A 54,019-nucleotide genomic window follows, 5' to 3' on the forward strand; every position below is an offset into this window, starting at 1 on the left:
CCCACGCGCCGGCTCCGGCCCGCGCCACGCCGCCCCCGCGGCGCTCCCCGCCCAGCCGACCGGACCCCTGGCGTTCCCCACCCGCCCACGCGAGGACGTTCACCGCAACGGCAACGGCAACGGCAACGGCAACGGCCACCGTCCCGGCGGCGTTCCGCACGGCGAGCCCTACGGCCGTCCGAACGCCGAGCCGCGCGCCGGGGCGTTCGCCCCGCCCGAGGCCGGCCCCCGGGCCCGCCTTCAGCCCGGCCCCCCGGCGCCGTACGCCGCCCCGAACGGCGGCCCGGCAGGGGGCGTTCCCCGCCCCCCGGCCCCGCGCGCCGCCCCGGGAACGCCCGGCGCGCCCGGCGGTGCCCCCGGCCGCTCCGGACGCCTGCCGCGCCGCGTGCGGATGACGCACCTCGCGCCCCAGCTCCGCGACGCCGCCCCGGCCGCCGAGGAGCCCGAGGAGTCGGCCGACCGGGCGGCGGCGCAGGCCCGCTCGGTCCTCACCGCGCTCCAGCGCGGCACCCGCAGGGCGCTGGCCGAGCCGCCGGAGCCCGCCCCGGGGCGCGCCCCCGGGAACGCCCCCCTGCCCCAGAGAAGGAACGCGGGCGCGGACCCCGCGTACCCCACGCACGAGGAGAACCGATGACGGCCACCCACACCGGCGACAGCGGACTGACCTGGCTGCTTGACGGGCTGGTGGACCAGACCCCCGAGACCCGGCACGCCCTGGTCCTCTCCGAGGACGGCCTGCTGCTGGGCTGCTCCTCCTCGCTGCCCCGGGAGGACGCCGAGCAGCTCTCCGCCATCGCCTCCGGCCTGCAGTCCCTCGCGCAGGGCACCAGCCGCCACTTCTCCGGCGGCCCCGTGCGCCAGACCATGATCGAGATGGCCGACCTGTTCCTCTTCGTCACCGCCGCCGGCAGCGGCGCGCGGCTGGCCGTGCTCGCCTCCTCCGCCGTGGACGTCGGGTCCATCGCCTACGAGATGAACATGCTGGTGCGGCAGGTCGGGTCGTTCCTCACCGCGGCCCCCCGCTTCCCCCGGGTGCAGGGCGCTACCGCCGCCCCGGTCGGTGAACCTGGATGATCACGCACTGGTCCGAGGGCTCCTGGTCCGGGGAGCAGAGCGGGCCGATGATCCGGCCGTACGCGATCACCCGCGGTCGCACCCGCCCCGGACGCAACGACATCGACCTCATCTCCCTCGTCACCACCGTCCGCCTGCCCGAGCAGGGCGCCCGGCTCCAGCCCGAACAGCTACGGGCGCTGCGGCTGTGCCGCACGCCCACGGCCGTGGTCGAGGTCGCCGCGCACCTCGCCCTGCCCGTCAGCGTCGTCCGCATCCTCCTCGCCGACCTCCTCGACCAGGGGCTGATCGGCCTGTCCTCGCCCGACGCGTCCACCACCAGGGACGTCCACTTCCTCCAGGCAGTGATCGATGGCATCAGAAATCTCTAGCCGCGCCGCCGGCCGGCCGGCCCCCAGCCCGCACGCGAGGACCGGCAAGATCGTGATAGCCGGCGGCTTCGGCGTCGGCAAGACCACCATGGTCGGCTCCATCAGCGAGATAGCCCCCCTCAGTACCGAGGAGTTGATCACCGCCCCCGGCGCGGACGCGGACGGCCTGGCCGGCATCGAGGGCAAGACCACCACGACCGTGGCCATGGACTTCGGGCGGATCACCTTCGACTCCGACGTGGTCATCTACCTCTTCGGGACGCCCGGCCAGAACCGCTTCTGGTTCATGTGGGACGACCTCTCGCGCGGCGCGCTGGGCGCGGTCGTCCTGGTCGACACGCGCCGCCTGGACGTCAGCTTCGCGGCGGTGGACTACTTCGAGCACCGCGGCATCCCGTTCATCGTCGCGGTCAACTGCTTCGAGGGCGTCCAGCACGAGGCGGTGGAGGAGATCTCCGCCGCCCTCGACCTGCCGCCCGGCACGCCCGTCCTGCTGTGCGACGCGCGGCAGCGCGGCTCGACGCGGCGGGTGCTGCTGGCGTTGCTGGAGCACGTCATGGACGTCGTCGCCTGAGGGCCTCGCTTGGGGCCGCCGCGGGCTACGGGTCGAAGCGGACCGGGGCGTCGAAGGCCGCGCGGCGGGTGGCCCGGCGCAGGGCGCGCAGGACGCTGCCGCCGAACGCCAGCACCAGCGCCGTCGTCAGCACCGCGCGCGGGAGGTCCCAGCCCAGGGAGGTCGCCAGCACGTAGGCGAGGTAGCGGCCCAGGTTCTCGGCCAGGGGGTCGCCCGGCACGAAGGAGATCCCGGTGCCAAGACCCGCGATGTAGGGCCAGCCCTGGAGGTTCATCACCAGGCCGTACAGCACCGAGGACACCGCCCCGTACGCCGCCAGCATGGCCAGCTCGCCCCGGCCGCGCAGGGCGTCCGCGCCCGGGAGCAGCCCGGCGCCCATCGTCAGCCAGCCCATCGTCAGCATCTGGAACGGCATCCACGGCCCGACGCCGCCGGTCAGCAGCGCGGAGGCGAACATCGTCACCGAGCCGAGCGCGAACCCGAAGCCGGGCCCCAGCACCCGCCCCGCCAGCACCATCAGGAAGAACATCGGCTGGAGCCCCGCCGTCCCCGCGCCGAGCGGACGCAGCGCGGCGCCCGCCGCCGCCAGCACGCCCAGCATGGCCACCGCCTTGGCGTCCATCCCGCCGTCCGCGAGGGTCGCGGCGACCACGGCGAGCAGCATCGGCAGCAGCAGCGCGAACAGCCAGGGCGCGTCCGCGGAGTGGGCCAGACCGGAGTCCGTGCCGGCCAGCAGCGGCCAGCCGAACGCCACCACGCCGGTCGCCGAGACCAGCGCCAGCGCGGCGGCGGCCCGGGGCCCGAGCCGCACGGGGCGCGCCTGCCGGGTGTCGTCGGCGTCCCCGGCCCTCACGCCGCGCCCCCGGCGCTCAGCGCGGCTCGCACCTGCGGCACCGTCAGCCAGACCGCGGGCGCCAGGACCTTCGCCACCTGCGGCGCGAAGGACGGCGAGGCAGTGACCACCTCGGCGGTCGGGCCGTCCGCGACCACCTCGCCGTCCGCCAGAACGACCGTCCTGAGGGCGAGTTCGGCGGCCAGCTCCACGTCGTGCGTGGCCAGCAGCACGCAGTGCCCCTCGCCCGCCAGCTCACGCAGCAGGCCGATCAGGCGGGCCTTGGCCGCGTAGTCCAGGCCCCGGGTCGGCTCGTCCAGCAGCAGCGCCGGCGGCGCGGCGGTCAGGATCACGGCCAGCGCGAGCGCGAGGCGCTGCCCCTCGGACAGGTCGCGCGGGTGCGCGCCGGGGCGCACGCCGGGCAGCAGCCGCCCGGCCAGCTCCGCGCACCGGCCGGGCGCCGCGCCCGCGTCCTCGTCGGCGGCGGCGCACTCGGCCGCCACGGTCTCCGCGAACAGCAGGTCGCGCGGGTCCTGCGGCACCAGGCCCGCGTGCCGCAGCAGCTCCCGGGGCGCGGTCCGGTGGGGCGCGAGGCCGCCCACGGCCGCGCTGCCCGCGGCGGGGGCGTGCAGGCCGACGAGGGTGCGCAGCAGCGTGGACTTGCCCGCGCCGTTGCGGCCCATCAGGGCCACGGTCTCCCCGGCCCCGACAGCGAGGGTGACCCCGCGCAGCACCTCGCTGCGGCCCCGGCGCACGGCCAGCCCGCGGACCTCCACGAGCGGGGCGCCGGCGCCTGCCGCGCTCCGCCTGCCGCCCCCCTCCGGGGCCGGCCGCCGGGCCCCGAGCGCCCACCGGCGCCGCTGCCGGGGAAGGCCGCGGGCCGCGGCCCCGCCCTCGGTTCCGTCCTCGCCCGCGCTCGAACGGCCGCCCGCAGGAAGGACGTTGACCCTCACCGCGGCGGGAGCCCCCGGCCCGGGGGCCTCGGGCAGGCGTTCCCGCAGGCTCTCCGCCCGGCGCCGCGCGTCCCGGACGGAGAGGGGGAGCGGGTCCCAGCCCGCCAGGCGGCCGAGCGCGACCACCGGGGGGCGGACGGGGGAGCGGGCCATCATCGCGGCGGGGGTGCCGAGTTCGGGCGCGGCGCCCGGGGCCGGGAGCAGCAGGACCCGGTCCGCGTACTGAACGACCCGCTCCAGCCGGTGCTCGGCCATCAGCACCGTCGTTCCCAGGTCGTGGACCAGCCGCATCAGCACCGCGAGCACCTCCTCGGCGCCGCCCGGGTCGAGGGCGGAGGTCGGCTCGTCCAGCACCAGCACGCGCGGGTGCGGGGTGAGCACCGAGCCGATGGCCACCCGCTGCTGCTGGCCGCCGGAGAGGGAGGCGATGGACCGCTCGCGCAGCTCGGCCAGCCCCATCAGGTCCAGCGTCTCCTCCACCCGGCGGCGCATCACGGCCGGCGGCAGGCCCAGGGACTCCAGGCCGTAGGCCAGCTCCTCCTCCACCGTGTCGGTGACGAAGTGCGCCAGCGGGTCCTGCCCGACCGTACCGACCACGTCCGCGAGGTCGCGCGGCGGGTGCGTGCGGGTGTCGCGGCCCGCCACCTCCACCCGCCCGCGCAGGGTGCCGCCGGTGAAGTGGGGCACCAGCCCGGAGACCGTGCCCAGCAGAGTCGACTTGCCGACTCCCGAGGGGCCGACCACCAGGCACAGCTCACCCTCGGGCACGGTCAGGTCGACCGGCCCCAGGGCCGGGCCCGGCGCTTCGGGGTAGGTGACCGACATCCGCGAGAAACGAATCACCGCCTGCTCCGCTCCGGCCGTCGCGGCCTCGTCGATTCCGTGGGCGGGCCCGGGGCGTTCTCCGGCTCCCGCGCGTCCTCCCGGGCCTCCGCCTCCTCCGGGCGCGGCGCGACCAGCGCGGGCAGCAGGCCCAGCAGGATCGCCGCAGCCACCGGGAGCGGGAACGCGGGCGCCGTCAGCGGCACCACCGGCGGGTTGAGGGCGTCCGGGTCCGCGCCCGCCGCCCAGCCCGTCAGCACCGCCACCCCCGCGCCCGAGCCCGCCACCAGCCAGGCCCGCACGCCCCAACGGTCGGGCCGGTATCGCGTACGCGGGCTGCGCCGCCCGCCCAGCCACAGCCCGCCCAGCGCCGCGCCGAGCCCGGCCAGCAGCAGCGGCAGCGCGAACGCCGCCCCCTCCGCCGCCAGCAGCCCGTAGGAGCCGGCGCACACCCCGAGCAGACCGCCCAGCGTCAGGCCCGTGGTCAGCCGCCGCACCGGCGGGGCAACGTCCGCGGTCCTGCCGTAGCCGCGCGCGTCCATCGCCGCGGCGAGCGAGACCGCGCGTTCCAGCGCCCCTTCGAGCACCGGCCTGGCCACCGCCAGCAGCGCCCGCAGGCCCCGGTCCTCCCGGCCGCGCAGCCGCCGCATGTCGCGGGTGCGCACCAGGTCGGCCACCAGGCGCGGCGCGAAGGTCATCGCCACGACGACCGCCACGCCCATCTCGTACAGCGCGCCCGGCAGCGACTTCAGCAGCCGGGCCGGGTTGGCCAGGGAGTTGGCGGCGCCGAGGCAGATCAGCAGTGTGGCCAGCTTCGCGCCGTCGAAGAAGGCGAACGCCAGCGCCTCGGCCGTCACCTGCCCGCCCAGACGCACGCCCTGCGACCACTCGGGCAGCGGCACCTCGGGGAGCGTGAACAGCACCCGGGTGCCGCCGATGGGCGAGCCGAGCGCCACGGCGAAGACGACGCGGATCGCGATCACCACGGCGCCCAGCACGAGGAAGAAGCGGAAGGCGTGCGCCCAGGGCGCGTCCGTGCGGCGGGCGGCGACCACGTACCCCGCGACCGCGACGATCAGGCCGAGCAGCAGCGGGTTGGCGGTGCGCGAGGCGGCGGCGGCCAGGCCCAGGGCCCACAGCCACCAGGCGCCCGCGTGCAGGGCGTTGGCGCGGCTGGCCGTCGGCGCGCGCAGGCGCCCGCGCCGGGGCGCGCGCGTTCCGTCGGCCGCCGTCGTCACCGTGTTCCCCGCCCGCTCAGCCGCGCCGCCGGCGGGCCCGCAGCGCGGCGGCGACGGCCAGGGCCACGACCGTGCCCACGCCCGCGAGCACGGCCACGCCCGAGCCGCCGCCGTCGCCGCTGTCGTTCCCCGCCCCGGTTCCTGCCTCGTCCGCCTCGGGGTCGCCGCCGTCCGCGAGCTGGTCGGCGCAGCCGCGCTCCGGGTACCCGGCTATGGCGCACAGCAGCGCGTCGGAGCTGTAGCGCAGCGGGCCCGCCGTCTCGGCCAGGGCCATCGCGGCGGTCGAGCCGTCCTCCAGGCGGGCGCACTCGGTCCGGGGCCCGGGCGGGGTGGCGCCGCCGGGCGCGTCCGCCTCGGTGCCGAAGTCGATCACCAGCGCCACGCGCGTGCGGTCGCTCCGCTCCCCGTCCGCGCCGCAGATGGCGGCGAAGGTGTGCTCCCCGCGCGGCACATCCGTGTCCGTCGACTCCGTGCTGACGGCGAAGCGGAACCCCAGCAGGTCCCCGTCCGAGGCCCGCAGCGTCCCGGGGCCCTGGGTGGCGTAGGTCCAGCGGCCCTCGCCCTCGTCCCAGGTCCAGAACGACCAGTACCGGTACCCCTGATCCTCGGCCCGTGCGACCCCGCCCAGGCCGCCGAGCACCAGCCACCCGGCGACGAGCGCGGCGCCCCAACGCCGGGCGTCCCGCGCCGGGTGGGCGCGTGCCGGGTGGGCGCGTGCCGCCGGGCCACCGGGTGCGGGGGCGCGGCCGGGCACGGCAGCGGCGATGCGGGGCTGCGCGGTGCGCGGGGCCCCGGCCGCCGCCGCCTCGGCCGGCATCCCCGAACCGGACGACGCGCGGGCGCGCGGCCCGGTGCGGTCCCGTGCCCCCGGGCCGGCGGGCTGCTCCCCGGGGCGGAGGTCCGACCGGACCGGCGTCAGCGCCCGGGCGAAGGCGGGGAGACTCACGCGCCCGTGGGCTTCCGGGACCGGCGCAGCACCAGGGCCACGCCCAGGGCGATGCCGATCGCCAGGCCCAGCGCGATCACCCAGACCACGGGGCTGAGGCCGCCGTCGTCCTCGCCGTCCGCCGCGCCCGCGCCGCCGGAGGCGTCGTCCGGGGATTCGTCGGGGGCGGGGCCGAGCCGGTTGAGGGCGGCGGTCAGGTCCTCGCCGCCGAAGTCCCCGGGGTCCAGGCCGCCCGCGTGCGCGGCCAGCACGAGCAGGCTGAGCGCGGTCGGGTCCTCCTGGTACCCGGTCCACTCGCCGTGGTGGTCGCGCAGCCAGCCCAGCGGGCCCTGCCACGCCTCGCGGTGCCCGCCGGCGGCCAGGGCGAGCACGGCCCGCGCGGTCGCGGAGAAGTCCGGCTGCTCCTCGCCCCCGGGCGGGGCGGAGACCAGGTGCTGCTCGCCGTCGGCCAGCAGCCCGGCCAGGTAGGCCGCGCCCGCGGAGGCGGACGCGGCCCGCGGGGAACCGGGGGTCTCCGTGGCCCCGGGCTCGCCGGACTCCGTGGGCGTCTCCTCCGCCCCGCCGTCGGCTTCGCTGTCCGTGTCGCCGTCCGCGTCGCCGGTGTCGCCGCAGTCCAGCGGCGCGACGGGCGCGGCCGGGGCGTCCGGGGCGACGAGGAAGCCGCTGCCGTAGGAGGCGAGCACCGCGTCCGCCGAGGCCAGCGGGTTCGCGGCCAGCGCCCCGTCCGCCGCCTCGTCGGGCTGCCAGGCGAACGCCCCGCGCTCCGTCTCCTGCGGCGCGTCGCAGCCGAGCTGGAAGGAGTCCAGCGCGTCGTAGGGGGAACGCTGCCCGCGCCGCACCTCGGCCGGGTCCTGCCCGGCGGCCAGGAAGGCGCCCACCACGACGGAGGTGGAGTTCGCGTCCGAGGCGTTGCCCGGGCTGTAGCCCCAGCCGCCGTCCTCGTTCTGCACGCCCGTCAGCCAGCGCAGCGCGCCGGAGACCGCCTCCTCGTGGCCGCCGGTCGCGGAGAGCGCCTGCACGGCGAGCGCGGTGGCGTTGGAGTCGGCCGCCGTCACGTCCTCGCAGGGCTGGGCCGGGTCGGCGCGGTGGGGCAGGAAGGAGCCGTCCTCGCACTGCTGCGCCAGCAGCCACTCCACGGCCGCCGAGGCGGGGGTGTACCCGGCGGCGCTCTGCGCCAGCAGCGCGAAGGACTGGCGGAAGACGCCGTCGTAGGTCGGATCCCCCTCCCCGAACAGGGCGTCCTGCGCCTCTTCCGTCTGCGCCGTGGACGGCGCGGTGGCCGGCAAGGCCGCCGCCGCGCTGGGGAGCGCGGCCGTTGCCAGCAGGGCCGCGGCGGCGGCCAGTGCGGCGAGGGAGCGCCCCCCGCCGGGTCTGCGGCCCGGGGCCGGGCGCGTGCGTGGGCGGGCGGGGGAATGGGTCACGGGGCTGCCTTTCGCTGTGCTGGCCGCCGGGCACGGCGGACGGCCGCGACGCGGCAACGCGCGCGGGCGACACCGGGCTCAGCGCCGTATTCCTCGACGGTGCCGGCCGGGCCCGCCCGGGAGGGGGGCGCGCGGCCGGGGGCCAGTGCGCCCCGCGGGCGGGCATTCCGGCTCGCGGGCGCCGCGCGCTCCCACGGGGCGCGGCGGGGGCCGCTCACGGCTGCGGGTCAGCGCCGGATTCGCACCGGCTTTCCCCGCCTGCGGGTGAACTGTTCCGGGTCACTCTATCGGCCGTGCCCCCGCCAGGAGCCCGCAGGCCGTCTCGATGTCCGTGTGGGCCTGGGCCAGCGAGATCCCGCCCGAGAGCCAGTACAGGAGCGTGGAGTGCCAGGTGTGCTGGATGACGCGGATGGCGCTGAGGTGGCGCGCCGCCTCCTCCTCCGGCAGCCCGGTGGCGTCCATCAGCAGGGTGGCCGTCAGCCGCGAGACGCCCGCCACCTCCTCGCCCACCGAGGCGTCCGCGAACAGCAGGGCCCGCATCATCGCCTCGGCCAGCCGGGGCTCGCGCTGGTGCGCGCGGAAGGCGCGTTTCAGCGTGCGCACCACCCGGTCGGCCGGCTGATGCTCGGTCAACGGCCGCTCCCGCAGCGTCGCGTGGAGCTGCTCCAACTGGTCGTGCAGAACGGCCACCAGCAGGTGGATCTTGGAGGGGAAGTAGCGGTAGAGCGTGCCCAGGGCCACCCCGGCGGACTCGGCCACCTCGCGCATCTGCACCGCGTCGAAGCCGCCCTCCGCCGCCAGCCGGGTGCTCGCGTCCAGGATGCGCCGGCGCCGGGCCCGCTGCCGCGCCGTCCGGGCGGGCTGCGCGACGGCGGGCGTGGCCCGGTCGGCCGATCGGGTGGTCATGGTCGGACTCCGGTGCCTGAGGCTGAAATGCGTCGCAGTTTACTTGCAGATTTACTCATCGTGCCCGCGTGGTGATAATCACCTGGTCCGGCTCATTCCCGCTGGCCGTAGGGGCGTTATGGTCGGTACCCGTGAGTAGCCACTGACAGTAGGGAGCGGGCGTGGCGGCTGAGGCTGGTGTGGATCGCCCCCTGAGGATCGCGCTGCTCAGCTACAAGGGAGACCCCTTCTGCGGCGGCCAGGGCGTCTACGTACGCCACCTCTCCCGCGAGCTGGCCCGCCTCGGCCACAGCGTCGAGGTCATCGGCGCCCAGCCCTACCCGGTCGTCGACGAGGGCGTCACGCTCACCGAGCTGCCCAGCCTCGACCTCTACCGCCAGCCCGACCCGTTCCGCACCCCGCGCCGCGAGGAGTACCGGGACTGGATCGACGTGCTGGAGGTCGCCACCATGTGGACCGGCGGCTTCCCCGAGCCGCTGACGTTCTCCCTGCGCGCCCGCCGCGCCCTGGCCGAGCGCCGCGCGGCCTTCGACGTCGTCCACGACAACCAGACCCTCGGCTGGGGCCTGCTGGGCGTCGAGCGGCTCGGCCTGCCGCTGGTGACCACGATCCACCACCCCATCACCGTGGACCGCCGCCTCGCCCTGGAGGCCGCCGAGAGCGCCAAGCGCCGCTACTCGGTGCGCCGCTGGTACGGCTTCACCCGCATGCAGAAACGTGTCGCCCGGCGGCTGCCCCGCGTCCTGACCGTCTCCACCGCCTCCCGCGCCGAGATCGTCCGGGACTTCGCCGTCCCCGCCGACCGCGTCCACGTCGTGCCCATCGGCGCCGACACCCGCGTCTTCCACCCCGATCCGGCCACCCCACGCGTCCCCGGCCGCATCGTCACCACCTCCAGCTCCGACGCCCCCCTCAAGGGCCTGGTCCACCTCGTCGAGGCGCTGGCCAAGGTCCGCACCGAGCACCCCGGCGCCCACCTCGTCGTCGTCGGCAACCGCCCCGTCCAGGGCCCGGTCGCCGAGGCGCTGGAGCGCTTCGGGCTCGGCGCGGCCGTCGAGTTCGTCAAGGGCATCAGCGACGCCGAGCTGGCCGCCCTCGTCCGCGGCGCCCAGATCGCCTGCGTCCCCTCCCTCTACGAGGGCTTCTGCCTCCCCGCCGCCGAGGCCATGGCCGCCGGCACCCCCCTGGTCGCCACCACCGGCGGCGCCATCCCCGAGGTCACCGGCCCCGACGGCGAGACCTGCCTGGCCGTTCCCCCCGGCGACGCCGGCGCCCTGGCCGCCGCCCTCACCCGCCTCCTCGCCGACGAGGACCTGCGCACCCGCATCGCCGCCGCGGGCCGCGACCGCGTCCTGCGCCATTTCACCTGGGAGCAGGCCGCCCGCTCCACCGCCGAGCACTACCGTTACGCCGTGGCCGCCCGCCGCACCCGCGGCGCCGCGCCCGGCCGGACCGGCGGCCCCGCGTGACCGGCGCCGCCCCGCCCGACCGCACGACCCGCAACACCTGCAAGGAACGAAGGAGCTGACCGCGTGCTGACCGTGGACTTCACCCGCTTCCCGCTCGCGCCCGGGGACCGCGTCCTGGACCTCGGCTGCGGCGCGGGACGGCACGCGTTCGAGTGCTACCGGCGCGGCGCCCACGTCGTCGCGCTGGACCGCGACGGCGAGGAGGTCCGCCAGGTCGCCGGCTGGCTGGCCGCCATGAAGGAGGCCGGCGAGGCACCCGCCGGGGCCGGCGCGATCGCCGTCGAGGGCGACGCCCTCGCCCTGCCGTTCCCCGACGACTCCTTCGACGCGCTCATCGTCTCCGAGATCATGGAGCACGTCCCTGACGACAAGGGCCTGCTCGCCGAGGCCGTCCGCGTCCTGCGCCCCGGCGGCCGGATCGCCGTCACCGTCCCGCGCTACGGCCCCGAACGCGTCTGCTGGGCCCTCTCCGACGCCTACCACGAGGTGGAGGGCGGCCACATCCGCATCTACCGCGGCGACCAGCTCCTGGACCGCATCCGGGAGGCGGGCCTGCGTCCCTACGGCACCCACCACGCCCACGCCCTGCACTCGCCCTACTGGTGGCTCAAGTGCGCCTTCGGCGTGGACAACGACAAGGCCCTGCCCGTGCGCGCCTACCACAAGCTGCTGGTCTGGGACATCACCAAGCGCCCGCTGGCCACCCGCGCCGCCGAACGCCTCCTCGATCCCGTCATCGGCAAGAGCTTCGTCGCCTACGCGACCAAGCCCCGCGCCGCCGGCCCGGCCCTGGAGCGTGCGTGACCAGCCCCGAGCGCACCGAGCGGCTCGGCCTGCCCGGGGTCCTGACCGCCGCCGAGGCCGCCGCCACCGCCGCGGCCATCGCCTCCGTCCAGCGCACCGACGGCGCCATCCCGTGGTTCCGCGGCCACCACCTCGACCCCTGGGACCACGTCGAGGCCGCCATGGCCCTGGACATCGCCGGCGAGCACGAGCGGGCCGCCGCCGCCTACGACTGGCTCGCCCGCAACCAGAACCCCGACGGCTCCTGGTACGCCGCCTACGCCGACGGCGACCCCGGCCGCCCCACCGACCTGGGCAAGGAGAGCAACTTCTGCGCCTACCCGGCCGTCGGCGTCCTCCACCACTACCTGGCCACCGGCGACGAGCTGTTCCGCCGCCGCATGTGGCCCGTCGTCGCCTCCGCCACCGAGTTCGTCCTCGGCCTCCAGCAGGACGGCGGCCAGCTCGGCTGGCGCCGCGACCCCGACGGCACCCCCGTCCCCGACGCCCTCCTCACCGGCTCCGCCTCCTGCTACCAGGCCCTGCGCTGCGCCCTGGCCCTGGCCGAGCTGGAACGCGCCCCCCAGCCCGACTGGGAGCTGGCCGCCGGGCGCCTGGGCCACGCCGTGCGCCGCCACCCCGAGCGTTTCCTGGACAAGTCCGAGTACTCGATGGACTGGTACTACCCGGTCCTGGCCGGCGCCGTCCGCGGCCCCGCCGCCACCGCCCGCCTCGCCCAGCGCTGGGACGAGTTCGTGGTCCCGGATCTTGGCGTGCGCTGCGTGCTCAGCCGCCCCTGGGTCACCGGCGGCGAGAGCGCCGAGCTGGCCCTGGCCCTGTGGACGGCCGGGGACCCCGACCGCGCCGTGGACATCCTGCGCTGGATCGGCCACCTGCGCGCCGAGGGCGGCATGTACTGGACCGGCTACGTCTACCCCGACGACGCGCTGTGGCCCGGCGAGCTGACCACCTGGACCGCCGGCGCCGTCCTGCTGGCCGTCGCCGCCCTCACCGGCCACGAGCCCACCCAGGCCGTCTTCGCCGGGGACCGCCTGCCGCGCGGCCTGGACCCGGACTGCTGCCGGGTCGCCCGCGGCTGAGCCCGCTCCCTGCCCGGACCCTGCCCGGAAACGGCGAACGGCGGTGGTGACCCCTCCCGGGGCCGGCCACCGCCGTTCGCCGTTCTTCGCGTGCTGCCCGGCGCGGATCAGCCGCGCTGGATGCCCGAGGTGTCCTGGAGCACGCCGCGCCGCCCGTCCTGGGTCTGCGCCACCAGGGCCTGGCCGCGCTGCTCCACCGCCAGGTACCAGGTGCCCGGCGCCAGCTCGGCCACCGGGGTCGGCGAGCCGTCCTCGCCGTACAGCGGGCGGGCCGCCGGGACGGCGAACCAGAACGGCTGGAAGTTCGGGTCCGTGCCGGTGGAACCCGCGGCCGGCGCGGCCGGGGCCATCTGCGTCGGCTGGTAGGCGGCGGGGGCGCCCGGCTGCTGGCCGCTGGGGTAGCCGTACCCGCCCGGCTGCTGGCCGTAGGGCGGGTTCACGCCCTTGTTCGCGCCGCCGCTCGTGGTGGTCAGCGGGACCTGGAGCGGCGGGAGGATCGGGGTCAGCGCCGCGGCGGCGGCCAGCAGCAGCGTGGCGAGGAGGCCCAGGATCAGGCCGACGCCCGTGTCGGCGCCGCTGGGGCCGCCGATCATCGTCCACAGCACGGCCCACAGCGCGGTGACGCTCAGCGCGATACCCCACTGGTTCAGCCGCAGGCCCAGGAACTCCCGGTCGGGCTGGGGCAGGAAGCGGCTCGCGATGATCAGCCCGGCGCCGATGATCCCGGAGAGGAAGACCGAGGGCAGAATCGGGAAGAGCTCGGACTCCCAGGCGTTCACGCCGTCCGAGCCGCCGCCGAACTCGCCGTAATCGACGGTGTACACGTCGAGGAAAGAGAAGATGAAGAGCAGGACCGCTGCTCCGATCACTACTGCGTCACCTCGGGAGAGCGAGCGGTTGTTCACGTCAGATCCTTCGTCGTTCTCGTCGTCATGGTCTGGTCAGACACGGGCGCGCCCCATCGTACGGATGAAGCCTTGGGGCGGGGGCGCGGGTCGGCGTTACTGTTTCGCACGCGACACGCTTGTGATGCGGCCGTGACCTTGTGCGGAAGGCGCGGGGCCGTTCGCTCAGCAGCCCGGCCCGGTCCGTCGGAGCACCCGCAGCGAACGGCACTCGGACTCCGGCGCGAACGCCCCGCTCTCCACGGCCCGCCGCCACACCCGGAACGGCGCCTGGCCGCCCTCGGCCGGGTCGGGGAAGACGTCGTGGATCACCAGCAGCCCGCCCTCGGCGAGCCGCGGCACCCAGCTCTCGTAGTCGCCCGTGGCGTGCTCGTCCGTGTGCCCGCCGTCGATGAACACCAGCCCGAACCGCCCGCCGCCGCCCCCGCCCAGCGCCGCCGCGGCCACGGGGGAACGCCCGACGACCGCGATCACGTGGTCCTCCAGGCCGGCCCGGGCGAGCGTCCCGCGGAAGAAGGGCAGCGTGTCCAGCCGCCCGGCCGGGTCCTCCGGGTCGGCCAGCTCCGGGTCGTGGTACTCCCACCCGGCCTGCTGCTCCTCGCTGCCGCGGTGGTGGTCCACGGTCACCACGACCGTTCCCGCCCGGCGCGCCGCGTCGGCGAGCAGGATCGTGGAACGGCCGCAGTAGCTGCCGATCTCCAGCAGCGGCAGCCCCAGCCCGGCCGCCGCCCCGGTGGCCGCGTCGTACAGGGCGCGGCCCTCGTCGGGCGGCATGAAGCCCCTCGCCGCCTCGAAGGCGGCGAAAACCTCGGCCACGTCGTTGCTCAAGCGTCCCCCTGGGGTACCCGGTGCGTCGCCCCATGCTGCACCACGGGGCCCGCCCCCGGGCACCCGGGGTCAGCCGACGCGCGCCACGGGCGCCTGCTGCAACGGCACGGGCTTCGGCGTGACCGGGGGCGGCGGCGCGTGCTCCCGGGGGGCGTCGGGAGTGTGCGCCTCCGGCGGTCGGGCCTCCTCCTCCGACGCCGGTGGCCGGGGCTCCGGGCCGCCGCCGAGCCCGGCCGTCAGCCGCGACACCAGTTCCGCGCCGGCGGCCGGCCCCGCGACCACGCCCGGACTCCCCACCATCCCGGGACTCGCCGCACTCCCGGGCGCGGGCGCGGCGCGCCCGGGGCGCCGGCCCGCGGCCGGCTCTTGGCCGGGGTCCGCGCCCCGTGCCGCGCCCGCTTCGGGCACGCGGGCCGAGGTGGCGTCCGTGCCGGGGCCGCCCGCGGGCGGGGCGGCGGGCCAGGTGGCAGCGTCGCCCGTTCCGTCCGGGGCGGGCGGGCCCGCCGTCGGCCCACTGCCGTGGCCCCCGACCGTCAGCAGCCGGGACGGCCGGCGGGGGTGCGTCCCGGCTCGCTGACGTGTCAGGGGTCGGGTCAACGGCCCCGTGCGCGCTGGGACTCATCGGTGCCGGGCCCGGCCGTCGGAGCGGTCGCCCCCTCGGGCTGCGCCGCGGGCGTCGTCCTCCGTCCCCCGGCGGCGGGACCAGCCGGGAACGGCTCGGTCCCCGGCGCGGGGCCGGAGTCCCGCCCGGGCCGCTGCGCGCCCGCGGCGGCGTGCGCGCCGGGCGCCGCCCTTTCGTCTCCCGCGACCGGACCGGTTCCCGCCGGCGCGGACGCCCCTCCCGGCGGGGCCGCGCCCGCGGGCGCGGCCGTTCCGGCTCCCGCGGTCTGCGGGGCGTCGGACGCGCCGGGCGTGGTCGGCCCCTGCGCAGGGGCGGCGTGTGCGTGTGCCCCGGGCGCGGGCGGGGCGTCGCCCGCCGGGGTCGGTGAAAAGTCCGGGCCCGTGCCCGGGTCCGGGTGCGCCGCCGGGCCGGAGGCCGTGGCCGAAGGCGGCGGGGCCGTGCTCGCGGCCGGTGCGTGCGGGGCGTCGGGAACGGGGAGGCGGGCCAGGCCGCAGGGCGTGGCCGGGGTCTCGTAGGGGAGGAGCAGCCAGCCGTCCGCGGTCAGCAGGCCCGTGCCGGGGAGCCAGCCCGGGGGCGCGGGCAGGTGGCGCAGCTCGCGCGTGCCGGGCTGCCACACCGCCGGCCAGTCCGCGCCCTCCGCCGTCGTCACCCGCAGCGCGACCGCGCACGCCTCCGGCAGCAGCACCTGCCCCGGCCGCATCGCGAACGGCGCGACCCGCACGCCGTTCCCCGGGTGCAGCGCCTCGGGAAAGCGCACCGGCCGGTGGCTGCCCAGCACGCCCCACCCCACGCGTTCCTCGCCCGGCGCGTCCGAGCGCACCAGCAGCAGGCCGCTGTCCGGATCGGCGGCCAGCAGGCGGTCGTTGCTGTCCTCGGCGATCCGCAGCAGCTCGGTCGGCTCGCCGCCGTGCTCCACGTCCACGGTCACCGCGCGGGTGCGGCCCGCCTCGTCGGCCCGGTCCAACGCCAGCAGCCGCCCCGCCGCGTCCAGCCACACGCCGCCCGAGCAGCCGCCCGCCAGCACCGTCACCAGCTCGGGCCCGAACGCGCCCCCGCACACCAGCCACAGCGCCGTGGCGGAGCCGTCCGGGCGCGGGGCCAGCGCGTACACCCGCGCGCCGTCGGGCGCGGGCGGCAGCACGGTGAGGAGCTCGCACTCCACGGCGCCCAGCGGGAGTTCGCCCGTCTCGGGACCCGAGGGGTAGAGCAGGGCCAGCAGGTAACGCCCGTCCGCGTGCCGGGCGATGAACACCCGGCCGTCCGCCAGCGGGCGCACCTGCGTGTCCGCCTCCTCCGGCTGCCCCGCCGGAAGCCGGACCGCGTACGGCTCCGGGCCGTCCAGCGTCCAGCGCTCGGGGCACCAGTTCTCCTCGCCGCCGACCCGGACCAGGCGCGCCGCGTAGCCGCCCCGCGCCGCGATCGTCAGGGGCGCCTGCGCCAGGGGCGCGGGGCTTAAGCCCGCCCCACCGGGGCGCGCGCCCTCGGGCGTTGTCATCTCGCTCACTCAGAAACCTCCAGCGAGGACGGTAGATTCGCACGGCCAGCCGAACAACTCGGCGTTGAGCGCCTTCATGCGTAAGGATGACGTTTGCCGGATTCGCGCTCGCGGCGCTCGCCACCTGTGCTTTTCCCTCCCTGCGCGGGGCCGCGCCCCGCCCGCCCCGCCCGCCGCACCCGCCCCGGCCGTTGTCCCCACTCCCGGCTCCCGCGCGCCGCCGGACGGGTAGCCTAAGGCCCGTGCCCGCACTCTCCGACGTGACCGCCGCCCTCGACGCCCTCTGGCCCCGCGAGCGGGCCGAGGACTGGGACGCCGTGGGCCCCGTCTGCGGCGACCCGGACGCCGAGGTGACGCGCGTGCTCTTCGCCGTCGACCCGGTGCGGGAGGTCGCGGAGGAGGCCGTGGCGCTCGGCGCCCAACTCCTCGTCACGCACCACCCCCTGTTCCTGCGCGGAACGACCACGGTGGAGGCCGGGACGTTCAAGGGCCGCGTCGTGCACACCCTGATCCGCGACGGCGTCGCCCTGCACGTCGCCCACACCAACGCCGACCGCGCCGACCCCGGCGTCTCCGACGCCCTGGCCGGGGCCTTGGGCCTGCGCGTGACCGGCCCCCTCGTCCCCGACCCCTCCGACCCCGCCGGGCGGCGCGGCCTGGGGCGGCTGGGCGAGCTGGAAACGCCGCTCAGCCTGGCCGAGTTCACCGCGCTGGCCGCCGCCCGGCTGCCCGCCACCGCCCAGGGCGTGCGCGCCGCGGGCGACCCGGACCGGCCGGTGCGCACGGTCGCGGTCTGCGGGGGCGCGGGCGACAGTCTGTTCGCGCGGGTGCGCGCCTCCGGCGCGGACGCCTACCTGACCGCCGACCTGCGCCACCACCCCGCCTCCGAGGCCCGCGAGGAGTCCCCGCTCGCGCTGGTCGACGCCGCCCACTGGGCCACCGAGTGGCCCTGGTGCGAGCTGGCCGCCGCCCAGCTCGACGCCGTCTCCGAGCGCCACGGCTGGGGCCTGCGCACGCACGTCTCACGCCGCGTCACCGACCCCTGGGGCCTCCACCAGCCCTCCCCGCACGCCACGGACGCCTCGGGTGCCTCTGGCGCCTCTGACGCCCGCCACCTCGAAGGAGCCCCCAACTGAACGCCGCGCCCGCCGATCAGATCCGCCTCCTCGACGTCCAGGGCCTGGACGTCCGGCTGACCCAGCTCGCGCACCGCCGCGAGACCCTGCCGGAGCACGCGGAGATCCGCGCCCTGGAGGGCGAGATCGCGCAGCAGCGCGCCCTGCTGGTGGCCGCGCGGACCGAGGAGAGCGACACCGCCCGCGAGCAGACCAAGGCCGAGCAGGACGTCGACCAGGTCCGCCGCCGCGCCGAGCGCGATAAGCAGCGGCTGGACTCGGGCATGGTCACCAGCCCCAAGGACCTGGAGAGCCTCCAGAGCGAGATCGCCTCCCTCGCCCGCCGCCAGGACGACCTGGAGACCATCGTCCTGGAGATCATGGAACGCCAGGAGACCGCGCAGGCCCGCGCCAAGGAGCTGGCCTCCCGGCTGGAGGAGCTGGAGGCCAGCGCCGCCGAGGCCGTGAGCCGCCGGGACGCCGCCCTGGCCGGGATCGACGCCGAGCGGGAGACGGTGGCCGCCGAGCGCGCCGAGGCCGCCCGGGGCGTTCCCGCCGACCTGCTGAAGCTCTACGAGAAGCTGCGCGAGCAGCAGGGGGGCGTGGGCGCGGCCCGGCTGTTCCAGCGCCGCTGCGAGGGCTGCCGCCTGGAGCTGAACATCACCGAGCTGAACGAGGTCCGCGCCGCCGCCCCCGACGCGGTCGTCCGCTGCGAGAACTGCCGCCGCATCCTGGTCCGCACCCCCGACTCCGGGCTGTGACGCGGCCGATGGGCGAGCTGATCGTGGAGGCGGACGGCGGGTCGCGGGGCAACCCCGGGCCCGCCGGGTACGGCGCGGTGGTGCGGGACGCGGCCAGCGGGGCCGTTCTCGCGGAGACCGCCGCGTTCCTGGGCACGGCCACCAACAACGTCGCCGAGTACCGGGGCCTGATCGCCGGGCTGCGGGCCGCCCACGAGCTGGACCCGGGCGCCGCGGTGCTGGTGCGGATGGACTCCAAGCTGGTCGTCGAGCAGATGTCGGGCCGCTGGCGGATCAAGCACCCGGACATGGTGCCGCTGGCCGGCGAGGCCCGCCGCATCTTCCCGGCCGGGGCCGTGCGGTACCAGTGGATCCCCCGGGAGCGGAACGGTCACGCGGACCGGCTGGCCAACGAGGCGATGGACGCGGGGCGGCGCGGGGAGGCGTGGACGCCGCGCGCGCCGGAGGCCGCTCAGGACGTCGCCGGGCCCGCCGTCGTTCCCGAGCCCGAGCCCGAGCCCGGTCCGCCGCCGCCCGCCGTGGGCTGGGGTCCGCGCACGGGGGCGCCCACCACCTTCCTCCTCCTGCGCCACGGCGAGACCGCCCTCACCCCCCAGAAGCGCTTCTCCGGCAGCGGCGGCGCCGACCCCGCCCTCTCCGAGACGGGGCAACGCCAGGCCGAGGCCGCCGCCCGCGCCCTGGCCGGGCTGGGCGTGCAGGCCGTGGTCAGCTCCCCGCTGGCCCGCTGCCGCCAGACCGCCGCGCCCGTCGCCGCCGCGCTCGGCCTGGACGTCCGGGTCGAGGAGGGCTTCCGGGAGACCGACTTCGGCGACTGGGAGGGGCTGACGTTCGCCGAGGTCCGCGAGCGTCACCCCAAGGACCTCGACGCCTGGCTCGCGGACCCCGACGCCGCGCCCACCGGCGGCGGGGAGAGCTTCAGGGCCGTGGCCCGCCGCGTCGCGGTGGCCCGCGACAAGACCCTGGCCCGCCACCCCGGCCGCACCGTCCTCGTCGTGACGCACGTCACGCCCGTCAAGTCGCTGCTGCGGCTGGCCCTGGAGGCCCCGCCGCTGGCCATGTTCCGGATGGAGCTGGCCCCCGCGGCGCTCTCCGAGGTCGCCTACTACCCCGACGGCAACCCCTCGGTCCGCCGCTTCAACGACACCTCACACCTGCGCCTGGGCCCGCCGCCAGCGCCGGTGCGCTGACCCCGAGGCGCTGACCCCCGACGCGCCGTCAGACCTCGGTGACGATCACGTCCAGCCCGCCGGGGCCGTTCCCCCGGCCCTTGCCGGGGCCGTTCGCCGCGCCCGGCCGTTCCTCCGCGCGCCAGCCCAGGTCACGCAACGCCCCCGCGACCCGCCCCGCGCCGCGCGGCAGCGGGCCCGCCTCCAGCAGGTCGCGCAGCAGGCGGCCCTTGGTGGCCTTGTTGAAGTGGCTGACCACCGACCGCTTCTCCACCCCGCCGACGATCCGCGACTGGAGCACCCGCACGTCCACCGTCCGGCGGGCCGTCTCCCCGGCCGGGCGCCACATCGCGGCGTAGGCCGAGGACCGCAGGTCGAGCACCGGGCCCGCCCCGGCCGTTTCCGTCAGCTCCTCCGCCAACGGCCCGCGCCAGAACGCCCCCAGCGCGCCGACGCCCGGAAGCCGCACGCCGACCGGGCAGCGGTAGGCCGGGACGCGGTCGGTGATGCGCACCGCGCCCCACAGCCCGGAGAACACCAGGAGCGAGGCGCGGGCCCGCCGCCGCGCGGCCGGGCTCAGCGTGGCCAGGCCCAGCGCGTCGAACAGCACGCCGGTGTACACCTCGCCGGCGGGGCGGGCCGGGGCCTCGCGCAGCGCGGCGTTCCGCGCGACCTCGCCGCGCTGGCCCTCGCTGAGCCCCAGCACCTCGCGGGCCTTGCCCTCGTCGCCGGCGCACAGCGCGATCAGCTCCCCGAGCACGCGTTCCCTGGCGGCGGTCAGACCGGGCAACGACAGCCTGCCGAGGTCCACCGGAGCCCCGGACGTTCCCTCGGCCTTCCCCTCGGAGGGCGGCAGCAGTACGAGCACGGCCAGCAGCTTAGGGCCTGTCCGGTGGATCTTTCCGGGCCCGCGCCGCCTGGCACCGCACCTCGCTGCGTTGTCGAATCGCCCAAGTACGCCCAGTACGAGGGCGAATCTCCGCCTTGCGATGCACGGCGCCAGACGACGCGGGCTGATCCGAAAAGATCCACCGGACAGGCCCTGGGCCCTGGCCGGGGCGCCTCCGGCCCGCCGGTCCGGCTACCATGGCCAGCACGGCGGACGAGCCGGCCGGGCGGTCGCGTCGGGGTCCTCGCGGACCCCGCCGAGGAAAGTCCGGGCTCCGCAGGGCAGGGTGGTAGGTAACGCCTACCTGGGGCGACCCACGGGAAAGTGCCACAGAAAGCAAACCGCCGGGGCCGTGGCCACACGGCACCCGGTAAGGGTGAAACGGTGGTGTAAGAGACCACCAGCGCCCAGGGTGACCTGGGCGGCTCGGTAAACCCCACCCGGAGCAAGGTCAAGAGGGGCCGCGGCCAATGCGGCCCTGCGCGGATGTCCGAGGGCGGCCCGCCCGAGTCCGCGGGTAGACCGCACGAGGCCGGTGGCGACACCGGCCCTAGATGGATGACCGCCTCCCCCGGCCCCGCGAGGAACCGGGGAGACAGAACCCGGCTTAGAGGCCGACTCGTCCGCCGCTTTGCGCTCTGACCTGCGGGGGAGTGCCCCCGCGGGGCTGTGACCTGCACCTATGGTTCTTCCGCCGCCTCGCGGGGACTTCCGGAGCCTTCCCTCATTTACCGTTCCGGAGCCCCCTCAGAACTCCCTCAGCCCCCTCACGGCTCCCTCAGCACCCCCTCAGCGGGGCACCCGGAGAGCCGGGAAATGAGGACCGCCCCGGCCGGTGAAGACCGGGGCGGCCATGGCCCACCCGGGGCGCGCCTCCCAACGCGGATCCCGGGGGGCCGTCCCTGCCCCCCTCGGTGCGCCAGGCGGTGACGCGTGTAGCGACCACCCAAACGCGGTGAGACTACATGTCAGTACAGTTACCGGCCAGACGTCCGGCATGCTCTCGCGCGCCTTGCCGCCCGAACGCGCCGCCTCCGGCCCGGAAAGCCATCCGGCCGCCCGGCCCCCTCACAGGGCACCCCCGGGTGCCTCGGACACCTGGCAGTCCGCCGCGCACGCCACGAGGTCGAGGCGGCCGAGGACGTGGTGGTGGACAACGCCCGCGGGCCGCCGCTCCTCCGGCGGCAGACCCAGGAGGCGCCTGCCGCAGACGGAGCAGTCGACACCCTGGATCTGCGCGAGGGCGAGCGTCGCGACAAGGTAGGCCACATCCGGTCCGTCCGGCACCTGTTCGGCGGTATCGCCCGTAGGCTGGTCCATGCCGCGCTCCCTCGAAGCGTTGGCCATGCCCCCGGGCCGGTCGCACGGCCGCGGGGGTCCACGTGGGTGTATAGCTCCCTGTAGCAGTATGGAGCACAGGGGAGCTTCCCGCCGCTGCACGCAGCTATACACCGCTTTACGTTGCCCGCATGGATGACGAGCTGGGCGGCCCCCTTGACCTGACGGGCCCCGAGTACGTCTACGTGCAGATCGCTGAGCGCATCGCGGCGCAGATCGCGGCGGGCCGGTTCCCGCCGGGCGCGCGCCTGCCGTCGGAGCGGGAGCTGGCGGAGCGGTTCGGGGTGTCCTACGGCACGGTGCGGCGTGCGACGGACGAGCTGCGCGAGCGGGGCCTCATCCGCACCGTCCACGGCCGCGGCACCTACATCACCCAGCCGCCCGCAGACGACGAGGGATAGGCGTGGCCTTCGGCGCTGACCGAACGCTTCCGCTCGGGCCGGGTGGGGCGTACCGTCTGGGGTTCCTGGGGGGCCGTGGCGAGCCCCGGTCTTGACCGGCCGGGGTTTCGTCGCGCTCGGGTGCCTACGCCGTCTCGGTGTAGCCGCTGAGGGTGCGGTCGCAGGCGACGCAGTAGCGGGATCGCTCCCAGGCGGCGAGGGCCTCGCGGGCTTCTTCCACGCGGTAGCGCACCCGGATCGCGAGGCCGATGCCGACCATGATGGCGACGAGGCCGAGGAGGATCGACGCGCCGCCTTGGAGGCAGAGCACGACGCCGGTCGCGCCGATGAGTGCCGGAATCCAGTACTGGGCCTCGGGGACCTCGGGCGGGGCGACTATGCCGCGGGTGGCGGCTTCTTTCGGCAGTGATTCGAGCAGCCGGCGTTTCGTCCACACGTTGCACGTTCCGTCCCCGCAAGGCCTGTCGGCCATCTCCCGCTCCCTCGTTGTCGGTTCGTCGACAAGGGGACGCTACGGGGCCGGGCGGGTAGCGGGCCAGTCATGTCCCGGACACGCCACGGCCCGCCACCCCGGAAGGGTGGCGGGATTCAGGCGTCACGCTCCTCCCGCCAGCGGGAGGTCTTGGTAGACGAACTCGATGCGGTCGGCTGGCGCGGTGACGCGCAGTAGTTCGAGTACGCGGCGCTCCGGGTCGCGGGTGATCCGCTCAACGGTCAGCAGGGGCACACCGGACCCTGTGCGCATGAGGGTCGCCTCTTCGCGGGTCGGCATCCGCCCGCGCAGAACTTCGGTGGCAGTGGCGGGGGTCAGCCCTGACTCTGCCAGGGCGCCGTAGACCCCTCCCGTGATCTTCGTCTTGCGGTCGAGGTCGGCCTGGCTCGCGACCTCCGGCGGGTACCACGCCTGTTGCACTTGCTGGACTTCGTCCGCGATGCAGGCGTGGCGCAGTCGGTAGACCACCTCGGTGCCGGGGGCGACCCCCAGGAGATCCGCGGTTTCGCCGCCTACCGGGCGCTGGTCGACGAGTACGGTCTTCATCTCGCCTTCAAGGCCCTGAGCTGCCAGTGCGGACTCCCAGGGCCCCTTGCTGCCGCCTGCCGCCAGCACGCCGCTGTACCGGCTGAAGGGGATGCGGATGCGGGTGAAGTCGCGGACGGTTGTGGGGCGCTTGCCGCGGCCGGGGTTCACGAGCCCCTCGGTGACGAGCACCTTGATGGCTTCTCGCACTGGCCTACGTGACAGCCCGTACCGCTGCACCAGCGCGTCCACGGTGGGCAGCGGGGCCCCGGGCGCGTAGGTGCCGTTCCTGATCAGCCGGCGGAGTTCGTCTGCCAGTTCGTTGTAGTCCTTCAGCCGTTCGGTCACAGCCTCTCCTCCTCTCGGCATTCGCGGCGCGTCTGAGCGTCACGAGTTAAGCATGAGAGGGCCCCCTTGACAATAAAGGGTCCCCTTCTGGATAGTGGTCCCACTTCCGCTGGATTGGGTCGCGGTCCAACGAGAGACGGCCCTCGGTGTGTCACCACCGAGGGCCGCGATTGGGTCGCGAACAACCCGGCGAACCGACTCCACTGCCCTAACAGGGAGGCCGATTCACATGCAGGATCCCACATCCCACTCTGACGGGCGCGTGAGCCCCGCCACTAACGCCCCACCTCTGCCCCGCGACGCGTGGGGCTTCCTCACCACCCCGCTCCACGACCTCCTCGACGCCGCGAACGCCACCACCCGTACCGTCGAGCCCCGCCCCCGCTTCCTCGGCGGCATCTTCCCCGCCCCCAACGGTCACCGCCTCGACCTCCCCGGCGACCTCGCCCCGCTGGAGCGCGACATCGTCGCCCGCGGCCTCCTCGCCGCCTGGTACGGAATCGACACCACCAACTGGCCTACCCCCCTGGCCATCACGCCGGAGGTGGCCCGGTGACCGCCTTCCGTGACCCGCACGTGTCGGTGCTGTCCGACGCGGACGCCGCGTCCACATCCCGCCGCGCCGCCAGCGCCCGCGCCAACACCACCATCGGCGACGCGATCGACACCTGGCGCGCCAACCTCGTCACCACCTACTACGCCACCCGCGACCACGGCGTGCGGCAGCAGCTCCTCGTCGACGCCGCCGAGTACGGCCTCAACCTCCCCGGCGAGCCCTCCCTGGTCGCCGAGCTGGCGCCCGCCCGCCGCAACGGCTGGGAGGTCGCCGCGTGAACACCCAGACCGGCACCACCCCCTGGTGGTACGACCGCCTCAACGGCCTCGCCAACAGCATCGACCTGTGGACCGGGCGCAGCGGACGGCCCCTGACCGGCCCCGAGGTCGCCGGGCACCTCGACGCGGCCCGCGACCTGCTCGACAGCCGCGGCTGGGGCTCCACCCGGCAGGCCCGGGTCTACCGGGCGCTCACCGCCACCTCGACCGGCGTGCACGACACCGACAGCCGGTCCGCCGCCGCGGCGCTCCTGGACCTGGTGCAGCAGGCCCGCACCGGGGCGGGCAGCCCCGTCGACTACGAGGCGTGGGAGGCCCGCGCGGGCCGCACCTGGCGCGAGGTCGAGGAGCTGCTGGCCGAGGCCGCCCAGTACGCCCGCGAGCACGGGCCGGCGGGGGGTGCGTGATGGGCCGTAAGCAGCAGCCCGCGCCCGCGTTCTCCGCGGCCGAGGAGACCCGCGCGGACGGCCTCGCCCGTCGGGTCGCCGAGATCCGCTCCACCCCCGGCCACCCCTCCGCCCCCTCCCTGCCGTACTACCAGTCGGCGCTGCGGGACGCGAAGAACAACGCCGCCGCCGGCCACCCGACCGCGATTCTCACCGAGTGGGAGGCGTGATGGCCGACACCACGCCCGCCACGGCGCAGCAGGCCGCGCAGGCAGCGGCCCGGGCCGAGGCGATCCGGCGCAAGACCGCCGCCGAGTTGCAGCGGCACGGGCAGGCCATGGCCGCCCTCACCCGCCCCCGCACCCGCTGACCGCCCCCCTGCCCGTCCCGGACGCCCATCCGGGACGGGCACCCAACCCCGGCCAAGCCACACCGCCTGACGGCTGACCGATCCGCCCGACCCAGCACCCCGGGCGGTGAGGAGAACCGCCAGCCCCGCACCCGACTTGGAGACCCCGTGTTCGCTCGACTTGACCGCCGCTGGCGGGACGCCCGCACCCTCGAAGACCTCGCCGGCCTGACTGCGCTGTGGCTGGAGGGCGGCCTGCGCCGCCACCCCAACGGCTACAACCAGCCCGACGAGGAGACGCGCGACCTCATCCCCGCGCTGGCCGCAGCCAACCGCGCGGGCTATCTCACCGACAACAGCCAGCCCGGATGCGACGAACCCGGATACGACGGGGCCCGCTGGCAGCAGCGCGCCGCCATCGAGGGCTGGGTCGCGGACCGGGCGCTCCTGCACCGCCTGGAGCGGGCCGCCCGGAACGCGGGCCTCCTCGTCTCCACGGACGGCGGCCCCATCGCCGTGACCCGCCGAGACGGCCGCCCCTACACCGCGTTCGGCGCCCGCATGTCCCGCCGCCAGATCAGTCACGCATGGCGCGGCCTCCACCCCGCCGCCGTCGGCGCCTTGGCCGACGCGACCCACCTCACCATCGTCGACCCCGAGTGGGGCCCCCACACCCGCCTGTGGGACGCCCTCAACGCCGCCACCCGCTGACCCGAGAAAGGACCCCCGATGTCGCCCCCGCTGGACCTGGTCGCGGTCGCCGGAGCCGTCGCCCGCCGCCTCGACGGCGTGCACCCCGCGATGCTGCCGCTCCTCACCCTCATCGCGACCGCCGCCACGATCACCGCCGTGCCCCTCGTCGCCCTCACCCTCACCCTCGCCTGCCTGCGCCGCGCCGCCATCGCCACCGCCAACTGGCAGCCCCGCCGCCGCGTCCCCGCGCCGGCCCGCGCCCAGACGGGAGGGATCGCGCTGTGAGCACCCCCACCCTCAACGGCACCCGCCGCGACGAACACGAGCACGCCCCCGACATCGACCTCGTCGCCGCCGCCGAGGCCGAGGCAATCCGCACCAAGGCCGAAGCCGAAGCCGAACGCCGCCGGATCGAAGCCCTCGCCGCCGCCGAGGCCGAGAAGATCCGGGCGCAGGGCGAGGCCGCCGCCGCGCGCCTCAAGGCCGAGCAGGAAGCCGAACGGCAGCGCATCCTCAACGAGCAGAAGGCCATGCAGCTCGAAGAGCGCAAGGCCGCGCACGAGGCGAAGATGGCCGACCTCGCCCGGAAGAAGGAAGAGGCCGACCTCACCGCAGCCCGCCTCCGTGAAGAGGCCGACACCGAGGCCCAGACCGAAGCCGAGCGGGCCGCCGAACAGCAGCGCGCCGAGAAGCTGTGGAAGTGGGGCGCCCGCGGCATCTACCTCGTCAGCCTGATCATCGCCGCCCCCGTGCAGTTCCTCGCGTTCTGGGACGAGGAGCGGCCCTTCCTCATCGCCGCCCCCGCGCTCCTCGAAGGCGTCGCCCTCGTCCTCGCCGCCGGCGCCGCCTGGGCCGTCGCCAACCGCCGCGACGTCCTGCCCTACCGGGTCGGCATCATGCTCGGCGCGCTCATCGCCGCCGCCATCAACCTGTGGCACGGCCTCACCGACGAAGCCATCGGCCTCAACGCCGGGCTCATCGGCGCCCTCGCCTCCCTCGGCGGACCCGTCGTCCTCATGGCCTACGAGCACGGCATCGCGCAGAAGGCCGACGGCATCCCCTCCTGGCGTGAGCGTCGCGCCGCCGCCCGCGCCAAGGCCGCAAGGGAAGCCGAGCGGGCGGCGAAGGACGCCGAGAAGGAGACCCAGGCCGCCGCTGCCGAAGCCGAGCGGGCGGCGAAGGAGAAGGCTGCCGAGGAGGAGCAGAAGCGCCGGGACGCCGACCGCCAGCAGCAGCACCCCGAGGTGTGGAAGGTCGCCGACGCGATGCGCTCCGCCCAGGGCGCGCCCGTCGTCAGCGAGCGGATCTGGGCCGACGCCTGGTACCACGTCACCGGCTCGAAGGTGGTCGGCATCACGCCCGAGATTGAGGCCCGCAGCCGCGCCGCGCAGGCCCGGATGAAGGCCGCTACGCAGGGCATCTACGCGGGCGCGTTCCCGCAGGTCGATTCCCAAAAGGAACCCAGCCCGAAGAGGGACCCCGGCGCCCCCGACGGGCGGCGCTTCAACGGCGGCACTCCGCCCCGCCGAACCCCCGGCGACACCCCGCCCTACAACCCCGCCGCGAAGCGGCAGGCCGCCATCGAGCAGACCCGGAAGGAGACCGCGCAGTGAGCGCCGAGCAGATCCCCGCGGGCGGGACCGTGCACTACCTCGACCGCCACCGGCCCACCATCGTCCTCGGCCGCGAACAGCCCGCAGCCGCGGTCGAGCGCCTGCCGGACGCGGCGCCGCGTGAACCCGCGTGGCTCCGCGCCGGACGCGCCGCCGCCACCATCAGCCGCACCACCGGCCTCGGCGCCGGCACCGCACTCCGCCGCGCCTGGCACTACCAGGCCGCAGGCGACCTCACCGGGCAGATCCGGAAGGCCGAGATCCTCCGCGATCTGGCCGCCACCGTGGAGGAGCGGAAGGCCCTCGACGCCGAGCTGGTGCGGCTGCGCGCCGAGCGGCAGATCGTGCGCGCCGCCCGACGGCGGGAACACCGCGCCACCGCGGCGGGCACCGCTGCCGGGGTCGTCGCCGTCGCCGTCCTGGCCGCGCTCGCCGGCCTGATCGTCCTGCCCGCTGCCGCCGCCAGCCTCGGCGGCGCCGCGTGGATTGCCGGGCGCCGGGAGCTGGCCCACCGCCGCGAGGCTGCCGCGCTCACCGCGGGCCCCGGCGACGACGAGCCGGACGGGCCCCTCGCCCTCGAACCGGCCCCCGGCCGCCCCGGCGTCTACACCCCCGACATGCTGCCCAACGGGAAGCCGTTCCCCATCGGCCATGCCCACACCGACGTGGAGGCCGCCGAGTGCATCCTCCGCGCGCTCATCAAGGAAGGCATCCCCGTCGGCGACATCTCCGGCGTGGAGCGCACCGTGTGGGGCTGGCAGTGCGAGGTCCGCGTCACCGAAGGCACCCCCGCCGCGATCATCACCCGGTCTGATGACCTGGAGACCCTGTTCGACACCGCGCAGGGCTCCGTCCGCGTCCAGCCGTCGGTCGAGCGGCGGGCCCGCGCGAAGCTCCGCATCATCCTGTCCGATCCGTTCGCCTCCGCGCCGCCGCCCGAATACCGGGCACCCGGCTCCATGTCCATCACCGACCGGGGCCGCATCGGATCATCCATCGACGGCGACCCGCTGCTGGTCACCCTCGCCGGCGTCATGGGCGAGGCAATCGCCGCGTCCGGCGGCGGCAAGACCGGCATCCTCCAGGCCCTCGCCGAGATCACCACCGCCTGCCGCGACGCCATCACCATCGACCTCGACCCCGCGGGCGACGGCCTCGAAGACCTCGGCCCCGCCGCGCGCCTCCAGGGCCGCACCCACGAGCAGATCGAGCACACCCTGCTGTTCCTCCTGATGCTGGCCAAAGCCCGCGCCCGGCTGCGGAAGCACCTCGGCATGGGCCGCAAGTGGGCCGCCAGCCGCGAGCACCCGGCGATCGTCGCGTTCATCGACGAGTACCCCAAGCTGTCCAAGCTCGCGAAGCGGCTCGCCTTCGAGCTGCTGCTCGTCGGCCGCAAGGAGGCCATCACCGTCATCCTCGCCTCCCAGGGCGGCACCACCGTCTACCTGGGCGAGAACATCGCGCAGATGCTCGCGCTGAAGATCGTCGGCCCGTGCAAGGTCGTGGACACCCGCGCCGTGTTCGGCGACGGCGCGGCGGCCGAGGGCTGGCTGCCGCACCGCCTGTCCCCGGCCACGGCCACCGACTCGCGGGACGCCGGCCACGTCTACGCCCAGGGCGTCCCCGGCATGCAGGACGCCCCCGTCGAGTACAAGATCCACGAGCACCCCAAGGGGATGCTGGCCCGCCTCGCCGACGAGCGCCGCGACGCCGGGCTCCTCGACCCCGACGCCGACTCGCTCACTGCCATGGCCGACGTCGACCTGCCCGACTACGTCGAGCCCGAGTACGACAACGAGGGCAACATCCGCAGGCCCGCGCCCGTCGAGCTCCTCACCTGGGAGCAGCTCCTCAGGTTGTGCGAGGCCGACCCGCCGGCGGCCGAGGTCACGCCGGTGACTCGGGAACGCCAAGCGGTCCGCGCCGCCCTGGACACGCTGAAGACGCAGGGCCTGGACCGATTCCGCGTCGAGACCATGGCCGAAGCGCTGGCGACGCGCTACCCGGACCTCTTCGACGGCCTGACGGCCGATGAGCTGGGGCGGCTGCTGCGCGACGCCGGCTGCGGCACCACCGTGTCGATCGGCGCCGTCGACGGCCTCGCCAACGCCCGCGGCTACCGCCGCGACGCCCTGGAAGCCGCCCTGTGAGCGCGCCCGGAACCTCCCGGTATGTCACCCGCTCGGCGGGGTGCTCAAGGGTGCTCCGCCGCAGGTCAGAGGGTGCTCGACCCCCCGCTCGCAGGGCGCTCGCGGCCCGCTCGCCGAGCACCCCCCGAGCACCCACCTGAGCGGCCCTGACCTGCGGAAACGCAAAACCGAGCACCCTCTGAGCGCCCCCGCAAACCACTACAAACCGATCACCTGACAGGAGGCCGATCCTCATGGGCTGGAACATCCAGCACCTCGACCACACCCGCTCCTACACCCAGATCGCCAACCTCATGCGGCACGCCGAACGCGAGTTGACCGTCAGCGAGTTCCGGCCCCTCGCGCCGCTTGCCGAGTACCGCACCGACTGCTGGATCGAGCTGACCAACGCCCAGGCCGGGCAGATCCGCGACGCCCTCCATCTCCTCGCCCAGCGCCTCCGCAGCAAGCGCTTCAGCCGCGACGCCCACGGCTGGGCCATCTTCGCCCGCGACCTCGCCCAGGCCGCCGACACCGCACACCGCACCGGCCGCCCCTGGAGGTGGAGCTGATGGCACGGGCCAAGTACCGCACCCAGGGCGGCGGGGTCGTCGAGGCTTACACGCCGCTGTTCGGCTCTTGGTACTGGCAGTGCACCGGATGCCGCCAGCGCCGACGCGCCGACGCTCCCCGAGTCGAGGCGGAACGCCACGCCGCCACCTGCCGCGCAATCCCCCGCCGATAACCAGAGAGGACACCATGCCCCGCATCCCCACCGTCTGGCAGCGCATCGAGAAGGCCGGCGAAGCGTTCGCCCGCAGCGCGCAGCCCGGCCGCCCCTACTACGTCATCGACACCCTCGCCAGCGGCCCCGACCGCGGCACGGAGGTCGTCACCGAGATCCGTTTCACCAAGAAACCCCTCGTCGGCCTCATGTCCGGCTCCCACACCCCGAAGTCGCTGTGGATGCAGTACGGCGGACGCGTTTACGACGACCGCGGCCACCGGGAACTCCGGAACCTTCCCACCGTCACCGAGATGGCGGAACTCGCCGAGAAGATCGGCGCCCAGATCCTCGGCTCGCCCGGCTGGGACAAGGCCGTCGGTAACGCGGCGGTCGGCACCGGATTCCACGCCACCCGCTGATCCCGCCTGGGGCGCCCCACCAGCCTGCAAGCACCGGGGCGCCCCCGCACCCACCGCACCCGATCACGAGCACGGAGGCATCCACCATCATGCCCACCGCCACCCTCGCCCGCACCCTCGGCGTGTCCGACGCCGACCTGGCGCGGCTCTACGCGGAGATCGAGCAGCACCTCGCCCAGCACGCCCCGGCCGCGCGGCCGTTCGGGCTGCCCAGCACCGACGCGCTCATCGCGCAGGCCGGGATCCGCCTCGGGCCCGCACCCCGCCCGCGGCGGCGAATCCTCGCCCGCCGCCGCACCGCCACGGTCGCCGAGCACCTGCTGGCCGTCGCGGACTTGATCGACACCTACGGCTGGGCCCAGGGCGCGCTCCGCCGCGGGCCCGCAATGTGCATCCTCGGCGCCCAGCAGGTACTCGTCACCCTCGGCCACAGCAACCGCGAAACCGCCGACGCCGCCGGACGCCACCTCAACCAGCAGCTCGGCGGCGGGCGCCCCTACTGGGAATGGAACGACAGCCGCTACCGCACCAAGGGTGATGTCGTCGCCCTCATCCGCAGCGCAGCCACCACAGCCTGAACGCAGACCGGGCGGCACGCGTCACTGCCGTGACAGCCGCCACCTCTTGACAAAGATCAGCGAAAGTGTAATCGTGAAATCCTTCGATGGGATCTCTGTCCCAGAAGGCCCAACCCCCGCCCCAGCGGGGGTTTTCGCGTACCAGGGGGGTGCCGTGGTCGCCTTCCCCAACCCCGAAAAGCTCGTCGAGATCGACAACCGCAGCCATCTCGTCTCGATCTTCGAAGCCGCCCGCGCCGCCGGAGTCCGCCCCGGCACCATCCGCGTATGGGTCCACCGCGGGAAAGTCGAAGCCCTGCCCATCCCCGGCCAGGAACTCTTCTACCTCCCCGCCATCCTCGCCGCAGCCCAAGTGCCTACAGGCCGGCCCCCCAAGGACGAGGACGAGCAGCAGGCGCGGACCGCCAGCGCGGCGTAGCTCAGCGCAGAGCAGCCGACTCATAACCGGCACAGACCCGGGCTCGACGCCCGGCGCCGCGCTGGCACCAGACGCCCCTGCACGGGTGGCCGTTCGCGACGGCACCATGGCGCCCGTGCAGAGGGTGAAGACCGGCCGCTCCGCCGCCACCCCCCGGCGCGGCGTCGAGCAGCCGACGGCTACCCGCCTGGTGAGGGCGCCGGGCGGGTAGCCAACCAGACCACCAGAGGGCTGGTGGATGCGGATGGGCACGGCGGCCCCGGGACGGGCAACCCGGGGCCGCCACCAACACCGGAAGGAGAGACGCCATGCCGCTCCCCCCCGGCGCCACCACCATCACCATCACCGACGTGCGCACCGCGCCCGACGGCACCCCCCTCACCGGCACCCTCACCATCACGCCCGAGACCGCCACCCAGACCATCACCGCCGCCGACGACGGACAGACGATCCAGGGCCCCGTCACCGCCACATGGACAGCGGGCGTCCTCACCGCCGCCGACGGCACCCCCGGCCTCACCCTCCTCGCCGCCGACTCTGCTGGCACCACCCCGCAGGACTGGACCTACCGCGTCGTCGAACAGCCCACGGGCGCCCTGCCGCGCACCTACAGCGTCCTCCTCACCAGCGACCTCGGGCCGACGGTCTCCCTGGCCGAACTCGCGCCCGTGGACCCCGAGCTGGGTGACTACGTCACCGTCCCGGGCCCGCCCGGACCGGCAGGCCCGACCGGAGCCACCGGCCCGCAAGGGCCGACTGGCGCCACCGGGCCCGCAGGACCACAGGGTGAGACCGGGCCCCAAGGCCCACAAGGCATTCAGGGCGAGACCGGACCCCAAGGGGCCACCGGCTCCCAAGGGGACCCCGGCCCGCAGGGCGAGCAGGGACCCCAAGGGCCCACCGGAGCGACCGGAGACACGGGCGCGACCGGCCCCGCCGGCGCGGACGCCGCCTGGGCACCCGCCCGCCAGGGCTACACCGCATGGACCCTCAACCCGGACTCGTGCAGCACCACGCTGGCGCTCCAGCCCGGCCGGCTCTACCTCTCCGGCCTCTACCTCCCGGCGGCCCTCACCCCCGCCGCGCTCGACTGGTACGTCTCCGTCGCCGCCACCAGCCCCACCGCCGGGCAGTGCTGGATCGGCCTCTACTCCGCCGCCGGGGCCCGGCTCGCGCAGGCCGCAGCCGAGACAGACATGGGCAGCGCCGGCGCCAAGACCCTGCCCCTCAGTGCCGGCGAACTGCCCGCCGGCCTCTACTGGGCAGCGATCCTGTTCAACGGAACCACCGGCCCCCAGATCCCCCGCGGCGCCGCCGCAACCGGCGGCCCCGCCCTCACCAACATGAACCTCCCGGCCACGGCCTACCGCGCCGCGTACAACGGCGACGCCAACACCGCGCTGCCCGCGACCCTCACCCCCGGCAGCAACACGCCCTACGTGCCCCTGTTCGCCGCCATCCGCTAGCGCCCGGTCACAAGACAATCACGTGATCAACGCCTCCCGGCTGCATACGCCATGCTGTCCCGCATGACACGCACCCGCCGCGCCGCCGCCCTGGCGCTCACCACCACAGCCCTCCTCGCCGTCGCCGCATGCGCCGACGACGACGACGCCCCAACCCGCGCCAACCGGCCCGCAGCCCAGCAACCGGCAGACGGCGACCCCGAACCGCCCGCGCCCACCATCCCCACCGACCTCGCCATCGGCGACACCCAGAACTGGGAAGACGGCGTCAGCGCCACCATCACCCACGTCACCGAGATCCCCGCCAGCGAGATCGGCCAGTACGACTACGTCGGGGAAGGGCAGACCCCGTTCATCGTCGGCATGACCATCGTCAACGACTCCGAACAGCCCATCGACCTCGGCGAGTTCACCGTCAGCGTCGAAGGCGCCACCAACGGGGGCACCGCCGAGTTCGTCTACATCGAGTCCCAGAGCGAAGTGCTTGAGGGGCGGCTCGCGCCGGGGCAGACCCGGGAGCACGAGGACGCCTACAGCCTCGATGTCGACCAGTACGGGCGCGACCTCGTCATCGAGATGCTTCGGTTCTACGAGGGGATGGACCTCGACAACCCGACCTGGATAGGCAGCATCGGCCAGTAGCCGCTCGGGAGGTGACCGTGGCCCAGTCCCCCCGCCCGGTCACCGACGCGGACCGTGAAGCCGTCCGCCGGCTGCACGCGGCCGGCCATGGCCGGAACGAAATCGCCCGCCGCCTGAAGCGATCCCCCCGCACCATCAGCGACATCGCCGACGCCCTGGGCCTCACCTTCGACCGTTCCGCGACCGCCGTCGCCACCGAAGCCCGGAAGATCGACGCCAAGGCCCGGCGGGTCGCGCTCGTCCACCGCGCGTACACCCGCGCGGAGAAGCTGTACGCCCGCCTCGAAGCCGACGAGGCCGGCGGCTACCTGTTCACCGCGACGACGGTCAACGGCATCGAGACTGAGCGCCTGAACCACGTGCCCGGCCACGAGGAGAAAGCGCTCGCCACCGCCATCGGGCAGCACCTCACCCACGCCGCGAAGCTCGAAGCGATCGACGGGAACACCGGCGAGCAGCAGGCCCGCGACCTCGTGAGCCAACTGTTCGACGGGCTCGCGGCGGTCTACCAGCAAGGGGCCGCCGCAGCCGGGCCCGGCGAGGGGGATGGTGATGCTGCGTGATGTCGCTCTCCCGCTGTCGCCGAAGCAGGTCCGCAGCGTCGTGGAGTCGCAGGCGGCGCCGCTCTCTCTGTGGTCCGGCGCCGTGTCCTCCGGGAAGACCATCGCGTCCCTGATCGCGTTCCTGGTGGCGCTGGTCCGCGCACCTGATCACGGCCTGGTCGTGATCGTGGGCCGGACGTTGCAGACGATCGAGCGGAACATCATCGACCCGCTCCAGTCGGCGCACCTGTTCGGGCCGCTGGCCCGGCACGTCCACCACACTACCGGCGCCACGACGGCCGTGATCCTCGGCCGCACCGTCCACCTCATCGGCGCGAGCGACGCCCGCGCGGAAGGCCGTATCCGCGGCTCGACGATCGCTCTCGCCTACGTCGACGAGGCCACGCTCGTGCCGCAGGCGTTCTGGATGATGCTGCTGTCCCGCCTGCGGGTGGGCGCCGAGTCCCGGCTGATGGCGACCACGAACCCGGACGGGCCGTTCCACTGGCTGCGCCGCGACTTCATCGCGAAGGCCGCCGAGGTCGGGATGACGTCGTGGCACTTCACCCTCGACGACAACCCGAGCCTGGACCCGGGGTTCGTCGCCCGGCTGAAGGTGCAGTACAGCGGCCTGTGGTACCGCCGGTTCATCCTCGGCGAGTGGTGCCTCGCGGAGGGCGTCGTGTACGGCATGTGGGACGAGGCGCGGCACGTCGTGGACATCTTGCCCCGCATGCGCCGCTGGCTGGCCGTGGGGATCGACTACGGCACGGTGAATCCGTTCGCCGCGCTGCTGGTCGGCGTCGGCGAGGAGGACGGCCGCCTGTATGTCGCCTCCGAGTACCGGCACGACAGCCGGGCCACCCGGCGGCAGTTGACGGACGCGGAGTACTCCCGCGCGGTGCAGGACTGGCTCGGCTCCTACCGGCACGCCGGGGAGAGGGGCGTGGCGCCGGAATGGATCTTCGTGGACCCGAGCGCGGCGAGTTTCATGACGCAGCTCTGGGCGGACGGCGTGCCGTCCGTCGCCCGCGCCGACAACAACGTCCTCGACGGCATCCGCAGCGTCAGCGTGGCCCTGGGCGCGGACCTGGTGTCCGTGCACCGCTCCTGCGCCGGGCTGATCGCCGAACTCCCTGGCTACGCATGGGATGAGCGCGCCGCGCAGGCGGGCGACGACAAGCCCGTCAAGCAGGACGACCACAGCGTGGATGCCCTGCGGTACGCGCTGCACTCCACCGCGCACGAGTGGCGCGGCCATGTCCGTACCGACTGGGACCTGAAGCAAGTCGCCTGAGCGCCTGGCGCCGACTCTGGAAGGAGGCGCTGTGCCGCTGCCCCCCAAGGACACGCCGTGGCCGCCGATCGCGCCCCGCGTCCGGTGCGCGCTGGAGGACTGGGCCGCCTGGTACTCCGCGGACCCGGACCAGATCGCCGCCCGCTACCTCAACCGCCCCGTCTTCTCTGGCCGTCCCGGGCAGGCGCCGCAGAACCGCCCGAGCCAGTACCGCGGCGGCCTCGTCGGCGCCCTGGCCCGCATGTTCTGGGGCGAGCCGACCCCGCTGGGTGAGAAACGCACCAAGCTCCACGTCCCGCTGGCGAGCGACATCGCCCGCACGAGCGCCGACCTGCTGTTCTCAGAGCCGCCCACCCTCGCCGTCGACTCCGCCGACACGCAGGAGCGGCTGGAGCAGATCCTCACCGGCGGGCTGCGCCGCACCCTCCTCACCGGCGGGGAGCTGGCCGCCGCACTCGGCGGGTCCTACCTGCGGCTGGTGTGGGACGCCGAGGTCACGCCCGGCCCGTGGATCACCGCTGTGGGAGCGGACGGCGCGATCCCCGACCTTCGCAACGGCAGGCTCGCGGGCGCCACGTTCTGGCGCGTCCTGGGCTGCGACGGGCCCAAGGTCGTGCGGTTCCTGGAGCGGCACGAGAAGGGCGCGATCCTCCATGGGGTGTACGAGGGCACCGAGGACAACCTCGGCCGCCCCATCGACCTGGGGGCGTTCCCCGAGACGAAGACCCTGAACGCGGTCGAGGAATTCGACATCGGCCCCCGGCTCACCGTCGCGCTCGTGCCGAACACCATGACTGCCAGGAGCTGGCGGGACGTGCCCGGCACCCTCGGCCTCGGCGAGTCCGACTACCAGGGCTCCGAGACGCTCCTCGACGCCCTCGACGAGACCATGACCGCGTGGATGCGGGACGTCCGCCTCGCCAAGGCCCGCCTGACGGTGCCTGAGGGCTACCTGCGGGCCAACGGGCCCGGCCGCGGCGTGTCCTGGGAGGACCGCGAGGTGTTCGTCCCCCTCAACGTTCCTCCGACCGAGGGCAACGCTTCCGGGCTCACGCTGCACCAGGCGGAGATCCGGTTCGCCGAGCACAAGGCGACCGCGGAGGAGCTGGCGGCGCGGATCATCCGCAACGCCGGCTACAGCTCGGGGACGTTCGGCGACGATTCCGACGGCCCGGCGGCCACAGCGACGGAGATCAAGGCGCGGCAGGCCCGCTCCATGTCGACCCGGGCCCGGAAGGCCGAGTTGTGGGCGGTGGGGATCGCCGACATCGTCGAGGCCCAGCTCGCCCTGGAGGCGACGCGCTTCCCTGGCGTCGCGGGCGTCGAGGTCGAGCGGCCGGCCGTGCAGTTCAAGGACTCCGTGCAGGACGACATCAAGACGCTGGCGGAGACCGCGGCGCTGCTGCGGCAGGCCGAGGCCGCGAGCACAGCGACGCTCGTCGCGCTGGTCAACCCCGGCATGGACGCCGACGATCAGGCGGCTGAGGTGCAGCGGATCCTCGCCGAGTCCGGCCGGGCGGTCGCCGACCCGGTCACGGCAGGGCGCGGCGACGACGACGCGGGGCCCGCGGAGCCCGAGGACGGCGCCCCGGAGGAGTAGGCCATGCCTGTGTCACCGGCCATGGCCGAGAACCTCGCCGGCGCGGTCGCGGGCCTGTACGAGGCGGCCGAGGTCACCATCATTGAGCGGATCGCGGGGGCGCTCGCGCGGGGGCTGGAGTCCCCGTTGTGGGCGGAGCTGCGGCTGGCCGCGGTCGGGTCGCTGCGTGACGCGGTGGGCGAGGTGGTCGCCGCGTTGCAGCAGGACGCGGACGGCGCGATCCGCGCGGCGGTCGCCGCGGCCTACGCGCGGGGGCAGCAGGCGGCCGTGGCCGAGCTGGGGGCCTTGTCCCCCGGGCGGGCCGCCGCGGCGAGGCGGTTGCCGGGGGCGCCGGCCGTGGACCGGCTCGCCGCCGGTTTGCTGGATGAGGTGCGGCCGGTGTACTCCCGTGTGACGCGGGTGTCGGATGACGTGTACCGGCAGGTGGTGGCGCGGGCCTCGGCGGCGCCGCTGCTGGGGGTGCAGACGAGGCGGCAGGCCGCTCAGACGGCGCTGGACCGGTTCGCGGACCGCGGCGTCACCGGGTTCGTGGACGCCCGTGGGCGGGGCTGGGACATGCGGTCGTATGTGGAGATGGCCACGCGGACCACGGTGGGCCGGGCCGCTGTGGAGGCGCACACGGGCCGGCTCGCCGCTGCGGGGATTGATCTCGTGATGGTGTCGGACTCGCCGGAGGAGTGCCCGCGGTGCCGGCCGTGGGAGCGGAAGGTGCTGGTGCGCGAGGGCCCTAGCGGGGCGCGGACGGTCGAGGTGGAGCACTCCACGGAGGACGGCCGGACCGTGTCGGTGCGGGTGGCTGGGTCGCTGGCCGAGGCCCGTGCGGCGGGGTTGCAGCACCCGAACTGCCGCCACACGGTCAGCGCCTACCTGCCCGGGGTGACGCGGACGCCGCCGCGGCAGGAGGACCGCGGGACCTACGAGCAGACGCAGCAGCAGCGGTACCTGGAGCGGCAGGTCCGGCAGTGGAAGCGGCGTGCCGCCGCGGCGCTGGACGACGACAAGCGGCGGCAGGCGAACGCGAAGGTCCGCGCCTACCAGCGGCGGATCAGGGAGCTAACTGCCGAGACCGGGCTGCCCCGCAAGTCCCAGCGGGAGCAGGCCGAGACGGCCCGCTAGGCAGCCATCGGCGACGGGCCCGTCCCGGTGAACTCCACCGCCCACAGGCCGCCGTTGATGCGGTCGACCCGCGTGGCGAAGGCGGAACCCTCCCGGCCGTCCGGCAGCACCACCCGCACAGGGCCGTCCAGCGACAGCAGCAGGTTCGGGCTGAAGCCGGGGACATCGGCGGCGGCGAACTCTGCCGCGCCGGCCCAGCCTCGCAGCACCCCCTGGCTGGACTCGGACTCGGCGTGCTCATCGAGGCGCACGGCCGGTAGCGCGATACCGGCGACCTCGGCCGGTCCTCGGTAGCTGCTGAGCGTGAATTCCATGCCGCCAGCCTCCCAGACTTCGGCCCGCCAGGCAGCGGGCCGGGAACCACCGATCCGCCAGGCGCGGGTCACCCCTCTTCGGCCCGCCAGGCGCGCGGCCACCTCTTTCTCGACGCCCGCCAGGCGCGGGCCGACCTGCCCGGAGGGCACCCATGCGCGACACCCTGCACACCCGCCGCCGCCCCCTGGCCGCGGCCCGCCTCACCGGCCCGGCGCCCGGCGCGCCCGGCTGGGCCCACCCCTACCCCATCTCGCCCTGGTCGCCGCTGCTGTACGCGGACGGCGGCGACGGAGGCGGCGACGGGGCGGCACCTGCTGGGGACCCGCCCCAGCCTGCGGCCGACACCGGGCAGACGGACGGAGGGCAGGGCGAGCCCAAGCCGCCGGCCGCGGACAAGGCGAAGACCGACGACAAGGACGCCACCATCAGCCGCCTCGAGGCGGCGCTGAAGGCGGCCAACGCCGAGCAGGCCAAGTCGCGCACCGTCGCCAAGCAGAAGGCCGCGGAGGAAGCCCGCCAGGCGCTGGCGCAGGAGATCGGCAAGGCCCTGGGCCTGGTCCAGGGCGACGAAGCCCCGGACCCGGCGAAGCTCGCCGAGGCCGTGGCACAGAAGGACGCCACGATCGCCGAGCGCGAGGCGGCGATCCGCACCAAGGACGTCGAACTCGCCGTCTGGGCCCGGGCGGACAAGCTCGCCGCCAAGGCGGGCGCGCTCCTCGACTCCCGCTCCTTCCTCAAGGCCGTCGCCGACCTCGACCCGGCCGCGAAGGGCTTCACCACCGCGCTGGACGACGCCATCAAGGCCGCCGTCAAGGCCAACCCGGCCTACGCCGCCACTCCGCCCGCCGGCCGGGCCGGAGGCGACCTCACCGGCGGGACCGGTGAGAGCGGCGCCCGGCAGCGCCCCACTTCACTGAGCGCCGCGGTCCGCGGCGCCCTCGGAACGTAGACATAGGAGGACGCCGTGCCGGTCACGCTCGCACAGGCGCAGATCAACACCCAGGCCGACGTGAACTACGCGGTCATCGACAACCTGCGGCGCAACTCGTGGCTGCTGGACCAGGTCGCGTTCGACGACACCGTCACCCCGGGCACGGGCGGCGCGTCGCTGACCTACGGCTACACCCGGCTGACCCAGGCCCGCACCGCCAGCTTCCGCGCGATCAACAGCGAGTACACCGCGGCGCAGGCCGAGCGGCAGCGCTACACCGTCGAACTGAAGCCGCTCGGCGGGGCGTTCACCGTCGACCGGGTCCTGGCCCGGCTCGGCGCGAGCGCGACGAACGAGATCACCTTCCAGATGCAGCAGCTCCTCACCTCCGTGAGGGTCCGCTTCCAGGACGAGCTGATCAACGGCGACACGGCCGTCGACCCCACCGGCTTCGACGGCCTCGACAAGTCCCTCACCGGCGCCGCGACCGAGTACCTGCCGGTGGATGAGGGCGTCACGGCCGGCTACCTCGACTGGACCCGCGGCACCATCGACACCCAGGCCGAGGCCATGGCCCAGCTCGACATCGTCGACGACTGGCTGTCCCGCATCGTGCCGTCCACCACCGGCGGCGGCGACCTGGGCGAGCCCGGCGCGCTGCCCCCGGGCCGCAAGGCGGTCCTCGGCAACACGCGCTCCATCACCCGCATGCGGGCGCTGGCCCGCTGGGCGGGCATCTACACCCAGGAGCGGGACGACCTCGGCCGCCAGATCGAGCGCTACGGCCCGTGGACGCTGATCGACTTGGGCGACAACGCGCTGGGTTCGGCGCCGATCATCCCGGTCGAGACCCGCGACCCCGACGCGGGCGGCGGCGGTGGGAACGTCACGAACCTGACGGACCTGTACGCCTGCTCCTTCGGCCTCGACGCGCTCCACGGCGCGTCGGTCGCCGGTCAGCCCCTCGTGCAGACGTGGATGCCCGACTTCCAGGCATCGGGCGCCGTCAAGTCCGGCGAGATCGAGATGGGCCCGGTCGCCGCCGTGCTGCGCAACGTCAAGGCGTGCGGCGTCCTCCGCAACATCAAGGTGGCGTGACCATGCGATTCGAGATCACCGCCCCCGCCGTGGGGTTCAACGGCGAAGTCGCCGGCGTGAACTTCAGCCGGGGCCGCGCCACCGCGGACAGCGAGACCGACGCGGCGGCGCTGTCCTACTTTCGCCGCAAGGGCTACACCGTCGTGCCCGTCGACGCGGGCGCGCCGGAGCCTGCCGACGAGCAGGAGAGCGAGCAGCGGTCCGAGGACGGCCAGAAGACCACCGGACGTCCGCCGCAGTCAGAGCCGAAGGCCGTCTGGCAGGAGTACGCCCGCGGCCTGGCCCAGTCCGACGAGGAGCTGGACGCCATCGACGGCATGACCAAGGAACAGCTCATCGAGACCTACGGGAAGGCGGACCAGGCATGACCGTCCACGGCCGGTACTCCGGCATCCTCCGCGAAGACCTCGGCTACCTCAACACCGCCGGCCGCCCCGCGACCGTGTTCCACCGGGCGAACCTGCCCCGGGTCGGACTGGACGACGTGGCCGCCGCCGCGTCCGGCGTGATGCTGTCCACGCCGATCTCGCTGGACGCCGGGGACCTCATCACCAGCCTCACCTTCATCTCCGGGGCCACCGCGGCGGGCACGCCGACGAACTACTGGTTCGCGCTCTACGGCCCGGACGGGGCGCTGCTGGCGCAGACCGCCGACCAGACGTCCACCGCGTGGGCGGCCGACACGGTCAAGACCCTCGCGCTGGCCACCGCGCAGCGCATCACCCGCACCGGCACGCACTACGCCGCGATCAGCGTGACCGCGACGACCGTGCCGACCCTGGTGGGCACGGTCGGGGCCCGGCCGGTGCTGAGCGGGGAGGGCAACCTGTCGCAGACCTCCGGGTCGTCCCTGACCGCGACGGCGCCGGCGACGATCGCGTCCCCGGCGTTCAAGCGGCAGGTGCCGCTGGTCATCGCGAGCTGACGGGGGAGACGAGATGGCTCTCACGAGTGCCCTTTCGGTGTCCGCGTCGGCGACGTTGTCGAGTGCGCTGGATCTGACGACGGCGGAGGCGCCGCTGGCGCTGCGCCGCGCGGTCGCTCTCACATCCGGCACGGGCGCGGGACAGGCGGACCTTGTGTTCTCCGACCGGCGGACGCTGGCCGCGTCGGCGTCTGAGGATCTCGACCTGGCGGGCGTGCTGACCGATGCGCTCGGCGCCACGGTCTCCTTCGCCCGGATCAAGGGCCTGATCATCTCGGCGGCGGCGGCGAACACGAACAACGTGATCGTCGGCGGCGCGAGCAGCAACGGCTTCGTGTCGTGGGTGGGTGGCGCCACGCACACCGTCACCGTCCGGCCCGGCGCCACGCTGGCCCTGATCGCGGGGCAGGCGGACGCCACCGGGTACGCGGTGACGGCCGGAACGGGCGACCTGCTGCACATAGCCAACAGCGCGGGCTCCACGTCGGTCACTTACGACGTGGTGCTCATCGGCGCCAGCGCGTAGGGGGGTGCCCGGTGAGGGTGTACGCCACGGCGGCCGACTACACCGCCGTCACCGGGCAGTCCCCGCCGTCCGGGATCGACCAGCAACTCGCGGACGCCTCGGAGATGCTCGATGCCGAGGTGTTCCGGCTGTGCTGGTACGACACCGACACCGCTGGCCTGCCGACGAATACCACGGTGGCCGCCGCGTTCGCGCGGGCCGTCGTGCAACAGGTGCGGTGGTGGGTCGAGGTCGGCGACGACATCGGCGCGGCCGGCGCGGGCTGGGGCTCGGTGGGGATCGGCTCCGTCTCCCTGTCCCGGGGCGCGGGCGGGGCGCCGGACGGGTCGGACTCCCCGGCCCGGCAGGTCGCCCCGAGGGCGTGGAGCGCGCTCCGTTCGCCTGATCTGACGCCGGCCATCTTCGTTCTCGGGGTGGTGTGCACCTGATGGGCGCGATCCCGGGCTGGCTGCTGCGGCACACGATCACCGTGCGGGCGCTCACCGCGTCCGGGGCCTACGAGGACGAGTTCGCGGACCCCGTGAGCGTGCGGTGCTTCCTCGACCAGCAGACGAAAGTGGTCCGCTCCCCGATCGGTGACGACACCACGAGCAGCAGCACGGCGTACTGCCCGCTGGGCACGGTCGCGCCACCCGGGTCACGGGTGGTGCTGCCGGACGGCCGGGAAACGGTCGTGATCAACGCGCTGCGGCGCGACGGGGGCGGCCTGCCGACGCCGGATCACCTTGAGGTTCAGATGGAGTAGGAGGTGACCGCGGTGGCGCGGGTGACGATGGACTGGCACGGCGACGAGGTCCGCCGGGCGATCCGGGACGCCGCCGCGCGCGGCCTCCAGCACGGCGCCGAGCACGTCCTCGGCGAATCCAACACCGTGGTGCCGCTGGACGAGGCGGCGCTTCAGCGGTCCGGCGTCGCCACCGTGGACGACCGCGACTTGCGGGCGGCAGTCTCCTACGACACTCCCTACGCCGTCCCGCAACACGAGCGGTTGGACTACGAGCACGCCCCGGGCAGGAAGGCCAAGTTCCTGGAGGACGCGCTCAACGAGAACCGCGCCGAGGTGGCCGACCTGGTCGCCGCGCAGATCCGGCGGGCCCTCCGGTGAGCTGGACGACAGACCTGATCCGCGGCTACGCCCTGCTCCTCGCGGACGCCGGGATCGGAGTGTGGCGCGATGACAGCGCCTACGCCGAGGGGGACGTAGGCATCACCGACAGCCGGATGCCGGACCAGCCACACCACATCATCGCCCTCTTCCCCTACGCGGTGGAGGACGACTCCGGCCTCACCGACGTCGTGCAGGGCCTCCAGATCCGCCTCCGGGGCGCGCCCGGGCCCGACGCCCGGCCGGTCCGGGACCGCGAAGACGCGATCTACGACCTGCTGCACATGCGGGAGCACACCACCGTTTCCGGTATCCACGTGGCGCTGTCGTGGCGGCAGTCCTGGGCGTGGATCGGCGCCGATACGCGGGGCCGGCTGGAGCTGACCGCGAACTACTACCTGCGGGCGGTCAGGCCCGCACCGCACCTGATCGAGACGTAGGAGGGACCGCTCCATGAGCACGCCCACGGCAACGGTACTGGCCCGCCGCTGGCGGCTGGAAGTCGACATGTCCGCCGCGCAGGACGGCAGCGACTTCCAGCTCTTCCCGGCCGTCACAGACTTCAACTGGACCGCCGAGCCCAACCACGAGGACTCCTCCGTCTACGAGGACGGCGGCTGGGCCGGGAACACCAAGACCGGCCAGGCGTGGGAGGTCGTCGCCACCTGCAACCGCAAGGCGACCGCTGACAGCACCGCCTACAGCGCCGTGCATGAGAAGGTCCGCGCCGCGTTCTTCGCCTTCGGCGACGACTCCCAGGTCCGCATCCGGTGGATGGACCGCGACGGGCTGCCTGAGGCTTACGAGGGCACCGCGCTGGTCACCTGGGCGCCGCAGGGCGGGGAGCGTACCGCGCTGGACCAGGTGCAGGTCACGTTCACCGGCAACGGCCCGCTGGAGCAGATCACCAACCCGCTGGCCGCCTGATGGCGCAGTTCGGGGCTCTGGACGAGCTGTTCGACGAGGCCCTCGACCTCCCCGTCAAGGGCCGGGTGTACCACATCCCCTCGCCGCCGGCCGAGGACGGGCTGCGGGTCCAGCGGATCACGACGCTGGCCGCGCGCCTCCTCGACGGCGGCGAGGCCGTGGACACCACCCTCCTCGACGACGCCGAGGAACTGGATCTCCTGCGGCTGTGTCTGGGCCCCGTCTACGACGAGATGCTGGCCGACGGCGTCGAGTGGGTGTGGCTGCGGCACGCCGGGCTCACCGCCATGTTCTGGATCATCAACGGCCTCGCGGCGGCCGAGGACTACTGGAAGGCGGCCCGGGACCCTTCTCGCCTGGCCCCGAACCGGGCGGCACGCCGGACGGCCAAGAAGAGTGGATCGGCCGCGGCGAAGTCGACCCGGTCACGGGGCTCTACGAGTGGTACGAGCGCCCGCAAGGCTGGAAAGAGCGCCCGAAAGACGGCGTGACCTGGGCCCAGCTCCTCGCCGCCTGGGAGCTGATCGAGGCCGACCTCCATGCGGAGTACGGCGTCGACATCGCCTCCGGCGTACTGCGGAAGCGGACGTGGCGGTGGCTGCGGCTGCGGATCATCGCGCTCCTGGCCGCGAACACCCGGACCGCGCGGCACTTCGCGCCTAAGGACCAGCCCAAGTCCCGGTAAGGGGGTGCGCGGTGGCCCTGACGATCGGCGAACTCACCGGCTACATCACCCTCGACGACCGCGGCCTGGACCAGGGGCTGGACGGCGCGCACCGCCGCTTCGAACGCTTCCAGGTCCAGCTCCTCGCCGACCTTGAGGCGTTCGGCGCCGACGCCGGGCGAGGCATGGGCGCGGGGCTCCTGGCGGGCCTCCGCGGCAGCCTTGACGACGCCGAGGACGCCGCCCGGCAGGCGGGTGACGATGCCGGGGATGGGCTTGTCGCCGGTGTCCGCGCCGCGCTGGCCGGAGCCAGCGGTGACCTGCGCCGCGCTGGGGACGACGCCGGCGGGGACCTGGGCGATGGTCTGGTGCGCGGCGCGGACGACGCGATCCAGGACGGCGAGGGCCGTATCGTCGCCGCCGCCCGGCAGGCCGGCGAGGAGGCGGGCGACGCGGCCGGTGACGCCATGGGCGACTCCATGGCGGACTCCGCCGCGCAGGGCGGGGACCAGACCGTCGCCGCCGCCGAGGGCCGACTGGGGATGCTGCGGGGCGCCGCGGCGGGCATCGGCCTGGCCGCGGGTGCGCTGCTGATGCAGGGCATGACCGACGCCCTCGACCAGGGCCGGATCGTCTCCCGCATGGAGGCGACGATGGGCACCACCCCGGAGCTGGCGCGCCAGTACGGGAAGGTCGCCGGGCGCCTGTTCGCCGACGCGGTCACGGAGGACTTCCAGACCGCGGCGGACGCGGTCGCCGAGACGATGAACTTCGGCCTCCTGCCCGTCGACGCGACGATGGCGCAGATCGAGGCCATGTCCACCGGCCTGGCGGACGTCGCGAACCTGATGGGCGAGGAGATCGGGCCGACCGCCCGCGCCGTCGGCAAAATGATCCGCACCGGGCTCGTTGACGACGGCGCGGAGGCGCTGGACATCCTCACCCGGGGCGTCCAGCTCGGCGCGAACGAGGCGGAAGACCTTCTCGACACCTACAGCGAGTACTCCACGCAGTTCCGGCAGCTCGGCCTCGACGGCGACCAGGCCATGGGCATCCTCGTGCAGGGCCTGCGCGCGGGCGCGCGGGACGCCGATGTCGTCGCCGACAGCCTCAAAGAGGCGACGCTGCTTTTGCAGGAGATGGGCGAGGGCGCTTCCTGGGCGGTCGAGGAACTCGGACTGTCGGCGCGGGGGGTGCAGGACGCCATTTCGGAAGGCGGCCCGGCGGCGGCGGGCGCCATCGACGACATCCTGGACCGGCTGCGGGCGGTGGAGGACCCGGCGGACCGGGGCGCGCTTGCGGTGGAGATCTTCGGCACGAAGGCCGAGGACATGCAGGATGCTCTGGAGGCGTTGGACCCGTCGGAGGCGGCTGCTGCGCTGGGGGATTTCGAGGGCGCTGCGGAGCGCGCGGGCGACACCCTCAGGGACAACGCGGCAACGCGGGTTGAGCAGTTCAAGCGGAGCTTCCAGCAGGGGCTGGTGAACTTCCTCGGCGACGAGGTCATTCCTGCGTTGCAGGATCTGCGCAGTGAGTACGGGCCCGCGCTCGACGGGATGGGTGAGCGCGCCCGCGCGGCGTGGACCCGGCTGGAGCCTGTGCTCCGCGAGGTGCGCGACGGCCTCAGTGGCTTGCGCGACGGGTTCCGCGGTGTCGCGGACGGCTCGACTCAGGACATGGGCGAGACGGAGCGCGCCGTCTACCAGGCGATGATGCAGCTCGGCGAACTCATCTCCACCGGCACGCAGTTGGCGCGGGAGGCTTGGAACGCGTTCGGCGAGGACATCGTCGCGGTCGCGCGCCGCTACTGGGGCCACATGGCCGAGGAGGTCATGGGCGCCTTGCGGATCATCGGCGGCTTTCTCCAGATCTGGGCCGGGATCTTCTCTGGTGACTGGTCTCGGATCTGGGAGGGCATCAAGGACGTTTTCGGCGGGGCGCTGGACATCATCAAGGCGCGCTGGCAGGACGGCCTCGGCAACCTCCGCAGCATCGCCTCGGGCGGGATGGCGCTGGTGACGGGCGCCTGGAACGCAGGCTGGGAGGGCATGAAACGCGGCGCCCGCGCGGCGTGGGACTGGATCTGGGGCGACACGCGGGACTACGCCAGCCGCATGGTCGAACGCGTGCGCGAGGCCGCGGCCAACTTTGTCAGCACCTTCACCGGGCTGCCCGGCAAGTTGATGGCGGTGTTCGGCAAGGCGGGCGAGTGGCTGGAGGGAGCCGGGCGGGCGATCATCGCCGGGCTGATCCGGGGTTTGGATGCCGCGACGTTCGGCCTGATCTCCAGGCTGACGTCGCTGGCGAACACGGTCCGCTCGTTCTGGCCGTTCTCGCCGGCCAAGCGAGGGCCGCTGCGGCAGTACCCGATGGACGAGGCCGGGCACAACCTGGGCGCCATGCTGGCGGAGGGCCTGGGTGCCTCCACGCGGGACATCGCGGCGGCGGCGACGGCTGCCGCGGGTGCTGCGGTGGCGCCGATGTCGGTCCCGGGCGGGCCGGTGGCGGGCGGTGTTGCGGGCCCGTTGCGGGGTGTGCTGACGGTGCGGGTGGTGCACGACGTGACCGGCGGCTCAGACGATCTGGCGAGGGTGATCCGCGGCTGGGTGCAGGACAACGGCGGTGGCAACGTGCAGATGGCTCTCGGGGGGTGAGTGGTGGCGTCTGATGTGGGGCTGGAGATGCAGCTCTCGACCGGGGAGTGGGTGGATCTGACGCCGCGGCTGCGGACGGACGCGCCGGTCACGATCCGGCGGGGCCGCGCGGACCGGGCGGGCCAGCACGACCCGGCGCGTCTGACGTGCACGATCAACAACCGCGACGGGGCCCTCTCGCCGGAGAACCCGAACGGCCCCTGGTACGGGCTGTTCGGGCAGTACACGCCGGTGCGGGTGACGAAGCGCGGCCCGGCGCCCTACCTGCGGGTGCCGGGCACCGCTGGCCGGGCCCGGGTCCTGAGCACCAGCGCCCTGAACATCGCAGGCGACCTCGACGTCCGTGTCGAGCTCGCGCTCGACCGCATCCCCGCCCAGTGGGGCGCCACCCCGCCCATCGCCAACGCCCCGTACAGCGGGGCTATTCAGGAGCTCATCGGACGCCACACTCCAGCCGGGCGGATGTGGCGCCTCATCCTCGCGCAATCCGGCCGCCCGTCCCTGGATTGGTCGGTGGACGGAATCGTCTTCCAGGAAGTGCTGGCGACCGACCAAGTGGCGTACATGTCCGGACAGCGCTTCGCTCTCCGCGCCACGCTCGATGTCAATGACGGCTCGGGGCAGCACGTGGTCACCTTTTACACCGCAGCCAGCGTGGCCGGGCCATGGCAGCAGCTCGGCGACCCGGTGGTCCGCCCCGGCACCACGAGCATCAACACCACGGGCACCGCCGACTTGGAGGTCGGGAACCTCAACTCCATCGGTTTCCGGCCCGGCGCGGGCCGCTACTACAAGACCGAGGTCCGCAACGGCATCGACGGAACCGTCGTCGCCAACCCGGACTTCACCGCGCAGGCCGTGGACGCCACCGCGTTCACTGACGGGGCAGGCCGCAGTTGGGGCGTCGTCGAGGGCGCCGCCATCACCGACATGTACAGCCGGTTCGAGGGGGACGCTGAGGCGTGGCCCGCGTCCTGGGGCCGCTCCGGGCAGGACGTGTACGTCAACCTCCGCGCGTGGGGCCCGCTCCAGCGGCTGCGCGGCACGCAGGATCTGCACTCCACGCTGCGCCGCACCATCCCCTCCAACACCGCCGTGCTGGCGTACTGGCCGCTGGAGGACGGGGCCGACGCGGTGACGCTCGCCTCCGGCCTGCCCGGGGGCCAGCCCGCAGCGACCTACGGCCTCAACCTGGCCTCCGAGTCCTCGCTGCCCTCCAGCGCGCCGCTGCCGCGCCTGGGCTCCGGGACGTCCATGGTCCGCGCCCCGCTGCCGTCGCTGCCCGACCCCAGCCTGGGCTGGCGAGTCGAGATGGTCTACCGTCTCGACGCCCTGCCCGCCTCCAACCTCGGCTGGATCCGCGTGGCCACGAGCGGCGGCGGGATCGCCACGATCACCGGCTACATCGGCGGCGGTCAGTCCCGCATCGTGCTGCGGGACGGCGAAGGCAACACCGTGGCCGACGCGACCGGCACCAATCCCGACGCCCTTGCCGCCGCTGCCTCCGGCTGGGGCCGTGTCCGGATCGTGGCCGAGCCCAGTGGAGGATCATGGGCCTACCGGGTCTGGTGGACCCCCATCGGGCTGTCGGAGAACTGGCATGTATTCACCACGATCAGCAGCTTTACCAGGCCGGTCCGCTTCGACTCCGTGTGGTCGAGCGCCAGCTCCGGGATGCCGATCGGGCACATCACCATGGTGAACAACCCCGACACCGACGTGTACGGGGCGGGGACGGGCGGCCCCGACGACGCCTACGCGGGCGAGACCGCCATGATCCGCATCCGCCGCGTCGCCGCCGAGGAGCGCATGCCGATCAGCGCCCCCGGCTCCAGCATCTCCGCCAACTCGGAGCGGGTCGGGCCCCAGCGCATCGCGGGCAAACTGGCGCTGGTCGAGGACGCAGCCGACGTCGACGGCGGCGTGCTGTACGAGTCGATCCAGGCCCTCAGCTACCGGCCCCGCGTCAACCTCTACAACCGGCAGCCCGCGATGGTCATCGCCTACGGGCAGTGCCGCCACCTCCAGCCCACCACACAACGGGACATCGTCAACGACGCCACCGTGAGCAGGGTCGGCGGCTCCTCCGGCCGCGCGGTCCTGGAGGACGGCCCCCTCAGCGTGCAGGACCCGCCGGTCGGCGCCGGCCCGCACACCCGGCCCCGCACCATCAACGCCTACTCCGATGCGCGGCTGGAGCAGATGGCCGCGTGGGACGTCGCGCAGGGCACGTGGCCCGGGGACCGCTGGCCCACGGTGGAGCTGTACCTCCACCGCGTGCCCGCCGAGCTACGGCAGGACGTGCTCGACCGCCTCGACATTCAGACGCGGGTGCAGATCACGGACCTCCCGCCGTGGGTAGCCCCCGGCCCGGCCGACCTCATAGCCGAGGGGTATGAGGAGGTCATCCGGCCCCAGGCGTGGACGATGACGATCAACGCATCCCCGGCGGGCCCGTGGACCGTCGCGGAGATCGCCGGGGACGACCCGGCGGCCGACATCGGCCGCTGGCCCGACACCGGCGGCAGCGAACTGGACGCCGACATCGACACCACCTCCACCCGCCTCCTGCTGTCCCCGACAGCGGGCCTGCCGTGGGTCACGTCCACCGGCCCAGCCCCCACCGGAGACGCGGACGACTTCCCCCTGGATCTCCAACTGGGCGGCGAGACGGTCACCGTAGCCAGCATCGAGCCGCTGGCGTGGGACGACTTCGACCGCCTCGTGTCCAACGGCTGGGGCACCACACCGTCCGGCGTCTCCCCGACGCCGGCCTGGGCGCTGTCCGGCGGCGCCGCGAGCGAACGCAGCGCCGCGGGCGGCCAGGGCATCGTCGTCGTGAACGACACGACGACGCCCCGATTCCAGTTCCTCCCCGAATGGTCGATCCCGGACGGCGAGGTGCTGGTGGCGATCAGCCCGCAGGCCGTCGCGACCGGCGCCGCGCTGCGCGCCGGGCTGACGCTGCGGATCACCGGCTCCACCTACTACCTGCTCCGCGCCGTCTTCCAGACGAGCGGCGCCGTCGGAATCGAGATCGCGCACACCACCACCTCGCTGACCGGGGTGGTGTCCACGCTCACCACGTACAGCGCGGCGTCCCGCGTCTGGCTGCGGGCCCACATGGAGGGGCAGCGGCTTCGGGGCAGGGTGTGGGCGGACGGGGCGTCTGAGCCCGGTGGCTGGCAGGTGGACCACACCTTCACCACCTCGCTGCTGACCGCCGGGCCGCTGGGAGTGATCGCGTCGCGCGCCTCCGGCAACACCAACGCGGGCGCGATCTTCGCGTTCGACGACTTCGAGACCGTCACCCCGCAGTACGCGGCCGTCTCGGCCCGCTCGGTCAACGGCATCGTCAAATCTCACCTGGCGGGGACGGCTGTGCGGCTGGCCGATGTCCCGGTCATCCCGCTGTAGAGAGAGGAGCAGCCGGTGACGAGTCCTCCCCCGGGCATGCTGGCCGGGCAGCGCCCGACCGTCGACCGCATCAACGTCGCCTTCCTCACGGGGCGGCTGGTGTTCGCGGCGTACCGGGACACGGCCCAGTCCATCAGCAGCACCACCGTTGGGGAGACCGTCAACGCCCTGTCGTGGGACAACGTCGTGGTGGACCTGCTGGGCGGCTGGTCGGTGTCGACGCCGACGCGGTACACGCCGCCGATCGCCGGCTGGTACCACTGCATCGGCTCGGGGTCGATCGACGAGTACGGCGCCTCGTCGGGCACCCTGCGCGGCGCTTCGTGGCGGCAGAACGGGTCCCTGCCGCCGGCGGGTACGTCCCGGGCGGTGGTGTCCACGGCCATCGCGGACACCTACGTCACGGTGGCCGCGCCGGACCTGCCGTTGCAGTTCAACGGCACGTCGGACTATCTGGAGTTGTGCCCGTTCCAGAACAGCGGCGCCTCGATCAACACGGCGACGGGCTCGGTGCGTCCGTCGATCTCGCTGTACTACGCGGGGCCCGCCTGACCCCGCCCATCCCGCCCCGGATCTGTCTGGCCCGGGGCTGATCTATGTCCGCAGAAAGGGGGGCCGCGTGACGGCTTGGTACCCGGGCGCGTCCCGGATGACGCTCCAGCCGGAGGCGTCCCAGCAGCCGGCGATCCGCCCGACGCAGATGATCGTGCACAGCATCGTCGCGCCGTGGACACCCCGCCGCCTGTACGAGTACTGGCGCGACTCCACGTCGCTGGAGTCGCATTTCGGCCTGGGCTACGACGGCAGCCTGGGCCAGTACCTGCCGGTGACCACCAGGGCCGACGCCAACGCGTCCGCCAACAGGCGCCCGGACGGCACTGGCGCGGTGAGCGTCGAAACCGCCAGCAACACCAGCGCGAGCGACCCGTGGACGGAGCAGCAGGTTGAGGCCCTGATCCGGCTGGGGGTGTGGCTGCACCAGGTGCACGGCATCCCCCTGCGGATCTGCCGCACCCCGGACGACCCCGGATACGGCTGGCACCGCCTGCACGCCGCGTGGTCCACCGGCGGCACCGCCTGCCCCGGCGCGGCCCGCGTGACCCAGTTCCGCGAGGTGGTGTTCCCCGGGATCGCCGCCCGCGCCACCGGCCAGACCACCACGCCCGGACGGGCACCCGAGGAGGACGACATGGCACTGAGCGATGAGGATGTGGCGCGTATCGCTGCGGCGGTGTGGCGCACGGACGGCATCCTGCGCTCCCCGTCGACAGCGGCGGAGGGCAACACGCACTGGACGGCGGACAGCTACCTGCGGAACCTGCATTCGCTCGTGCGCGGGCTGCCGGAGGCCGCGGCCCGCCAGGTCGCGCTGTACAAGGACACCCGCCTCGACCCGCGGGATGCGCGGCAGATGTGGGACGACGCGGCGTCCCCCCACCACACGTGGCAGTTCCGGCCGGACGGCTCCGAGCGGGACGCGTGGGGGCTGCTGACGGCGACCGCGGCGGAGGTTGCGGCGCTGCGCTCGGTGGTCGCCACGCTGGCCGCGGGCGGCGGGCTGGACGCGGCGGAGATCCAGGCCGCGGCGGAGGCGGGCGCGCGCGCCTTCGCGAGCGAGCTGGGCCGCGAACTCACGGACGGGCGCGGCTGATGGCCGCGCCGGGCCGTGACGAGCCGCCGACAGGCTGGGTGACGCCCGCTCTGACGTGCCTGACGGACGGCATCTACTACGGCTGGATCGACGGTGTCCCCAACCCGGTGTTCTGGCACTGGTGTGAGCCGTCGGGCCGCTGGCTGGCGGTGGGCACGGCCGCGCACACGCTGGTGGCCCGGGAGCCGCTGCATCTGGAGGCGTCGCTGCTGTGGACGTGCTGCGGCCTGCATGGCTTCGTGCGCGACGGCAAGTGGATCCCCGCCTGACCTGCGGGCCCGTCCGGGTAGATCGCTCGACGGGCCCGCGTCTACTGAAAACGCTTCTCAAGAACGGATGCATCATGACCAGCAACTTCCCCACCCCCGACGACGTGACCACGGTGGTGCGCACGGCCGGGACCTACGCCCGCGACCTCGCGGAGCGGGTCGTCTTCACGTTCCTGGCCACGGCGGCCGGGCTGTTCGTCGCGGCGGAGCCGGCCGACATGTTCGAGGTCGGGTTCTGGCAGGGCGTGGGCACCGCCTCGTTCGCCGCCGTCGTGTCCCTGGTCAAGGGGCTGATCGCCCGGTTCCGCGGAGACCGCAACAGCGCGTCCCTCGCGCCGCGGGTGTGAGGTGCCGGGCGGGTGGTGGGGGGCGCGCCTGGGGCGGCGGGGGCAGATCCTGCTGATCGCCGGGGTGGGCGAGATGTCGTGGGGCGCCGGGTTCCTGGCGGAGCCCGCCCCGAACCTGGGCGGGCTGGCGATCCTGGCGCGCCACGGCGGCGTGGACCGGTGGGCGTGGGTGTGGGTGGCGTGCGGCCTGGCCGCCGTGGTCGCCGCGTTCGTGCGGATCGGCCGGGACTGGCCCGGTTTCGCTGCGGCGTTGGCGCCGCCGCTGGTGTGGGCGTTCGCGTACATGGCGGCGGCGCTGGTGGATGACTACACGCGGGGCGCGTGGGTGGCGGTCTGGTACCTGAACTGGGCGTTTTTCATCATGTGGGCGAGCGCGGTGCCCGAGCATTCGGTGCCCCCATCTCCGCGTGCCCGGAGAGGCAGGGAGCCGTGGGCGTAGCTGAGTGGATCGGGCTGGTCTCGGCCGGGTCGGGCCTGTTGGGGGGGAGCGGGTTTTTCGTGGCGCGTGCGACGGCGCGCGCGGCGGCGGCCACCGCGCGGGCGAATGAGGCCGCCGCCAAGGCGATGGCGGAGCCGAACCAGCGCGCGGCGGACCTCGCGAGCTTCCGGGAGATCCGCGACGACATGCAGCGGCGCCTGGAACGCGTGGAGGAGCGGGAACGGTCGCTGCGCGGCCTGGTGCGGGCGTTCTCGCGGTATGTGTCTGATCTGACGGCGCAGATGCGTTCCCACGGGATGGAGCCCCCGGCGCCCCCGGACGAGGTCCGCGAGTACTACCGCACCGGGGCGTAGCACCGGGGCCCGGCGTGGTCAACGCGGTGTGCACGATACGCAAACGAGCCCCCGTCGCCTGCCTGATGGCGGGCGGCGGGGGCCTTCGTCGTGTCCGGGTCAGGGCGTCTCGCTGAGCTTCTTCCGCCAGCGCTTCACCGTGGTCACCCCGACCCCGATCCGCTCGGCTGCCGCCCGGGACGGCACATCCCGGGTCTGCTCAACCGCATCCCGC

65 protein-coding genes, 1 tRNA gene and 1 other RNA gene (2 of these 67 only partly in view) are annotated in these 54,019 nt (G+C 74.6%); 52 read left to right on the forward strand and 15 right to left on the reverse strand.

Annotation, left to right across the window (positions count from 1 at the left end):
• The 4 genes in view from RM780_RS03750 to RM780_RS03765 are tightly spaced (each overlapping or abutting the next) and all read left to right on the forward strand, a layout consistent with a single transcriptional unit that may run on beyond the window.
• Positions 1–634: the 3' portion of a sensor histidine kinase gene (locus RM780_RS03750; protein WP_311629000.1), read on the forward strand. The gene continues 2,090 nt to the left of window position 1, outside the view; only the last 634 of its 2,724 coding nucleotides appear in the window; its start codon lies off the left edge, out of view; its stop codon occupies positions 632–634.
• A complete protein-coding gene (locus tag RM780_RS03755) occupies positions 631–1,074 on the forward strand; it encodes a roadblock/LC7 domain-containing protein (RefSeq protein WP_311629001.1) in 444 nt (147 codons plus the stop codon). The genes RM780_RS03750 and RM780_RS03755 overlap by 4 nt, the downstream gene beginning before the upstream one ends.
• Positions 1,071–1,445 (forward strand): DUF742 domain-containing protein, encoded by a 375-nt coding sequence (locus tag RM780_RS03760; RefSeq protein WP_311629002.1) that lies wholly within the window; start codon positions 1,071–1,073, stop codon positions 1,443–1,445. The genes RM780_RS03755 and RM780_RS03760 overlap by 4 nt, the downstream gene beginning before the upstream one ends.
• Positions 1,426–2,019 carry a GTP-binding protein gene (locus tag RM780_RS03765; protein ID WP_311629003.1) on the forward strand — a complete coding sequence of 198 codons (594 nt, stop codon included), beginning with the start codon at positions 1,426–1,428 and terminating at the stop codon, positions 2,017–2,019. The genes RM780_RS03760 and RM780_RS03765 overlap by 20 nt, the downstream gene beginning before the upstream one ends.
• 25 nt (positions 2,020–2,044) lie before the next feature.
• Here the strand turns inward: RM780_RS03765 and RM780_RS03770 are convergent, their stop codons facing one another.
• The 6 genes from RM780_RS03770 to RM780_RS03795 all read right to left on the reverse strand — a co-directional run bounded on the left by RM780_RS03770 (position 2,045) and on the right by RM780_RS03795 (position 9,137).
• Positions 2,045–2,872, reverse strand: a complete 828-nt coding sequence (locus tag RM780_RS03770) for an ECF transporter S component (RefSeq protein WP_311629004.1) — start codon at positions 2,870–2,872, stop codon at positions 2,045–2,047.
• Entirely contained in the window at positions 2,869–4,647 is a 1,779-nt protein-coding gene (locus RM780_RS03775) for an ABC transporter ATP-binding protein (protein WP_311629005.1), read from the reverse strand. The genes RM780_RS03770 and RM780_RS03775 overlap by 4 nt, the downstream gene beginning before the upstream one ends.
• On the reverse strand, positions 4,644–5,864 hold the full coding sequence (locus tag RM780_RS03780; protein ID WP_311629006.1) for an energy-coupling factor transporter transmembrane component T: 1,221 nt from the start codon (positions 5,862–5,864) through the stop codon (positions 4,644–4,646). The genes RM780_RS03775 and RM780_RS03780 overlap by 4 nt, the downstream gene beginning before the upstream one ends.
• Positions 5,865–5,880: 16 nt before the next feature.
• A complete protein-coding gene (locus tag RM780_RS03785) occupies positions 5,881–6,681 on the reverse strand; it encodes an SCO2322 family protein (protein WP_311629007.1) in 801 nt (266 codons plus the stop codon).
• Positions 6,682–6,806: 125 nt separating this feature from the next.
• Positions 6,807–8,231 (reverse strand): prenyltransferase/squalene oxidase repeat-containing protein, encoded by a 1,425-nt coding sequence (locus RM780_RS03790; protein ID WP_311629008.1) that lies wholly within the window; start codon positions 8,229–8,231, stop codon positions 6,807–6,809.
• A 279-nt stretch (positions 8,232–8,510) separates the two neighbouring features.
• Positions 8,511–9,137, reverse strand: a complete 627-nt coding sequence (locus RM780_RS03795) for a TetR family transcriptional regulator (RefSeq protein ID WP_311629009.1) — start codon at positions 9,135–9,137, stop codon at positions 8,511–8,513.
• Positions 9,138–9,316: 179 nt separating this feature from the next.
• Between RM780_RS03795 and RM780_RS03800 the strand changes: the two genes are divergently transcribed.
• From RM780_RS03800 to RM780_RS03810, 3 genes are all read left to right on the forward strand, one after another.
• Entirely contained in the window at positions 9,317–10,606 is a 1,290-nt protein-coding gene (locus RM780_RS03800) for a glycosyltransferase family 4 protein (protein WP_311629010.1), read from the forward strand.
• A 63-nt stretch (positions 10,607–10,669) separates the two neighbouring features.
• On the forward strand, positions 10,670–11,410 hold the full coding sequence (locus RM780_RS03805; protein ID WP_311629011.1) for a class I SAM-dependent methyltransferase: 741 nt from the start codon (positions 10,670–10,672) through the stop codon (positions 11,408–11,410).
• Positions 11,407–12,489 (forward strand): prenyltransferase/squalene oxidase repeat-containing protein, encoded by a 1,083-nt coding sequence (locus RM780_RS03810; RefSeq protein WP_311629012.1) that lies wholly within the window; start codon positions 11,407–11,409, stop codon positions 12,487–12,489. Before RM780_RS03805 ends, RM780_RS03810 begins: the two co-directional genes overlap by 4 nt.
• 107 nt (positions 12,490–12,596) lie before the next feature.
• Here the strand turns inward: RM780_RS03810 and RM780_RS03815 are convergent, their stop codons facing one another.
• The 3 genes from RM780_RS03815 to RM780_RS03825 form a co-directional block, all read right to left on the reverse strand.
• Positions 12,597–13,394 (reverse strand): DUF5336 domain-containing protein, encoded by a 798-nt coding sequence (locus RM780_RS03815; RefSeq protein WP_311629013.1) that lies wholly within the window; start codon positions 13,392–13,394, stop codon positions 12,597–12,599.
• 165 nt (positions 13,395–13,559) lie between these two features.
• Positions 13,560–14,168: a class I SAM-dependent methyltransferase gene (locus tag RM780_RS03820; protein ID WP_311629181.1), complete on the reverse strand. Its 609-nt coding sequence runs from the start codon at positions 14,166–14,168 to the stop codon at positions 13,560–13,562.
• A gap of 647 nt (positions 14,169–14,815) precedes the next feature.
• Positions 14,816–16,339 (reverse strand): hypothetical protein, encoded by a 1,524-nt coding sequence (locus RM780_RS03825; RefSeq protein ID WP_311629183.1) that lies wholly within the window; start codon positions 16,337–16,339, stop codon positions 14,816–14,818.
• Between the two features lie 242 nt (positions 16,340–16,581).
• Here RM780_RS03825 and RM780_RS03830 point away from each other — a divergent pair, with 242 nt between their 5' ends.
• The 3 genes from RM780_RS03830 to RM780_RS03840 are packed head-to-tail and all read left to right on the forward strand — an operon-like array spanning position 16,582 to position 19,402.
• Positions 16,582–17,475, forward strand: a complete 894-nt coding sequence (locus tag RM780_RS03830; RefSeq protein WP_311629014.1) for a Nif3-like dinuclear metal center hexameric protein — start codon at positions 16,582–16,584, stop codon at positions 17,473–17,475.
• A complete protein-coding gene (locus RM780_RS03835) occupies positions 17,472–18,215 on the forward strand; it encodes a zinc ribbon domain-containing protein (protein WP_311629184.1) in 744 nt (247 codons plus the stop codon). Before RM780_RS03830 ends, RM780_RS03835 begins: the two co-directional genes overlap by 4 nt.
• 8 nt (positions 18,216–18,223) lie before the next feature.
• The gene (locus RM780_RS03840; RefSeq protein WP_311629185.1) at positions 18,224–19,402 is read left to right on the forward strand and encodes a bifunctional RNase H/acid phosphatase; all 1,179 of its coding nucleotides are present in this window, start codon (positions 18,224–18,226) and stop codon (positions 19,400–19,402) included.
• Between the two features lie 28 nt (positions 19,403–19,430).
• Here RM780_RS03840 and yaaA read toward each other — a convergent pair whose 3' ends face one another.
• The gene (gene yaaA, locus RM780_RS03845) at positions 19,431–20,249 is read right to left on the reverse strand and encodes a peroxide stress protein YaaA (protein WP_311629015.1); all 819 of its coding nucleotides are present in this window, start codon (positions 20,247–20,249) and stop codon (positions 19,431–19,433) included.
• 235 nt (positions 20,250–20,484) lie between these two features.
• Here yaaA and rnpB point away from each other — a divergent pair.
• Positions 20,485–20,896, forward strand: an RNA gene (gene rnpB, locus RM780_RS03850) — RNase P RNA component class A.
• A gap of 442 nt (positions 20,897–21,338) precedes the next feature.
• Here the strand turns inward: rnpB and RM780_RS03855 are convergent.
• Positions 21,339–21,590, reverse strand: a complete 252-nt coding sequence (locus RM780_RS03855; RefSeq protein WP_311629016.1) for a hypothetical protein — start codon at positions 21,588–21,590, stop codon at positions 21,339–21,341.
• Between the two features lie 149 nt (positions 21,591–21,739).
• Between RM780_RS03855 and RM780_RS03860 the strand changes: the two genes are divergently transcribed.
• On the forward strand, positions 21,740–22,009 hold the full coding sequence (locus tag RM780_RS03860) for a GntR family transcriptional regulator (RefSeq protein WP_311629017.1): 270 nt from the start codon (positions 21,740–21,742) through the stop codon (positions 22,007–22,009).
• A gap of 124 nt (positions 22,010–22,133) precedes the next feature.
• On the opposite strand, the gene RM780_RS03865 is transcribed toward RM780_RS03860, so the two are convergent.
• Together RM780_RS03865 and RM780_RS03870 are read right to left on the reverse strand one after the other, a co-directional pair.
• The gene (locus RM780_RS03865) at positions 22,134–22,445 is read right to left on the reverse strand and encodes a hypothetical protein (RefSeq protein WP_311629018.1); all 312 of its coding nucleotides are present in this window, start codon (positions 22,443–22,445) and stop codon (positions 22,134–22,136) included.
• Between the two features lie 159 nt (positions 22,446–22,604).
• Entirely contained in the window at positions 22,605–23,375 is a 771-nt protein-coding gene (locus RM780_RS03870; RefSeq protein WP_311629019.1) for a GntR family transcriptional regulator, read from the reverse strand.
• A 262-nt stretch (positions 23,376–23,637) separates the two neighbouring features.
• On the opposite strand from RM780_RS03870, the gene RM780_RS03875 reads away from it, so the two are divergent.
• From RM780_RS03875 to RM780_RS03970, 20 genes are all read left to right on the forward strand, one after another.
• Positions 23,638–23,931, forward strand: a complete 294-nt coding sequence (locus tag RM780_RS03875; protein WP_311629020.1) for a hypothetical protein — start codon at positions 23,638–23,640, stop codon at positions 23,929–23,931.
• Entirely contained in the window at positions 23,928–24,209 is a 282-nt protein-coding gene (locus RM780_RS03880) for a hypothetical protein (RefSeq protein ID WP_311629021.1), read from the forward strand. The genes RM780_RS03875 and RM780_RS03880 overlap by 4 nt, the downstream gene beginning before the upstream one ends.
• Positions 24,206–24,616 (forward strand): DUF6197 family protein, encoded by a 411-nt coding sequence (locus tag RM780_RS03885; RefSeq protein WP_311629022.1) that lies wholly within the window; start codon positions 24,206–24,208, stop codon positions 24,614–24,616. Before RM780_RS03880 ends, RM780_RS03885 begins: the two co-directional genes overlap by 4 nt.
• Entirely contained in the window at positions 24,616–24,825 is a 210-nt protein-coding gene (locus RM780_RS03890) for a hypothetical protein (RefSeq protein ID WP_311629023.1), read from the forward strand. The genes RM780_RS03885 and RM780_RS03890 overlap by 1 nt, the downstream gene beginning before the upstream one ends.
• Complete coding sequence (locus RM780_RS03895; protein ID WP_311629024.1) at positions 24,825–24,965, forward strand: hypothetical protein; 141 nt, start codon at positions 24,825–24,827, stop codon at positions 24,963–24,965. The genes RM780_RS03890 and RM780_RS03895 overlap by 1 nt, the downstream gene beginning before the upstream one ends.
• Positions 24,966–25,112: 147 nt before the next feature.
• Positions 25,113–25,655, forward strand: a complete 543-nt coding sequence (locus RM780_RS03900) for a DUF6919 domain-containing protein (protein WP_311629025.1) — start codon at positions 25,113–25,115, stop codon at positions 25,653–25,655.
• 18 nt (positions 25,656–25,673) lie between these two features.
• Complete coding sequence (locus RM780_RS03905) at positions 25,674–25,922, forward strand: hypothetical protein (protein ID WP_311629026.1); 249 nt, start codon at positions 25,674–25,676, stop codon at positions 25,920–25,922.
• Positions 25,919–27,250 carry a hypothetical protein gene (locus RM780_RS03910; RefSeq protein WP_311629027.1) on the forward strand — a complete coding sequence of 444 codons (1,332 nt, stop codon included), beginning with the start codon at positions 25,919–25,921 and terminating at the stop codon, positions 27,248–27,250. The genes RM780_RS03905 and RM780_RS03910 overlap by 4 nt, the downstream gene beginning before the upstream one ends.
• On the forward strand, positions 27,247–29,400 hold the full coding sequence (locus RM780_RS03915; RefSeq protein ID WP_311629028.1) for a hypothetical protein: 2,154 nt from the start codon (positions 27,247–27,249) through the stop codon (positions 29,398–29,400). The genes RM780_RS03910 and RM780_RS03915 overlap by 4 nt, the downstream gene beginning before the upstream one ends.
• 233 nt (positions 29,401–29,633) lie before the next feature.
• The gene (locus RM780_RS03920) at positions 29,634–29,951 is read left to right on the forward strand and encodes a DUF7739 domain-containing protein (protein WP_311629029.1); all 318 of its coding nucleotides are present in this window, start codon (positions 29,634–29,636) and stop codon (positions 29,949–29,951) included.
• A 187-nt stretch (positions 29,952–30,138) separates the two neighbouring features.
• Positions 30,139–30,525, forward strand: coding sequence for a hypothetical protein (locus RM780_RS03925; protein ID WP_311629030.1), 387 nt, complete (start codon positions 30,139–30,141; stop codon positions 30,523–30,525).
• Between the two features lie 89 nt (positions 30,526–30,614).
• On the forward strand, positions 30,615–31,103 hold the full coding sequence (locus tag RM780_RS03930) for a DUF6197 family protein (protein ID WP_311629031.1): 489 nt from the start codon (positions 30,615–30,617) through the stop codon (positions 31,101–31,103).
• 154 nt (positions 31,104–31,257) lie between these two features.
• Entirely contained in the window at positions 31,258–31,521 is a 264-nt protein-coding gene (locus tag RM780_RS03935) for a MerR family transcriptional regulator (protein WP_311629032.1), read from the forward strand.
• Positions 31,512–31,582: transfer RNA gene (locus RM780_RS03940), tRNA-Met, on the forward strand. The genes RM780_RS03935 and RM780_RS03940 overlap by 10 nt, the downstream gene beginning before the upstream one ends.
• Positions 31,583–31,829: 247 nt before the next feature.
• Positions 31,830–32,987, forward strand: a complete 1,158-nt coding sequence (locus tag RM780_RS03945) for a hypothetical protein (protein WP_311629033.1) — start codon at positions 31,830–31,832, stop codon at positions 32,985–32,987.
• A gap of 63 nt (positions 32,988–33,050) precedes the next feature.
• The gene (locus RM780_RS03950) at positions 33,051–33,629 is read left to right on the forward strand and encodes a hypothetical protein (protein ID WP_311629034.1); all 579 of its coding nucleotides are present in this window, start codon (positions 33,051–33,053) and stop codon (positions 33,627–33,629) included.
• Between the two features lie 17 nt (positions 33,630–33,646).
• Positions 33,647–34,192 (forward strand): helix-turn-helix domain-containing protein, encoded by a 546-nt coding sequence (locus tag RM780_RS03955; RefSeq protein ID WP_311629035.1) that lies wholly within the window; start codon positions 33,647–33,649, stop codon positions 34,190–34,192.
• The gene (locus RM780_RS03960) at positions 34,182–35,468 is read left to right on the forward strand and encodes a PBSX family phage terminase large subunit (RefSeq protein WP_311629036.1); all 1,287 of its coding nucleotides are present in this window, start codon (positions 34,182–34,184) and stop codon (positions 35,466–35,468) included. The genes RM780_RS03955 and RM780_RS03960 overlap by 11 nt, the downstream gene beginning before the upstream one ends.
• Positions 35,469–35,499: 31 nt before the next feature.
• Positions 35,500–37,068, forward strand: a complete 1,569-nt coding sequence (locus tag RM780_RS03965; RefSeq protein WP_311629037.1) for a phage portal protein — start codon at positions 35,500–35,502, stop codon at positions 37,066–37,068.
• Positions 37,069–37,071: 3 nt separating this feature from the next.
• The gene (locus RM780_RS03970) at positions 37,072–38,184 is read left to right on the forward strand and encodes a phage minor capsid protein (protein ID WP_311629038.1); all 1,113 of its coding nucleotides are present in this window, start codon (positions 37,072–37,074) and stop codon (positions 38,182–38,184) included.
• On the opposite strand, the gene RM780_RS03975 is transcribed toward RM780_RS03970, so the two are convergent.
• Positions 38,181–38,498 carry a hypothetical protein gene (locus tag RM780_RS03975; RefSeq protein ID WP_311629039.1) on the reverse strand — a complete coding sequence of 106 codons (318 nt, stop codon included), beginning with the start codon at positions 38,496–38,498 and terminating at the stop codon, positions 38,181–38,183. The two genes, RM780_RS03970 and RM780_RS03975, sit on opposite strands and share 4 nt — an antisense overlap.
• A 152-nt stretch (positions 38,499–38,650) precedes the next feature.
• On the opposite strand from RM780_RS03975, the gene RM780_RS03980 reads away from it, so the two are divergent.
• The 20 genes from RM780_RS03980 to RM780_RS04075 all read left to right on the forward strand — a co-directional run bounded on the left by RM780_RS03980 (position 38,651) and on the right by RM780_RS04075 (position 53,805).
• Positions 38,651–39,448 carry a hypothetical protein gene (locus RM780_RS03980; RefSeq protein WP_311629040.1) on the forward strand — a complete coding sequence of 266 codons (798 nt, stop codon included), beginning with the start codon at positions 38,651–38,653 and terminating at the stop codon, positions 39,446–39,448.
• A gap of 15 nt (positions 39,449–39,463) precedes the next feature.
• Entirely contained in the window at positions 39,464–40,528 is a 1,065-nt protein-coding gene (locus RM780_RS03985) for a major capsid protein (RefSeq protein WP_311629041.1), read from the forward strand.
• A gap of 2 nt (positions 40,529–40,530) precedes the next feature.
• Positions 40,531–40,896, forward strand: coding sequence for a hypothetical protein (locus RM780_RS03990; RefSeq protein WP_311629042.1), 366 nt, complete (start codon positions 40,531–40,533; stop codon positions 40,894–40,896).
• A complete protein-coding gene (locus RM780_RS03995) occupies positions 40,893–41,453 on the forward strand; it encodes a hypothetical protein (protein WP_311629043.1) in 561 nt (186 codons plus the stop codon). Before RM780_RS03990 ends, RM780_RS03995 begins: the two co-directional genes overlap by 4 nt.
• 13 nt (positions 41,454–41,466) lie before the next feature.
• Entirely contained in the window at positions 41,467–41,979 is a 513-nt protein-coding gene (locus RM780_RS04000; RefSeq protein WP_311629044.1) for a hypothetical protein, read from the forward strand.
• Between the two features lie 11 nt (positions 41,980–41,990).
• Positions 41,991–42,407: a hypothetical protein gene (locus RM780_RS04005; RefSeq protein ID WP_311629045.1), complete on the forward strand. Its 417-nt coding sequence runs from the start codon at positions 41,991–41,993 to the stop codon at positions 42,405–42,407.
• The gene (locus RM780_RS04010; RefSeq protein ID WP_311629046.1) at positions 42,407–42,724 is read left to right on the forward strand and encodes a hypothetical protein; all 318 of its coding nucleotides are present in this window, start codon (positions 42,407–42,409) and stop codon (positions 42,722–42,724) included. The genes RM780_RS04005 and RM780_RS04010 overlap by 1 nt, the downstream gene beginning before the upstream one ends.
• A gap of 27 nt (positions 42,725–42,751) precedes the next feature.
• Entirely contained in the window at positions 42,752–43,084 is a 333-nt protein-coding gene (locus RM780_RS04015) for a hypothetical protein (RefSeq protein WP_311629186.1), read from the forward strand.
• Positions 43,081–43,524 (forward strand): minor capsid protein, encoded by a 444-nt coding sequence (locus RM780_RS04020; RefSeq protein WP_311629047.1) that lies wholly within the window; start codon positions 43,081–43,083, stop codon positions 43,522–43,524. The genes RM780_RS04015 and RM780_RS04020 overlap by 4 nt, the downstream gene beginning before the upstream one ends.
• Positions 43,525–43,537: 13 nt before the next feature.
• Positions 43,538–44,011: a phage tail tube protein gene (locus RM780_RS04025; RefSeq protein WP_311629049.1), complete on the forward strand. Its 474-nt coding sequence runs from the start codon at positions 43,538–43,540 to the stop codon at positions 44,009–44,011.
• Positions 44,011–44,502 carry a DUF7426 family protein gene (locus tag RM780_RS04030; protein ID WP_311629050.1) on the forward strand — a complete coding sequence of 164 codons (492 nt, stop codon included), beginning with the start codon at positions 44,011–44,013 and terminating at the stop codon, positions 44,500–44,502. The genes RM780_RS04025 and RM780_RS04030 overlap by 1 nt, the downstream gene beginning before the upstream one ends.
• Positions 44,499–44,696: a hypothetical protein gene (locus RM780_RS04035; protein ID WP_311629051.1), complete on the forward strand. Its 198-nt coding sequence runs from the start codon at positions 44,499–44,501 to the stop codon at positions 44,694–44,696. The genes RM780_RS04030 and RM780_RS04035 overlap by 4 nt, the downstream gene beginning before the upstream one ends.
• A gap of 11 nt (positions 44,697–44,707) precedes the next feature.
• Positions 44,708–47,329: a phage tail tape measure protein gene (locus RM780_RS04040; RefSeq protein WP_311629052.1), complete on the forward strand. Its 2,622-nt coding sequence runs from the start codon at positions 44,708–44,710 to the stop codon at positions 47,327–47,329.
• A 3-nt stretch (positions 47,330–47,332) separates the two neighbouring features.
• The gene (locus RM780_RS04045) at positions 47,333–50,746 is read left to right on the forward strand and encodes a hypothetical protein (protein WP_311629053.1); all 3,414 of its coding nucleotides are present in this window, start codon (positions 47,333–47,335) and stop codon (positions 50,744–50,746) included.
• 15 nt (positions 50,747–50,761) lie between these two features.
• Positions 50,762–51,298, forward strand: a complete 537-nt coding sequence (locus tag RM780_RS04050; protein ID WP_311629054.1) for a hypothetical protein — start codon at positions 50,762–50,764, stop codon at positions 51,296–51,298.
• A 67-nt stretch (positions 51,299–51,365) separates the two neighbouring features.
• The gene (locus RM780_RS04055; protein WP_311629055.1) at positions 51,366–52,397 is read left to right on the forward strand and encodes a peptidoglycan recognition protein family protein; all 1,032 of its coding nucleotides are present in this window, start codon (positions 51,366–51,368) and stop codon (positions 52,395–52,397) included.
• Positions 52,397–52,666: a hypothetical protein gene (locus RM780_RS04060; protein WP_311629056.1), complete on the forward strand. Its 270-nt coding sequence runs from the start codon at positions 52,397–52,399 to the stop codon at positions 52,664–52,666. Before RM780_RS04055 ends, RM780_RS04060 begins: the two co-directional genes overlap by 1 nt.
• Before the next feature lie 74 nt (positions 52,667–52,740).
• Positions 52,741–53,013 carry a hypothetical protein gene (locus RM780_RS04065; RefSeq protein WP_311629057.1) on the forward strand — a complete coding sequence of 91 codons (273 nt, stop codon included), beginning with the start codon at positions 52,741–52,743 and terminating at the stop codon, positions 53,011–53,013.
• A gap of 1 nt (position 53,014) precedes the next feature.
• The gene (locus RM780_RS04070; RefSeq protein ID WP_311629058.1) at positions 53,015–53,452 is read left to right on the forward strand and encodes a hypothetical protein; all 438 of its coding nucleotides are present in this window, start codon (positions 53,015–53,017) and stop codon (positions 53,450–53,452) included.
• Positions 53,453–53,511: 59 nt separating this feature from the next.
• Positions 53,512–53,805, forward strand: a complete 294-nt coding sequence (locus RM780_RS04075) for a hypothetical protein (RefSeq protein WP_311629059.1) — start codon at positions 53,512–53,514, stop codon at positions 53,803–53,805.
• Between the two features lie 99 nt (positions 53,806–53,904).
• Here the strand turns inward: RM780_RS04075 and RM780_RS04080 are convergent, their stop codons facing one another.
• A protein-coding gene (locus tag RM780_RS04080; protein WP_311629060.1) for a MucR family transcriptional regulator crosses the window boundary here: on the reverse strand, positions 53,905–54,019 show its 3' end. Its footprint extends 611 nt past the window's final position; the window shows 115 of its 726 coding nt (coding positions 612–726); its start codon lies beyond the right edge, outside the window — the gene reads right to left on this strand; it ends in the stop codon at positions 53,905–53,907.

Origin of the sequence: Streptomyces boetiae, assembly GCF_031845405.1 — a bacterium.
GTDB classification, from domain to species: Bacteria; Actinomycetota; Actinomycetes; order Streptomycetales; family Streptomycetaceae; genus Streptomyces; species Streptomyces boetiae.

What these genes read in the sequence shown, in the direction of transcription:
- RM780_RS04015 (WP_311629186.1), top strand. Translation starts at nt 42,752, where the DNA reads ATGGACTGGCACGGCGACGAGGTCCGCCGGGCGATCCGGGACGCCGCC.
- RM780_RS03895 (WP_311629024.1), top strand. Translation starts at nt 24,825, where the DNA reads ATGGCCGACACCACGCCCGCCACGGCGCAGCAGGCCGCGCAGGCAGCG.
- RM780_RS03990 (WP_311629042.1), top strand. Translation starts at nt 40,531, where the DNA reads ATGCGATTCGAGATCACCGCCCCCGCCGTGGGGTTCAACGGCGAAGTC.
- RM780_RS03945 (WP_311629033.1), top strand. Translation starts at nt 31,830, where the DNA reads ATGCCGCTCCCCCCCGGCGCCACCACCATCACCATCACCGACGTGCGC.
- RM780_RS03860 (WP_311629017.1), top strand. Translation starts at nt 21,740, where the DNA reads ATGGATGACGAGCTGGGCGGCCCCCTTGACCTGACGGGCCCCGAGTAC.
- RM780_RS03855 (WP_311629016.1), bottom strand. Translation starts at nt 21,590, where the DNA reads ATGGACCAGCCTACGGGCGATACCGCCGAACAGGTGCCGGACGGACCG.
- RM780_RS04030 (WP_311629050.1), top strand. Translation starts at nt 44,011, where the DNA reads ATGGCGCAGTTCGGGGCTCTGGACGAGCTGTTCGACGAGGCCCTCGAC.
- RM780_RS04010 (WP_311629046.1), top strand. Translation starts at nt 42,407, where the DNA reads ATGGGCGCGATCCCGGGCTGGCTGCTGCGGCACACGATCACCGTGCGG.
- RM780_RS03970 (WP_311629038.1), top strand. Translation starts at nt 37,072, where the DNA reads ATGCCTGTGTCACCGGCCATGGCCGAGAACCTCGCCGGCGCGGTCGCG.
- RM780_RS03950 (WP_311629034.1), top strand. Translation starts at nt 33,051, where the DNA reads ATGACACGCACCCGCCGCGCCGCCGCCCTGGCGCTCACCACCACAGCC.
- RM780_RS03905 (WP_311629026.1), top strand. Translation starts at nt 25,674, where the DNA reads ATGTCGCCCCCGCTGGACCTGGTCGCGGTCGCCGGAGCCGTCGCCCGC.
- RM780_RS03995 (WP_311629043.1), top strand. Translation starts at nt 40,893, where the DNA reads ATGACCGTCCACGGCCGGTACTCCGGCATCCTCCGCGAAGACCTCGGC.
- RM780_RS04065 (WP_311629057.1), top strand. Translation starts at nt 52,741, where the DNA reads ATGACCAGCAACTTCCCCACCCCCGACGACGTGACCACGGTGGTGCGC.
- RM780_RS04000 (WP_311629044.1), top strand. Translation starts at nt 41,467, where the DNA reads ATGGCTCTCACGAGTGCCCTTTCGGTGTCCGCGTCGGCGACGTTGTCG.
- RM780_RS03890 (WP_311629023.1), top strand. Translation starts at nt 24,616, where the DNA reads ATGGGCCGTAAGCAGCAGCCCGCGCCCGCGTTCTCCGCGGCCGAGGAG.
- RM780_RS03975 (WP_311629039.1), bottom strand. Translation starts at nt 38,498, where the DNA reads ATGGAATTCACGCTCAGCAGCTACCGAGGACCGGCCGAGGTCGCCGGT.
- RM780_RS04060 (WP_311629056.1), top strand. Translation starts at nt 52,397, where the DNA reads ATGGCCGCGCCGGGCCGTGACGAGCCGCCGACAGGCTGGGTGACGCCC.
- RM780_RS03760 (WP_311629002.1), top strand. Translation starts at nt 1,071, where the DNA reads ATGATCACGCACTGGTCCGAGGGCTCCTGGTCCGGGGAGCAGAGCGGG.
- RM780_RS03785 (WP_311629007.1), bottom strand. Translation starts at nt 6,681, where the DNA reads ATGCCGGCCGAGGCGGCGGCGGCCGGGGCCCCGCGCACCGCGCAGCCC.
- RM780_RS04025 (WP_311629049.1), top strand. Translation starts at nt 43,538, where the DNA reads ATGAGCACGCCCACGGCAACGGTACTGGCCCGCCGCTGGCGGCTGGAA.
- RM780_RS03925 (WP_311629030.1), top strand. Translation starts at nt 30,139, where the DNA reads ATGCCCCGCATCCCCACCGTCTGGCAGCGCATCGAGAAGGCCGGCGAA.
- RM780_RS03765 (WP_311629003.1), top strand. Translation starts at nt 1,426, where the DNA reads ATGGCATCAGAAATCTCTAGCCGCGCCGCCGGCCGGCCGGCCCCCAGC.
- RM780_RS03920 (WP_311629029.1), top strand. Translation starts at nt 29,634, where the DNA reads ATGGGCTGGAACATCCAGCACCTCGACCACACCCGCTCCTACACCCAG.
- RM780_RS03795 (WP_311629009.1), bottom strand. Translation starts at nt 9,137, where the DNA reads ATGACCACCCGATCGGCCGACCGGGCCACGCCCGCCGTCGCGCAGCCC.
- RM780_RS03820 (WP_311629181.1), bottom strand. Translation starts at nt 14,168, where the DNA reads ATGCCGCCCGACGAGGGCCGCGCCCTGTACGACGCGGCCACCGGGGCG.
- RM780_RS03980 (WP_311629040.1), top strand. Translation starts at nt 38,651, where the DNA reads ATGCGCGACACCCTGCACACCCGCCGCCGCCCCCTGGCCGCGGCCCGC.
- RM780_RS03930 (WP_311629031.1), top strand. Translation starts at nt 30,615, where the DNA reads ATGCCCACCGCCACCCTCGCCCGCACCCTCGGCGTGTCCGACGCCGAC.
- RM780_RS03960 (WP_311629036.1), top strand. Translation starts at nt 34,182, where the DNA reads ATGCTGCGTGATGTCGCTCTCCCGCTGTCGCCGAAGCAGGTCCGCAGC.
- RM780_RS03840 (WP_311629185.1), top strand. Translation starts at nt 18,224, where the DNA reads ATGGGCGAGCTGATCGTGGAGGCGGACGGCGGGTCGCGGGGCAACCCC.
- RM780_RS03825 (WP_311629183.1), bottom strand. Translation starts at nt 16,339, where the DNA reads ATGACAACGCCCGAGGGCGCGCGCCCCGGTGGGGCGGGCTTAAGCCCC.
- RM780_RS03755 (WP_311629001.1), top strand. Translation starts at nt 631, where the DNA reads ATGACGGCCACCCACACCGGCGACAGCGGACTGACCTGGCTGCTTGAC.